Source organism: Streptomyces sp. NPDC093094 (assembly GCF_044754345.1).
Lineage (GTDB): Bacteria > Actinomycetota > Actinomycetes > Streptomycetales > Streptomycetaceae > Streptomyces.
In genome coordinates, this window is record NZ_JBIVOX010000005.1 from 55,745 (window position 1) to 113,415 (window position 57,671).

General features: G+C 70.3%; 45 protein-coding genes, 2 tRNA genes and 1 pseudogene (2 of these 48 running past the window's edge). 30 read left to right on the forward strand and 18 right to left on the reverse strand.

What is annotated here, in order from left to right; genetic code table 11:
- Both femX and ACIQGV_RS11385 read left to right on the forward strand, forming a co-directional pair.
- Positions 1-733, forward strand: the 3' portion of a protein-coding gene (gene femX / locus ACIQGV_RS11380; RefSeq protein WP_402493303.1) for a peptidoglycan bridge formation glycyltransferase FemX. It extends 389 nt beyond the left edge of the window; the window shows 733 of its 1,122 coding nt (coding positions 390-1,122); the start codon falls outside the window, past its left edge; it ends in the stop codon at positions 731-733.
- Positions 734-852: 119 nt separating this feature from the next.
- Positions 853-1,884 (forward strand): alanine racemase, encoded by a 1,032-nt coding sequence (locus ACIQGV_RS11385; protein ID WP_402493305.1) that lies wholly within the window; start codon positions 853-855, stop codon positions 1,882-1,884.
- Positions 1,885-1,996: 112 nt separating this feature from the next.
- Here the strand turns inward: ACIQGV_RS11385 and ACIQGV_RS11390 are convergent, their stop codons facing one another.
- Positions 1,997-3,517, reverse strand: a complete 1,521-nt coding sequence (locus ACIQGV_RS11390; protein WP_402494103.1) for a glycosyltransferase family 87 protein — start codon at positions 3,515-3,517, stop codon at positions 1,997-1,999.
- A gap of 103 nt (positions 3,518-3,620) precedes the next feature.
- Positions 3,621-6,344 carry a transglycosylase domain-containing protein gene (locus ACIQGV_RS11395; RefSeq protein ID WP_402493306.1) on the reverse strand — a complete coding sequence of 908 codons (2,724 nt, stop codon included), beginning with the start codon at positions 6,342-6,344 and terminating at the stop codon, positions 3,621-3,623.
- 385 nt (positions 6,345-6,729) lie between these two features.
- Here ACIQGV_RS11395 and ACIQGV_RS11400 point away from each other — a divergent pair, with 385 nt between their 5' ends.
- The 4 genes from ACIQGV_RS11400 (at position 6,730) to ACIQGV_RS11415 (ending at position 10,549) form a co-directional block, all read left to right on the forward strand.
- The gene (locus tag ACIQGV_RS11400; protein WP_402493307.1) at positions 6,730-7,413 is read left to right on the forward strand and encodes a helix-turn-helix transcriptional regulator; all 684 of its coding nucleotides are present in this window, start codon (positions 6,730-6,732) and stop codon (positions 7,411-7,413) included.
- Positions 7,414-7,460: 47 nt separating this feature from the next.
- Positions 7,461-8,543 carry an inositol-3-phosphate synthase gene (locus ACIQGV_RS11405; RefSeq protein ID WP_402493308.1) on the forward strand — a complete coding sequence of 361 codons (1,083 nt, stop codon included), beginning with the start codon at positions 7,461-7,463 and terminating at the stop codon, positions 8,541-8,543.
- 104 nt (positions 8,544-8,647) lie between these two features.
- Complete coding sequence (locus ACIQGV_RS11410; RefSeq protein WP_402493309.1) at positions 8,648-9,910, forward strand: MFS transporter; 1,263 nt, start codon at positions 8,648-8,650, stop codon at positions 9,908-9,910.
- A gap of 129 nt (positions 9,911-10,039) precedes the next feature.
- Positions 10,040-10,549, forward strand: coding sequence for a hypothetical protein (locus ACIQGV_RS11415; protein WP_402493311.1), 510 nt, complete (start codon positions 10,040-10,042; stop codon positions 10,547-10,549).
- Positions 10,550-10,661: 112 nt separating this feature from the next.
- Here ACIQGV_RS11415 and ACIQGV_RS11420 read toward each other — a convergent pair whose 3' ends face one another.
- Positions 10,662-12,104, reverse strand: a complete 1,443-nt coding sequence (locus ACIQGV_RS11420) for a CCA tRNA nucleotidyltransferase (RefSeq protein WP_402493312.1) — start codon at positions 12,102-12,104, stop codon at positions 10,662-10,664.
- A gap of 321 nt (positions 12,105-12,425) precedes the next feature.
- Here ACIQGV_RS11420 and ACIQGV_RS11425 point away from each other — a divergent pair, with 321 nt between their 5' ends.
- From ACIQGV_RS11425 to trxA, 7 genes are all read left to right on the forward strand, one after another.
- Positions 12,426-14,960 (forward strand): DUF6049 family protein, encoded by a 2,535-nt coding sequence (locus ACIQGV_RS11425; protein WP_402493314.1) that lies wholly within the window; start codon positions 12,426-12,428, stop codon positions 14,958-14,960.
- A gap of 44 nt (positions 14,961-15,004) precedes the next feature.
- The gene (gene murJ, locus ACIQGV_RS11430; RefSeq protein WP_402493315.1) at positions 15,005-17,308 is read left to right on the forward strand and encodes a murein biosynthesis integral membrane protein MurJ; all 2,304 of its coding nucleotides are present in this window, start codon (positions 15,005-15,007) and stop codon (positions 17,306-17,308) included.
- Positions 17,309-17,428: 120 nt separating this feature from the next.
- Positions 17,429-19,126, forward strand: a complete 1,698-nt coding sequence (locus ACIQGV_RS11435; protein ID WP_402493316.1) for a protein kinase family protein — start codon at positions 17,429-17,431, stop codon at positions 19,124-19,126.
- Between the two features lie 18 nt (positions 19,127-19,144).
- Positions 19,145-19,864 (forward strand): RNA polymerase sigma factor SigM, encoded by a 720-nt coding sequence (gene sigM, locus ACIQGV_RS11440; RefSeq protein ID WP_402493318.1) that lies wholly within the window; start codon positions 19,145-19,147, stop codon positions 19,862-19,864.
- Positions 19,861-20,910: a hypothetical protein gene (locus tag ACIQGV_RS11445; RefSeq protein ID WP_402493320.1), complete on the forward strand. Its 1,050-nt coding sequence runs from the start codon at positions 19,861-19,863 to the stop codon at positions 20,908-20,910. The genes sigM and ACIQGV_RS11445 overlap by 4 nt, the downstream gene beginning before the upstream one ends.
- A 157-nt stretch (positions 20,911-21,067) precedes the next feature.
- Positions 21,068-22,036, forward strand: coding sequence for a thioredoxin-disulfide reductase (gene trxB / locus ACIQGV_RS11450; protein WP_402493322.1), 969 nt, complete (start codon positions 21,068-21,070; stop codon positions 22,034-22,036).
- Between the two features lie 50 nt (positions 22,037-22,086).
- Positions 22,087-22,419, forward strand: coding sequence for a thioredoxin (gene trxA / locus ACIQGV_RS11455; protein WP_402493323.1), 333 nt, complete (start codon positions 22,087-22,089; stop codon positions 22,417-22,419).
- Positions 22,420-22,507: 88 nt separating this feature from the next.
- Here trxA and ACIQGV_RS11460 read toward each other — a convergent pair whose 3' ends face one another.
- From ACIQGV_RS11460 to rpmH, 9 genes are all read right to left on the reverse strand, one after another.
- On the reverse strand, positions 22,508-23,125 hold the full coding sequence (locus ACIQGV_RS11460; protein WP_402493325.1) for a GNAT family N-acetyltransferase: 618 nt from the start codon (positions 23,123-23,125) through the stop codon (positions 22,508-22,510).
- Positions 23,126-23,431: 306 nt separating this feature from the next.
- Positions 23,432-24,535, reverse strand: a complete 1,104-nt coding sequence (locus tag ACIQGV_RS11465) for a ParB/RepB/Spo0J family partition protein (protein ID WP_402493326.1) — start codon at positions 24,533-24,535, stop codon at positions 23,432-23,434.
- Positions 24,532-25,605 carry a ParA family protein gene (locus tag ACIQGV_RS11470; protein ID WP_402494104.1) on the reverse strand — a complete coding sequence of 358 codons (1,074 nt, stop codon included), beginning with the start codon at positions 25,603-25,605 and terminating at the stop codon, positions 24,532-24,534. Before ACIQGV_RS11470 ends, ACIQGV_RS11465 begins: the two co-directional genes overlap by 4 nt.
- A gap of 509 nt (positions 25,606-26,114) precedes the next feature.
- Positions 26,115-26,831, reverse strand: a complete 717-nt coding sequence (gene rsmG, locus ACIQGV_RS11475; protein WP_402493327.1) for a 16S rRNA (guanine(527)-N(7))-methyltransferase RsmG — start codon at positions 26,829-26,831, stop codon at positions 26,115-26,117.
- A 127-nt stretch (positions 26,832-26,958) separates the two neighbouring features.
- Positions 26,959-27,471: a protein jag gene (locus tag ACIQGV_RS11480; protein ID WP_402493329.1), complete on the reverse strand. Its 513-nt coding sequence runs from the start codon at positions 27,469-27,471 to the stop codon at positions 26,959-26,961.
- A 15-nt stretch (positions 27,472-27,486) separates the two neighbouring features.
- Complete coding sequence (yidC, locus tag ACIQGV_RS11485; protein WP_402493331.1) at positions 27,487-28,779, reverse strand: membrane protein insertase YidC; 1,293 nt, start codon at positions 28,777-28,779, stop codon at positions 27,487-27,489.
- 3 nt (positions 28,780-28,782) lie between these two features.
- Positions 28,783-29,145, reverse strand: coding sequence for a membrane protein insertion efficiency factor YidD (yidD, locus tag ACIQGV_RS11490; RefSeq protein WP_402493333.1), 363 nt, complete (start codon positions 29,143-29,145; stop codon positions 28,783-28,785).
- Positions 29,142-29,513 (reverse strand): ribonuclease P protein component, encoded by a 372-nt coding sequence (gene rnpA / locus ACIQGV_RS11495; RefSeq protein ID WP_402493334.1) that lies wholly within the window; start codon positions 29,511-29,513, stop codon positions 29,142-29,144. Before rnpA ends, yidD begins: the two co-directional genes overlap by 4 nt.
- Positions 29,514-29,534: 21 nt before the next feature.
- A complete protein-coding gene (gene rpmH, locus ACIQGV_RS11500; RefSeq protein ID WP_016644655.1) occupies positions 29,535-29,672 on the reverse strand; it encodes a 50S ribosomal protein L34 in 138 nt (45 codons plus the stop codon).
- Between the two features lie 398 nt (positions 29,673-30,070).
- Here rpmH and dnaA point away from each other — a divergent pair, with 398 nt between their 5' ends.
- The 12 genes from dnaA to ACIQGV_RS11560 all read left to right on the forward strand — a co-directional run bounded on the left by dnaA (position 30,071) and on the right by ACIQGV_RS11560 (position 48,150).
- Complete coding sequence (gene dnaA / locus ACIQGV_RS11505) at positions 30,071-32,089, forward strand: chromosomal replication initiator protein DnaA (protein WP_402493337.1); 2,019 nt, start codon at positions 30,071-30,073, stop codon at positions 32,087-32,089.
- Between the two features lie 860 nt (positions 32,090-32,949).
- Complete coding sequence (dnaN, locus tag ACIQGV_RS11510; protein ID WP_402493338.1) at positions 32,950-34,080, forward strand: DNA polymerase III subunit beta; 1,131 nt, start codon at positions 32,950-32,952, stop codon at positions 34,078-34,080.
- 196 nt (positions 34,081-34,276) lie between these two features.
- Positions 34,277-35,152 (forward strand): phosphogluconate dehydrogenase (NAD(+)-dependent, decarboxylating), encoded by an 876-nt coding sequence (gene gnd / locus ACIQGV_RS11515; protein WP_402493340.1) that lies wholly within the window; start codon positions 34,277-34,279, stop codon positions 35,150-35,152.
- Positions 35,153-35,196: 44 nt separating this feature from the next.
- The gene (recF, locus tag ACIQGV_RS11520) at positions 35,197-36,318 is read left to right on the forward strand and encodes a DNA replication/repair protein RecF (RefSeq protein ID WP_402493342.1); all 1,122 of its coding nucleotides are present in this window, start codon (positions 35,197-35,199) and stop codon (positions 36,316-36,318) included.
- Complete coding sequence (locus tag ACIQGV_RS11525; protein WP_402493344.1) at positions 36,315-36,860, forward strand: DUF721 domain-containing protein; 546 nt, start codon at positions 36,315-36,317, stop codon at positions 36,858-36,860. Before recF ends, ACIQGV_RS11525 begins: the two co-directional genes overlap by 4 nt.
- Before the next feature lie 440 nt (positions 36,861-37,300).
- Complete coding sequence (gene gyrB / locus ACIQGV_RS11530) at positions 37,301-39,373, forward strand: DNA topoisomerase (ATP-hydrolyzing) subunit B (protein WP_402493346.1); 2,073 nt, start codon at positions 37,301-37,303, stop codon at positions 39,371-39,373.
- A gap of 42 nt (positions 39,374-39,415) precedes the next feature.
- Entirely contained in the window at positions 39,416-42,007 is a 2,592-nt protein-coding gene (gyrA, locus tag ACIQGV_RS11535) for a DNA gyrase subunit A (RefSeq protein ID WP_402493348.1), read from the forward strand.
- Positions 42,008-42,025: 18 nt separating this feature from the next.
- On the forward strand, positions 42,026-42,754 hold the full coding sequence (locus tag ACIQGV_RS11540; protein WP_402493349.1) for a DUF3566 domain-containing protein: 729 nt from the start codon (positions 42,026-42,028) through the stop codon (positions 42,752-42,754).
- Positions 42,755-42,866: 112 nt separating this feature from the next.
- Positions 42,867-42,940: transfer RNA gene (locus ACIQGV_RS11545), tRNA-Ile, on the forward strand.
- A 379-nt stretch (positions 42,941-43,319) separates the two neighbouring features.
- Entirely contained in the window at positions 43,320-47,255 is a 3,936-nt protein-coding gene (locus tag ACIQGV_RS11550) for a hypothetical protein (RefSeq protein ID WP_402493350.1), read from the forward strand.
- A gap of 188 nt (positions 47,256-47,443) precedes the next feature.
- On the forward strand, positions 47,444-47,938 hold the full coding sequence (locus ACIQGV_RS11555; protein WP_402493352.1) for a hypothetical protein: 495 nt from the start codon (positions 47,444-47,446) through the stop codon (positions 47,936-47,938).
- Positions 47,939-47,961: 23 nt separating this feature from the next.
- Positions 47,962-48,150, forward strand: a complete 189-nt coding sequence (locus tag ACIQGV_RS11560) for a ferredoxin (RefSeq protein WP_402493354.1) — start codon at positions 47,962-47,964, stop codon at positions 48,148-48,150.
- 29 nt (positions 48,151-48,179) lie between these two features.
- Here ACIQGV_RS11560 and ACIQGV_RS11565 read toward each other — a convergent pair.
- Together ACIQGV_RS11565 and ACIQGV_RS11570 are read right to left on the reverse strand one after the other, a co-directional pair.
- Positions 48,180-48,929, reverse strand: a pseudogene (locus tag ACIQGV_RS11565) (glycosyltransferase family 2 protein); the annotation flags it as partial.
- A gap of 628 nt (positions 48,930-49,557) precedes the next feature.
- Positions 49,558-49,971, reverse strand: coding sequence for a DUF6344 domain-containing protein (locus ACIQGV_RS11570; RefSeq protein ID WP_402493356.1), 414 nt, complete (start codon positions 49,969-49,971; stop codon positions 49,558-49,560).
- 360 nt (positions 49,972-50,331) lie between these two features.
- On the opposite strand from ACIQGV_RS11570, the gene ACIQGV_RS11575 reads away from it, so the two are divergent.
- On the forward strand, positions 50,332-50,460 hold the full coding sequence (locus tag ACIQGV_RS11575; RefSeq protein WP_003999697.1) for a DLW-39 family protein: 129 nt from the start codon (positions 50,332-50,334) through the stop codon (positions 50,458-50,460).
- 261 nt (positions 50,461-50,721) lie between these two features.
- Entirely contained in the window at positions 50,722-52,170 is a 1,449-nt protein-coding gene (locus ACIQGV_RS11580; protein ID WP_402493358.1) for a hypothetical protein, read from the forward strand.
- 120 nt (positions 52,171-52,290) lie between these two features.
- Here the strand turns inward: ACIQGV_RS11580 and ACIQGV_RS11585 are convergent, their stop codons facing one another.
- Both ACIQGV_RS11585 and ACIQGV_RS11590 read right to left on the reverse strand, forming a co-directional pair.
- A complete protein-coding gene (locus tag ACIQGV_RS11585; RefSeq protein WP_402493359.1) occupies positions 52,291-53,775 on the reverse strand; it encodes a protein kinase in 1,485 nt (494 codons plus the stop codon).
- A gap of 146 nt (positions 53,776-53,921) precedes the next feature.
- Positions 53,922-54,470 (reverse strand): DNA-binding protein, encoded by a 549-nt coding sequence (locus ACIQGV_RS11590; RefSeq protein ID WP_402493361.1) that lies wholly within the window; start codon positions 54,468-54,470, stop codon positions 53,922-53,924.
- Between the two features lie 181 nt (positions 54,471-54,651).
- Here ACIQGV_RS11590 and ACIQGV_RS11595 point away from each other — a divergent pair.
- Positions 54,652-54,724, forward strand: a tRNA-Ala gene (locus ACIQGV_RS11595).
- Between the two features lie 133 nt (positions 54,725-54,857).
- Here ACIQGV_RS11595 and ACIQGV_RS11600 read toward each other — a convergent pair.
- Complete coding sequence (locus ACIQGV_RS11600) at positions 54,858-55,553, reverse strand: DUF5324 family protein (RefSeq protein WP_402493363.1); 696 nt, start codon at positions 55,551-55,553, stop codon at positions 54,858-54,860.
- A 272-nt stretch (positions 55,554-55,825) separates the two neighbouring features.
- Between ACIQGV_RS11600 and ACIQGV_RS11605 the strand changes: the two genes are divergently transcribed.
- Both ACIQGV_RS11605 and ACIQGV_RS11610 read left to right on the forward strand, forming a co-directional pair.
- Positions 55,826-56,353, forward strand: a complete 528-nt coding sequence (locus ACIQGV_RS11605) for a peptidylprolyl isomerase (protein WP_402493365.1) — start codon at positions 55,826-55,828, stop codon at positions 56,351-56,353.
- Positions 56,354-56,459: 106 nt separating this feature from the next.
- On the forward strand, positions 56,460-57,332 hold the full coding sequence (locus ACIQGV_RS11610) for a rhomboid family intramembrane serine protease (RefSeq protein WP_402493367.1): 873 nt from the start codon (positions 56,460-56,462) through the stop codon (positions 57,330-57,332).
- 269 nt (positions 57,333-57,601) lie between these two features.
- Here the strand turns inward: ACIQGV_RS11610 and crgA are convergent, their stop codons facing one another.
- Positions 57,602-57,671, reverse strand: partial view of a cell division protein CrgA gene (crgA, locus tag ACIQGV_RS11615; protein WP_053711550.1) — the 3' portion only. It continues 185 nt past the right edge of the window; 70 of the gene's 255 nt are visible here — the last part of the coding sequence; its start codon lies beyond the right edge, outside the window; the stop codon is at positions 57,602-57,604.

The window sequence follows — 57,671 nt, forward strand, 5'->3', positions numbered from 1 at the left end:
CGTGAAGCGCCTGCGGGACATCGAGGCCGACTTCATCGAGCCGCGCGCCTTCGAGGTGGCCGACAAGCTGCGCCGCATGGGCTGGCAGCAGGGCGAGGACGGCGGCGCCGGCTTCGGCGACGTGCAGCCCCGCTACGTCTACCAGGTGCCGCTGGCCAACCGCTCCCTGGAAGAGGTCCACAAGAACTTCAACCAGCTGTGGCGCCGCAACATCAAGAAGGCCGAGAAGGCCGGTGTCGAGGTCGTCCAGGGCGGCTACCACGACCTCGAGGAATGGCAGCGGCTGTACGAGATCACCGCGGTGCGCGACCACTTCCGGCCCCGCCCGCTGTCGTACTTCCAGCGCATGTGGTCGGCCCTCAACACCGAGGACCCCAACCGGATGCGGCTGTACTTCGCCCGTCACAACGGTGTGAACCTGTCCGCGGCGACCATGCTGATCGTCGGCGGGCACGTCTGGTACTCCTACGGCGCCTCCGACAACATCGGCCGTGAGGTCCGGCCCTCGAACGCGATGCAGTGGCGGATGCTGCGCGACGCCTACGCGCTGGGCGCGAGCGTCTACGACCTGCGCGGCATCTCCGACTCCCTGGACGAGTCCGACCACCTCTTCGGTCTGATCCAGTTCAAGGTGGGCACGGGCGGTCAGGCCGCCGAGTACCTCGGCGAGTGGGACTTCCCGCTGAACAAGCTGCTGCACAAGGCTCTCGACATCTACATGTCGCGCCGCTGACCCAGGAGTTGCCCCTGACATCCGTCGCGCAGCCGACCGGACGTCACGGACTTCGGTACCGTCGTCAGTTCCCATACCTCTGATACACCCCAGCCACGAGAAAGGTTCCAGGTCCGGCCATGGCGCTCACGCTCTACGTCGACACCGCGCGCTGGCGTGCGCACCACAAGCACGTGCAGGATCAGTTCCCGGGGCTCGTGCCGGTCTGCAAGGGCAACGGCTACGGCTTCGGGCACGAGCGGCTGGCGGAGGAGGCCACGCGGCTCGGTTCCGACATCCTCGCCGTCGGCACGACGTACGAGGCCGCGCGCATCAAGGACTGGTTCGGCGGTGATCTGCTGGTGCTGACGCCGTACCGGCGCGGCGAGGAGCCGGTGCCGCTGCCGGACCGGGTCATCCGCTCGGTGTCGTCGGTCGACGGCGTGTACGGCCTGGTGGGCGCTCGGGTGGTCATCGAGGTGATGTCCTCCATGAAGCGGCACGGCATCAGCGAGCAGGACCTGCCGCAGCTGCACTCCGCCATAGAGAACGTCCGCCTGGAGGGCTTCGCGATCCATCTGCCGCTGGACCGCACGGACGGCTCGGACGCCGTCGAGGAGGTCATCGGCTGGATGGACCGGCTGCGGGCCGCCCGGCTGCCGCTGCACACGATGTTCGTGAGTCATCTCAAGGCCGACGAACTGGCCAGGCTCCAGCAGCAGTTCCCGCAGACCCGTTTCCGCGCCCGGATCGGCACACGGCTGTGGCTGGGGGACCACGAGGCGACCGAGTACCGCGGCGCGGTCCTGGACGTCACCCGGGTGACCAAGGGCGACCGGTTCGGCTACCGCCAGCAGAAGGCGGCCTCGGACGGCTTCCTGGTCGTCGTGGCGGGCGGCACGTCGCACGGGGTGGGCCTGGAGGCCCCGAAGGCGCTGCACGGCGTCATGCCGCGCGCCAAGGGCGTCGCACGGGCCGGCCTGGCCACGGTCAACCGGAACCTGTCCCCGTTCGTCTGGGGCGGCAAGCAGCGCTGGTTCGCCGAGCCGCCGCACATGCAGGTCTCGATCCTGTTCGTGCCGTCCGACGCCCCCGAGCCGAAGGTGGGCGACGAACTGGTGGCCCACCTTCGGCACACCACCACGCAGTTCGACCGGATCCTGGACCGCTGAGCCCCGCGGGGCGCTCCCGCAAGCAGGTGAAAGGCCGTACACGGAGTCTTCGTGTACGGCCTTTCGTGTCACCGTGCCCAGTTCGCGCGGGACCGCGCCCCATCTTGTTCGCTCAGAGCGAACTGCCCTTCGGGGCGCTCGCGCCCGGGGTGGTGCCCCATTCCACCTGCGGGCCCTCGAAGCGTGCAGCGTGCCTCCGGGGACGGGCCGCGGGGCCGAGGGCGAAGACGTCCGGTGCCTCGTCGAGGACGCCGCCCGAGGGGTCGTCGTCGCCGTCCCGGCGCACCACGTCCCGCTCCGGCATGAGGATGTCGCGGACGACCACGGCGCACAGATACAGCGTCCCCGCCAGATGCACGCCGATCGCCCAGTGGTAGCCGTCGGTCGGCAGACCCCGGTGGGCCTCACCGCTGGTGGTGTAGGCGAGGTAGAACCAGATGCCGAGGAAGTAGGCGACCTCGCAGGTCTGCCAGACGAGGAAGTCGCGCCACCTGGGCCGGGCGAGTACGGCCAGCGGCACCAGCCAGAGCACGTACTGCGGCGAGTAGACCTTGTTGGTGAGGATGAACGCCGCGACGATCAGGAACGCCAGCTGGGCGAAGCGGGGACGCCGCGGAGCGGTCAGCGCGAGCGCGGCGACGCCCGCGCAGGACAGCAGCATCAGCAGCGTGGCGAGCGTGTTGACGGTCTCGGTGCTCAGCGGGTCCTTGGAGTTCTGGGCCATGATCAGCCAGAAGGAACCGAAGTCGACGCCGCGCTCCTGGCTGAAGGTGTAGAACTTCGACCACCCGTCGAAGGCGAAGACCATCACCGGCAGGTTCACCACCACCCAGGCACCGGAGGCGGCGGCGAGCGCCGTGCCGAAGTCCCGCCATTTCCCGGCCCGCCAGCACAGCACGAGCAACGGCCCGAGCAGCAGGAACGGGTACAGCTTGGCGGCCGTGGCGAGCCCCAGCAGGATGCCGAAGGCGAAGGGCCGCCCCCGGGACCACATCAGCATCGCCGAGGCCGTCAGAGCGACCGCCAGCAGGTCCCAGTTGATGGTGGCGGTGAGGGCGAAGGCGGGCGCCAGGGCGACCAGCAGACCGTCCCAGGGCCGGCGCGCGTGGGTGCGGGTGACGCAGACGGCGATGACCGCCGCGCACGCCATCAGCATCCCGGCGTTGACCATCCAGTACCACTGCTCCTGGTCCTGGATGCTGCCGCTGCCGGGCGTCAGCCAGGCGGCCACCTCCATGAACACACCGGTGAGCACCGGGTATTCGAGGTACTCCATGTCACCGGGCAGCCGGTCGAAGTACGGCACCAGCCCGTCCGCGAAACCACGCCCGTTGTAGAGGTGCGGGATGTCGGAGTAGCAGGCGTGGGTGTACTGCGAGCTGGCGCCGAAGAACCAGGCCCCGTTGTAGCAGGGGGCTTTCTGGACCAGCCCGAGGGCGAACACGCCGATCGCCACGAGCGCGATGATCCGTACGGGCGTCCACCAGGACGTCCCGAACAGGGCGTGCCGCCCGATGGGTCCGCCGATCAGTTCGCTGCCGTTCGCCGCGACCGCGTCGGCCCGGGTCGGCGGCACCCGGTCAGGGCGGCGCGCGCTCGCTTGCGTTCCTTCTGCACTGGGCATGGGGCACATCCTGCCGTACATGCCTGGGAAAACACCGAGGGCCGCCGTACCCGGGTGGGTGCGGCGGCCCTCGGTGTTTCACGTGAAACACCCGTGCCGGGCGAAAACGGCGCTAGCCGGTCGTGCCTTCGAAGATGCCTCCGCCGGAGCCGTTCCCGTTGCCGTTTCCGTTGCCGCCGGTGCTGGTGTCGGTGGGCGAGGCCGTCGGCGACGGTGTCACGCCTCCGTCGGTGCTGCCGCCTCCGGTGTCCGTGCCACCGGTGTCGGTGCCCCCGCCCGTGGTCGTGTCGTCGTCACACTTCCACCAGTTGGTGCAGGTCTCGGTCGGCGTGGGCGTCGGAGTCGGCTTGGTCGGGGTGGGCGTCGGAGTCGGAGTCGGGCTCTCCTCCTCTTCCTCCGTCTCCGAAGGCGACGGGGTGGGCGTCGGGGACGGCTCGGCGTTGACGATCTCGCCGATGGGCTCGGGCTCCGGGAACTTCTTCGCGGGCTGTCCCTTCAGCGCCTGGGCCATGTAGTCGTGCCAGATCTCCGAGGGGAACGAGGCACCGTGGATCGAGTCCTGGTCACCGGTCCCGTACATCGGAAGGAACGTACGGTTCTTGATCTTCTCGTCGTCCGGGTACCGGAACATGGTGATCGCGGTGGACAGCTGCGGCGTGTAGCCCACGAACCAGGCCGACTTGTTGTCGTCGGTGGTACCGGTCTTGCCCGCCACCTCGCGGTCGGGCAGCGCCGCGTTGGTACCGGTGCCCTCCTCGACCACGGTCTTCAGCACGTCCGTGACGTTGTCGGCGACCTTCGAGGTGAATGCCTGCTCCGTCTCCGTCTCGTGCGTGAAGACGGTGCCGTCCTTGCTGGTGACCTTCTGCACCGAGAACGGCTCGCGCTGCTTGCCGCTGGCCGCGAAGGTGGCGTACGAGCCGGCCATGCGGATGGCGCTGGGGTCGGAGATGCCGATGGAGAAGGAGGGGAATCCGGTACCGGCCAGGCTGGACTCGCGCAGGCCCGCGTTGACCGCGGCCTCCTTCACCTTGTCCAGGCCGACGTCCATGCCGAGCTGCACGAAGGCGGAGTTCACCGACTGGCGCATCGCCTCACGCAGGTCGATCTGGTAGTCGGGCGCATCGCCCACCGACTCCCGGCCGTCGTTCTCCTGGAGCCACTCCTTGCCCTCCTCGTTCGTCCAGACCGACCCGTCATAGTTTTTGATCTTGAGGTCGTTCTGGCCGCTGTAGAGGCTCTTCGGGGACACCACGGTGCGCTCGTCCTGCGGCTGCGTCTCGGGGCCCTCGGGGTCCCGGACGCCCCACGTCATCGCCGCCGCGAGGACGAACGGCTTGAACGTCGAACCGACCTGGGCGCCGGTCTCGTCGGCGTTGTTGGTGAAGTGGGTGGTGGCGTCCGTGCCGCCGTAGATGGCCTTGATGGCACCGGTCGCCGGGTCCACGGAGGCGCCGCCGAACTGGACGTGCGTGTCCTTCGTCGGGCGCTTCTTGGGGTCGATGTTCTCCTTGCGGACCTTCTTGACCGCGGCTTCCAGGGCGTTGACCTTCTTCTTGTCGAAGGTCGTGTAGATCGAGTAGCCGCCCCGCTGCAGATCGTTCTGGCTGATCCCGGTCTCTTCGCTGTGGCTGACGATGTAGCCGTTGGCGAGGTCGACGAGATAACCGGTCTGGCCGCTCAGCGCGGTGTTGAAGCGCGGGTTCTGCGTCTTCGGCAGCTCGGTGTACTTGGCGCGCTCGGCGGGGTCCAGGTGGCCGTACTCGACCATCTTGTCGAGCGTGTCCTGCATCTGGCGCAGGGCGCGACGCTGGTTGTCCTCCGGCCGGGCGGCGGGGTCGATGTTGGTCGCGCCCGCCGGGTCGAAGTACGTGGCGCCCTTGAGCGTGGCCGCCAGGAAGGCGCACTCGCCGGCGTCGAGGTCGACGGCCTCCTTGTTGAAGTACGCCCGGGCCGCCGCCTGGATGCCGTAGGCGTTGCGGCCGTAGTAGGCGGAGTTGAGGTAGCCCTCCATGATCTCGTCCTTGGTGACCGAGGTGCCCACCTTGATGGAGACGAACAGCTCCTTGAACTTCCGGGAGACCGTCTGGGACTGGTCGTCCAGCATCGCGTTCTTCACGTACTGCTGGGTGATCGTGGAGCCGCCCTGGGTGTCGCCGCCCCGGGCCATGTTGAACATGGCGCGGGCGATGCCCTTGGGGTCGATGCCGCTGTCGGTGCGGAACGTCTTGTTCTCCTGGGAGATGACGGCGTTCTGCATCTCCTCGGGGATCTGCGACAGATTGATGATCTGCCGGTTCGTCTCGCCGCCCGTGGCCACCATCTCGCTGCCGTCGGACCAGTAGTAGACGTTGTTCTGCGCCGTGGCCGTCAGCTGCACGTTCGGGACGCTCACCAGGGCGTAGCCGACGCCCGCGATGGCGACCATGCTGCCGAGGAAGGCAAGGCTGAGGCCGGAGACGAGCTTCCAGGACGGCGTCCAGCGCCGCCAGCCGTCCTTGCCCGCGCGCGGGTAGTCGATGATGCGCCTGCGGCCGGGGTCGGCGGCCAGTGCGCGGCCGCGGCCGGGACCTCCCGGGACGCCTCGTCGGCCGCCGCCCGGCTCGGGCGCGCGGCGGCGTCCGGCGGTACCCCCGCCGCGCTGGGCAGCACGGCGGGCCTCGGCCCGGCTGCCGTACAGAGGCTCCCCGCCTCCCGTCCCGTACGCATCGGAGGGAGACCCGGTGGCGCCTCGCGGTGCCGCTCGGCGGCCGGAGGGCTCGCCGGACTGGCCGCGTCTGTCCGCGGCACGCCCGCCTCCCTGCGGCTGCTGCGGTTTGCGACGGTGCTCGCTCATCGAACGACTACTCCTCGGGCAGGCGCACCTATGCGCGCCTGGAAGCGGCGGCTGATTTCCGGTCCCCCCGAAGTACGGACGCGGTCGGTCCCGCATTCACCCGTACTGCACCGGGGACCATGACGTCCCCAGGCGTCACGCGGTTCCCGGCGGTATGCATGCCGCACAGACTACGCACCGCCAAAACCCACCTAGCTCCGAAGTTCATCCCAAATCAGGCAACTTGCCACCACCGAATCGGCGATGTGACGCCGCTCACGGTTTCCCCCCTTGTCGCACCCGCAACACCGTTCTATCGTGCTGATGTATCGAGTCGATACATCAGCACGACATAAAGACCGTCACGGGACCCGCCACAACGGGTCGCGGCAGAGAGGAGGCGACGATGAGCCGGCGTTCCGGGATCCTTGAGTTCGCCGTACTCGGCCTGCTCCGCGAATCCCCGATGCACGGCTATGAACTGCGCAAACGACTCAATACGTCACTGGGTGTCTTCCGTGCGTTCAGCTACGGGACGCTCTACCCCTGCCTGAAGACGCTGGTCGCCAACGGCTGGTTGATCGAGGAGCCGGGGAGCGCCCCCGAGGACGCCCTGGCCGCGTCCCTCGCGGGCCGGCGCGCCAAGATCGTCTACAGACTGACGGCGGACGGCAAGGAACACTTCGAGCAGCTGCTGTCGCAGACGGGGCCCGACGCGTACGAGGACGAGACGTTCGCCGCCCGCTTCGCGTTCTTCGGGCAGACCTCGCGCGACGTACGCATGCGCGTGCTCGAAGGCCGCCGCAGCCGCCTCGAGGAACGCCTGGAGAAGATGCGCGCCTCGTTGACGCGCACCCGGGAGCGCCTCGACGACTACACCCTTGAGCTCCAGCGCCACGGCATGGAGTCCGTGGAGCGCGAAGTGCGCTGGCTGAACGAGCTCATCGAGAGCGAGCGGGCGGGTCGGGACCTTCGTGGTTCCGGCACCGGGGAGACCGCTCAGCAGGACACCACTCATGGAGCGACGGGCGGCCTGCCCCGGTCCGGGAACACGCCCCGGCCGGATACGCCCGACGACACCGCCACGTGAAGGCCCCAAAAGGGCTTCACCTAGTACACACACAGGGAGCAACCGGAATGGGTTCGGTTCGCGTAGCCATCGTCGGCGTGGGCAACTGCGCCGCGTCGCTGGTGCAGGGCGTCGAGTACTACAAGGACGCCGACCCGGCGTCCAAGGTCCCGGGCCTGATGCACGTCCAGTTCGGCGACTACCACGTCCGTGACGTGGAGTTCGTCGCGGCCTTCGACGTCGACGCGAAGAAGGTCGGTCTCGACCTCGCGGACGCCATCGGCGCCTCCGAGAACAACACCATCAAGATCTGCGACGTGCCCAACTCCGGTGTCACCGTCCAGCGCGGCCACACCCTCGACGGTCTCGGCAAGTACTACCGCGAGACCATCGAGGAGTCCGCCGAGGCCCCGGTCGACGTCGTCCAGGTCCTCAAGGACAAGCAGGTCGACGTCCTGGTCTGCTACCTGCCCGTCGGCTCCGAGGCCGCGGCGAAGTTCTACGCGCAGTGCGCGATCGACGCCAAGGTCGCCTTCGTCAACGCTCTCCCGGTCTTCATCGCCGGCACCAAGGAGTGGGCGGACAAGTTCACCGAGGCGGGCGTCCCGATCGTCGGTGACGACATCAAGTCCCAGGTCGGCGCCACCATCACGCACCGCGTCATGGCGAAGCTGTTCGAGGACCGCGGTGTCATCCTCGACCGCACGATGCAGCTGAACGTCGGCGGCAACATGGACTTCAAGAACATGCTCGAGCGCGAGCGCCTGGAGTCCAAGAAGATCTCCAAGACGCAGGCCGTCACCTCCCAGATCCCCGACCGGGAGCTCGGCGAGAAGAACGTCCACATCGGTCCCTCCGACTACGTGGCCTGGCTGGACGACCGCAAGTGGGCCTACGTCCGCCTGGAGGGTCGCGCCTTCGGTGACGTCCCGCTGAACCTGGAGTACAAGCTCGAGGTCTGGGACTCCCCGAACTCCGCGGGTGTCATCATCGACGCCGTGCGCGCCGCGAAGATCGCCAAGGACCGCGGCATCGGCGGCCCGATCCTGTCCGCGTCGAGCTACTTCATGAAGAGCCCGCCGGTGCAGTACTTCGACGACGAGGCCCGTGAGAACGTCGAGAAGTTCATCAAGGGCGAGGTCGAGCGCTAGATCGACCCGGCCCGGGCACGTCACGACGCGCCCGGCACGGCCTGTGCGAGGGTCCCTGAGGCATTGCGCCCCGGGGACCCTCGCCGTATGTGAGGCTGTGCCCCATGGCCGTCGTACGCGATCTTCGGGTCCTGCTGCGCTTCGGGAACTTCCGGCGTCTGCTCGCCGTACGACTGCTCTCCCAGGGCGCCGACGGCGTCTATCAGGTCGGCCTCGCCACCTATGTCGTCTTCTCCCCGGAGAAGCAGACCTCCGCGACCGCGGTCGCCTCCGCGATGGCCGTCCTGCTGCTCCCCTACTCCCTCGTGGGCCCCTTCGCCGGTGTCCTGCTGGACCGGTGGCGCCGCCGCCAGGTCTTCGTCTTCGGCAATGTGCTGCGCGCACTGCTCGCGACCGTCACCGCCGTGCTGATGGTGAGCCAGGTGCCGGACTGGCTCTTCTACGTCTCCGCCCTGTGCGTCACCGCCGTCAACCGGTTCGTCCTGGCGGGCCTGTCGGCGGCGCTGCCGCGGGTGGTGGACAGCGAGCGGCTGGTCGTCGCGAACTCCCTGTCCCCGACGGCCGGCACCCTCGCCGCCACCGTGGGCGGTGGCCTCGCCTTCGTCGTACGGCTGGCGGCCGCCGACTCCGACGCGGCCGTGGTGTTCCTGGGCGCCGGGCTGTATCTGTGCGGGGCTCTCGCCGCGCTGCGCATCCCGCGCGAGCTGCTGGGCCCGGACCCCGCCCAGGTGCAGCCGCGGCTGGCGGCGGCCCTGTCCGGCACGGCCCGGGACCTGGCCGCGGGTGTACGGCATCTGGCGGCACCGCAGCGCCGGGGGGCCGCCCGGGCGCTCGGTGCGATGACCCTGATGCGGTTCTGCTACGGCGCCCTGACGGTGATGGTCCTGATGCTCTGCCGGTACGCCCTGACGTCCGACACCGACGACGGGCTCGCGCTGCTCGGGCTGGCGCTGGGCCTGTCGGGGGCGGGCTTCTTCGCCGCGGCTCTGCTGACGCCCTGGGCGGTGCGGCGCCTGGGGGCCGGGCGTTGGATCGCCGTGTGCGCCGGGGCCGCGGCCGTCCTGGAGCCCGCTCTCGGGCTGCCGTTCGCCACCGGTCCGCTGCTGGCCTCCGCCTTCGTCCTGGGGCTGATCACCCAGGGCGCCAAGATCTCCACCGACACGATCGTGCAGTCCTCGGTCGAGGACGGTTTCCGCGGCCGGGTCTTCTCCGTCTACGACGTCCTGTTCAACGTCGCCTTCGTGGGAGCGGCGGCGGTGGCCGCCCTGATGCTGCCGCCGGACGGCCGCTCGGTGCCGCTCGTCCTCACCGTGGCCGTGATCTACGGAGCCGTTGGGGCGGCTATGGCCCGGTTTGAACGCCGCTGAGTGTCACATCAGTGACACAGAGACGCTCCCGCCGCTGGCATTGTCCTAGGCGGCCGATAACTTACGTGGGTCTTATCCGCTCCACTGCATGTGTGCGTCGCACGACATCGCATCTAGGGGGACCCTCGCATGTCCACTCCGCCTTCCCAGGGCAACCCGTTCGCCCAGGGCCAGAACCCGTACGCCCAGGGCCAGCCGCAGGGCGCCCCGGGCCAGAACCCCTTCGCCCAGGGCCAGGGCGCCCCGGGCCAGGCTCCGTTCCCGCCCCAGGGCGGCGCCCCCTTCCCGCCGGCTCCGCCGCAGCCGCAGAGCCGCCGCCCGAAGTTCAAGACCATCAAGAACGTCGTCGTGGGCATCGCGGTCGTCGGCGCGATCATCGGTGGCTGGATAGCGAGCCGTGACGACGCCGACCAGGCGAAGGTGGGCGACTGCCTGAAGTCCGCCTCGTCCTCCTCGGACCGCATGGAGGTCGTGGACTGCACCTCCTCCGAGGCCGAGTCCAAGGTGCTGAAGAAGATCGACGGTCACTTCACCTCGTTCAGCGCCGAGACCGAGTGCCGCAAGGTCAAGGAAGCCACGAGCTTCTACGCCGAGACCGGCGACGGCGCCGAGTTCCTGCTCTGCCTCTCGGACGCCTGATCCGGCTCTCGGACACCGGTCCGAGCGTTTCACGGAAGCTGTGTTTCACGTGAAACAACGGAAGGGGGGTCGTGTTTCACGTGAAACACGACCCCCCTTCCGTTGTCCGGGCTCAGGCTTCCTGCTCCTTGGCCCACCATTCCTGGAGGGCCTCCACCGCCGCGTCATGACCCATCGGGCCATGTTCCAGGCGCAGCTCCATCAGGTGCTTGTAGGCGCGTCCGACGGCGGGCCCCGGCTTCACGCCGAGGATCTCCATGATCTGGTTGCCGTCGAGGTCGGGCCGGATCGCGTCCAGCTCCTCCTGCTCCTTGAGCTGCTCGATGCGCTCCTCCAGCCCGTCGTACGCACGGGACAGCGCGGCCGCCCTGCGCTTGTTGCGCGTGGTGCAGTCCGAGCGGGTCAGCTTGTGCAGCCGCGTCAGAAGCGGACCGCCGTCACGGACGTAGCGGCGGACCGCGGAGTCGGTCCACTCACCGGTGCCGTAGCCGTGGAAGCGGAGATGGAGCTCGACAAGACGCGAGACGTCCTTCACCAGTTCGTTGGAGTACTTCAGCGCGGTCATGCGCTTCTTCGTCATCTTCGCCCCGACCACCTCGTGGTGGTGGAACGAGACCCGGCCGTCCTTCTCGAAGCGCCGGGTCCGCGGCTTGCCGATGTCGTGCAGCAGCGCGGCCAGCCGGAGCGTCAGGTCGGGACCGTCCTCCTCCAGCGCCATGGCCTGCTCCAGGACGATCAGCGTGTGGTCGTAGACGTCCTTGTGCCGGTGGTGCTCGTCGCGCTCCAGCCGCAGCGCCGGCAGCTCGGGCAGCACATGCCCGGCGAGCCCGGTGTCGACCAGCAGAGTCAGCCCCTTGCGGGGGTGCGCGGACAGGACGAGCTTGTTCAGCTCGTCGCGCACCCGCTCGGCGGAGACGATCTCGATGCGCTCGGACATCTCCCGCATGGCCGTGACGACCTCGGGAGCCACTTCGAAGTCGAGCTGCGCCGCGAACCGCGCCGCACGCATCATCCGCAGCGGGTCGTCCGAGAACGACGCCTCGGGCGTGCCCGGGGTCCGCAGCACCCGCGCGGCGAGGTCGTCCAGACCGCCGTGCGGATCGATGAAGGTCTTCTCCGGGAGCGCGAGGGCCATGGCGTTCACGGTGAAGTCACGCCGGACGAGGTCCTCCTCGATGGAGTCGCCGTAGGACACCTCGGGCTTGCGGGAGGTCCGGTCGTACGCCTCGGACCGGTAGGTGGTCACCTCGATCTGGAAGCCGTCCTTCTGGGCGCCGACCGTGCCGAAGGCGATGCCGACGTCCCACACGGCGTCCGCCCAGGGGCGGATGATCTTCAGGACGTCCTCGGGACGCGCGTCCGTGGTGAAGTCCAGGTCGTTGCCGAGCCGGCCGAGGAGCGCATCCCGCACCGAGCCGCCGACCAGGGCGAGGGCGAACCCGGCCCCCTGGAAACGGCGGGCGAGGTCCACGGCGACTGGAGCGACCTCCAGCGGCTCGGTCGGCGCGAGGTCGCGCTCCGGGGCGATGAGGTGGTCTTCGTTGGCGTTCGGCACAACAGAAGAGAGTACGTGTCCCGGGCCCCGCCGAGCGCCTCCATTAAGAGGCGGCGGCCTCCGCCGAGAGGCACGGGACCGCCCGGTCATCCGCTCCGGGCGACCGTCCGGCTCCGAAGCGTCACATGCCCGCAAGCCATCTCTTGTGACGTATCTCAACACAATCCACACCTGTGCAGGCCAAGCGCCCATAAGGAGTCGACAGCCGGGCCGCACCGATCGTGTGGAGCAGTCCGCGGCACTTCCCCTCAGCGCGCATCGTTACCATGCGTGGACGCATATTGCGACGACCACTGACGACGACGAGGGACGGGCGAGCGCGTGGCCGAGGCGGCAGACTTCCAGGGGACCAGTCCCTCACCTGCCCGCCGCCTGCTGCGGCGCACCGCGGCCGTGCTCACGACCGCTCCTCTGCTGGCCGGACTGCTCCAGCTGACCGCCGTGCCGCCGGCGCAGGCCGCCGGCCAGACCTCGGCCAGGGCCGCCTCCGGTTCCGGCACGGTCTCCGTCTCGCTGGACTCGCTCAGCCCCGCCGTCCCCACCGAGGACGACACACTGACCGTCTCGGGCACCGTCACCAACAACGGCAGGCAGACGATCACGGACACCCATGTGGATCTGCGCCTCGGACCCGAGCTGGACACCCGCTCGGGGATCGACGACGCCGCCCGGGGCGGCGAGTACGTCGCCGGAGCGGACGGCTCGGAGATCGGCGACGACCACCGGCAGAAGCTGCCCGAGCTCACCCCGGGAGTCGCCGAGCACTTCAGTGTCTCCGTGCCCGTGGAGGATCTGGACCTGGGCGACGCCGGGGTCTATCAGCTCGGGGTCGCCCTGTCCGGGGAGACCGACGCACAGCAGTGGGACCAGGTGCTGGGCTTCCAGCGGACCTTCCTGCCCTGGCAGCCGGGCGAGGCGGACACCACCACGAGGACGACGTTCCTGTGGCCGCTGATCTCCGAGTCCTACATGACCGCGCAGACGGACTCGGACGAGAAGCAGACACCGGTCTTCCGCAACGACGACCTCACCAAGGAGCTCTCGCCCGGCGGCCGCCTGGAGCAGCTCGTGTCCCTCGGCAAGGACCTCGACATCACCTGGGTGATCGATCCGGACCTGCTGGCCTCCGTCGACGCCATGACGGAGAGCTACGAGGTCCAGGGGGAGGGCGACACCACCACGCCGGGCCGCGGCCAGTCGGTCGCCAACCGGTGGCTGGCCGAGCTGCAGGACGCCGTCGAGGGCAAGGAGATCGTCGCCCTGCCGTTCGGCGACACGGACCTCGCGTCCCTCGCGCACAACGGCACGAGTGTCACCGGCTCGCTGAGCCACCTCAAGGAGGCCACGGAAGCCGCCGGAGAGACGGTGGAGACGGTCCTCCATGTGAAGCCCTCCACCGACTTCGCCTGGCCGGTCAACGGCGCCGTGGATCCCTCGATCGTCAAGGTCGCCACCTCCGCGGGCGCCGACACGGTGATCGCCCGCAGCGACAGCCTCCAGGAGACCGACGCGCTGTCCTACACGCCGTCCGCGCCGCGTCCCATCGGCGGCGGCACCACCGCGCTCGTCGCCGACGCCCGGCTGTCGACGGCCTTCCAGGGCGACCTGACGTCCGCGTCGGCCGGGACGCTGGCCGTGCAGCGCTTCCTCGCGCAGAGCCTGACCGTGAACCTCCAGACGGACAAGCAGCGCAGCGTCGTGGTGGCCCCGCAGCGGATGCCGAGCGCCACCCAGGCCCACACGATGGCCCAGGCGCTCGCCACCCTCCAGGGCAGCCCCTGGCACGAGTCGCAGAGCCTCACGGAAGCGGCCGCGTCCAGGCCGGACCCGGAAGCCAACACCAAGGTGCCGTCGGCCTCGTCGTACCCGGCCTCGCTGCGCAGGAAGGAACTGCCGCGCACGGCCTTCGGACAGATCGCGACCACGCAGGAGAAGCTCGACAACTTCCAGGTGATCCTCAGCGACAAGTCCCGCGTGGTCACCCCGTTCGGCCGGGCCATGAACCGGGAGATGTCCGCGTCCTGGCGCGGACATGTCGTCGCCGCACGGAACTTCCGCGACGGGGTGGAGCGCTACCTCGACGACCTGGCCGACCAGGTCTCCCTGATCGACAAGTCGGAGACCAAGCTCTCCGGCCGCAGCGCCACCATCCCCGTCACGGTCCAGAACAACCTGGTGCAGGGCGTGGAGCACCTCGTCCTGCGGCTCACCTCCACCAGCCCGACCCGCCTGGAGATCGGCGGCGAGGCGTACGACGAGCAGCCGGTGAGCGTCTCCGGCGGGCACAGTCAGTCGGTGAAGTTCACCACGTCCGCCAATGCCAACGGCCGCGTCACGGTGATCGCCCAGCTGTTCACCGAGGACGGCGAGGCGTACGGCGACCCGGTCACGTTCGACGTGAAGGTCACCGAGTTCACCGCCACCGTCATGCTGGTCATCGGCGGAGGCGTGCTGCTGCTGGTCCTGGCGGGATTCCGGATGTACACCCAGCGCAAGCGGGCGGCCGCCCGCGGCGCCGAGGGCGATGTCCCCGAGGACGGCGAGCAGCCCGGCGAGGACGGCGAGCGGTCCGACGAGAGGGACGAGCCGGCCGAGTACGCTGACGCCCTCACCGCCGACGGGGCGCCCGAGGAGTCCACCGGCGGCCTGGCCGGGACCGACGGCCCGCAGAACACGCGCGAGAGCTCCGACGGACCGCAGAACCCCGAGGGGCCGAACAACCGTCTCAACGGGAAGACGGGCGAGTCGCTCATCCGGTCCGGGGCAGACGAGCCGGAGCAGCCGAGTGACCCGACACCGGACACCGCAGCGGAAAACACGGACCCGTCCGGCACGGGTGAGAGAGTGGACCGTTGAGGATGGCGTGGCCGGTGGGCCCGGGACGATGAGGTGGGGTAACCATGAACGCGCCGTACGACGGTGACCGCGGCCGGGCCGTGGGCGGCTCGGGCCACCCCGAGGGCCCGCCGCCCGAGCACGGTCAGGTACCGCCGCAGCACCCGGCGGACATGTACCTCCAGGACGCCTACGACCAGGACCCCTACCGCGCGCAGGACCTCGCCGCCCAGGATCCGGTCTCCGAGGCGCTGTACGACCGTGCCGCGCACCCGCCGCCGCCCCCCGGCACCTACCCCCAGCAGCCCCTGTACGCCCAGCCGCAGCAGTCGCCGTACGCACCGGACCCGCGGGTGTGGGCCCAGACACCGGCCCCCGAGCCGGACGGCCCCAACCAGTACCTGCCCTACGGCGACGACCCGCGCACCACCGAGTACGTGGGCGTGGACGACCTGGTGACGCAGGCCGGCCAGGAGCACCACGAGGCGGACGCCTTCGCGCACCTCTTCCGCGACCAGGAACAGAGCGGCAGCCGGCCGGCGGACCACCACCCGGCCGTGCCCGGCCCCGCGGCCGCGCCGTATCCGGGCCAGGGCGCGGCGGCGTCCTACGGCGTGCCCCAGGCACCGGCGCCGGAGCAGCAGGCGGCCGGCCCGCAGCAGTACCAGGCGCCCGTCCCGGCGCCCGCCGAACCTCCCGCGGCGACGTCCGCGCCCGCCGCTCCCGCGGCACGCAAGGGCGGCCGCGCCTCGAGTCTGATGAAGTCCAGCGCCCTGATGGCGGCGGGCACGATGGTCTCCCGGCTCACCGGGTTCATCCGCTCGGCGATGATCGTCTCGGCGCTCGGTCTCGGCCTGCTGGGCGAATCCTTCCAGCTGGCGTACCAGCTGCCGACGATGATCTACATCCTGACGGTCGGCGGCGGCCTCAACTCGGTGTTCGTGCCCCAGCTCGTGCGGGCCATGAAGGACGACGAGGACGGCGGCGAGGCATACGCCAACCGCCTGCTCACCCTGGTCATGGTGGCCCTCGCCGCGCTCACCGGGCTGGCGATGGTCGCGGCGCCGCTGCTGGTCCGGGCGCTGTCGAACCCCATCGCCGGCGATCCCGCGGCCAACGAGGTCGCGGTCACCTTCACCCGTTACTTCCTGCCCTCGATCTTCTTCATGGGCATCCACGTGGTGATGGGTCAGATCCTCAACGCCCGCGGCCGCTTCGGCGCGATGATGTGGACCCCGGTCCTGAACAACATCGTCATCATCATCACGCTCGGCATGTTCCTGTGGGTGTACGGCAGCTCGGCCGACTCCCGGATGCAGGTGCAGAACATCCCGGCGGACGGGGTGCGGCTCCTCGGCATCGGCATCCTCCTCGGCCTCGTCGTCCAGGCCCTGGCGATGATCCCGTACCTGCGGGAGACCGGGTTCAAGCTGCGGCTGCGCTTCGACTGGAAGGGCCACGGCCTCGGCAAGGCCGCGATGCTCGCCAAGTGGACGATCCTGTTCGTCCTGGCGAACCAGGCGGGCGCGCTGATCGTCACCCAGCTCGCCACCGCCGCGATCGTCGACACCGGCATCAAGGGCACCGGCTTCAGCGCCTATGCCAACGCCCAGCTCATCTGGGGTCTGCCGCAGGCCATCATCACCGTCTCGCTGATGGCGGCCCTGCTCCCGCGCATCTCCCGTTCGGCCGCCGAGGACGACGCGGGCGCCGTCCGGGACGACATCTCCCACGGCCTGCGCACCACGGCCGTCGCGATCGTCCCGCTCGCCTTCGGGTTCGTCGCCCTCGGCGTCCCGATGTGCACCCTGATCTTCGGTTCCTCGGGCAGCTCGGCCGCCACCAACATGGGCTACATGCTCATGGCCTTCGGCCTCGGCCTGATCCCCTACTCCGTCCAGTACGTCGTCCTGCGCGCCTTCTACGCGTACGAGGACACCCGCACCCCCTTCTACAACACGGTCATCGTGGCCGCCGTGAACGCGGGTGCCTCCGCCCTGTGCTACCTGCTGCTGCCGGCCCGCTGGGCCGTGGTCGGCATGGCCGCCGCCTACGGGCTGGCCTACGTCATCGGCGTGGGCGTCGCCTGGCGGCGGCTGAGCAAGCGGCTCGGCGGCGACCTGGACGGCTCTCGCGTGCTGCGCACCTACGCACGGCTGTGCATCGCCTCGGTTCCGGCGGCGCTGCTCAGCGGCGCGGTCTGCTACGGAATCACCAGGACGCTCGGCCACGGCGTCGCCGGCTCCTTCGCCTCACTGCTGGCGGGCGGGGCCGTACTGCTCGGCATCTTCTACGCAGCGGCCCGCCGGATGCGTATCGAGGAGCTGAACTCGATGGTCGGCATGGTCCGCGGGCGACTGGGTCGCTGAAGCGGGGGAGGTACTCGCACAACCATCGTCCGCTCTTGTGTGTCGTGCACAGCGACGGACTGTGGGCACAATTGGTTTCGGCGTCGGACGGCGCGCAATGGATGGGGAGGCAGGACGACGGTGGCGGAACGGAGCAGGGCTGCCGTCGACGTGGCAGACAACAGCGGTGACGAGCCGCTGACCGCCGAGGCGGACCAGGCGGACCAGTCCACGGCCGACGGGGCGGACCAGAACGGGGAGCGGGACACGAAGAACGACGAGGCACAGGGGAGCGGCGGGACGGAGAGTCCCGGAAAGGCCTCACCGCCCGAACTGCACAGCGGCCACAAACTGGCCAGGCGTTACCGCCTGGAAGAGTGCCTCACCCGTCTGGACGGCTTCAGCAGTTGGCGCGCGGTCGACGAGAAACTCCGCCGTGCCGTCGGCGTCCACATCCTGCCCGCGGACCATGCGCGTGCCCGCGCCGTCCTCGCCGCGGCCCGCTCCTCGGCGCTGCTCGGCGACCCACGCTTCGTCCAGGTCCTCGACGCCGTCGAGGAGAACGATCTCGTGTACGTGGTGCACGAGTGGCTGCCCGACGCCACCGAGCTCGCCGCGCTGCTCGCCGCCGGGCCCCTGGAGCCGCACGACGCCTACCAGTTGGTCAGCCAGATCGCCTCCGCCATGGCCGCCGCGCACCGCGAGGGCCTGGCTCATCTGCGGCTGAGCCCCAGCGCCGTGCTGCGGACCTCCACCGGGCAGTGGCGTGTCCGCGGCCTCGCGGTCAACGCCGCGCTGCGCGGCATCAGTTCCGACACCCCTCAGCGCACCGACACCGAGGCGATCGGCGCTCTGCTGTACGCCGCCCTCACCCAGCGCTGGCCGTACGAGAACGACGCCTACGGCCTCGCGGGGCTGCCCAAGGACATCGGGCTGATCGCCCCCGACCAGGTACGGGCGGGTGTGCACCGCGGGCTGTCCGAGCTGGCCATGCGCGCCCTGGCCAACGACGGCGCGACGGCCTCGCGGCACGAGGCCGCGTGCACCACGCCGGAGGAACTGGTCAAGGCGATCGGCGAGATGCCCCGCATCCGTCCGCCGGAGCCCGCGTTCACCGCGCCGCCCGAGTACCAGCGCACGACGTACCAGCAGGGCAACTACGGCCGTCCCGCGCCGCACCTCGGGGTCACCCAACCGGTGCCCACTCCGCCGCCCCCGCTGCAGAGCCGCACCGGCAAGGCCCTGAAGTGGGCCGTCTCCGCGCTGCTCATCGCGGCGCTCGGCCTGGGCAGCTGGCAGCTCGCGGACGCCCTCATGGACCAGCGCGGCGGCAAGTCCGAGGAGCCCGGCAAGACGCAGACGACCCACAACGGCGACAAGAACAAGCCCGAGCCGCCCCGGCCGATCGCGATCCAGGACGCCCGGGACTTCGACCCCTTCGGCCAGGACCGCTCCGAGAAGCCGGGGGACATAGACAAGGTCTACGACAGCGCTCCGGGCACCTACTGGCAGACGGACCACTACGCCGGCGCCAACTTCGGCAACCTCAAGTCCGGCGTCGGCGTCATCCTCGACCTGGGCAAGGTCCAGGAGGTCGGCAAGGTGGGCGTCACCTTCGAGGGCAGCACTCCCGTGCAGCTCCTCGCCGCGGACGGGGACGTCGAGCCGCAGACCTTCGACAGCTTCACCAAAGTCGCCGAGGGCTCCGGGGAGACGGTGGACCTCAAGCCGGCCAAGGCGCTCAAGGCCCGGTACGTACTGGTGTGGCTCACCGAGCTGCCGCTGCAGCCCAGCGGCGAGTTCCGCGGCAGGGTGGTCGACATCAAGGTGACCAGCTGAGAGAGCGGGGGCGGGGGCGTGTGCAGTGACCGGCAGGATCCACCGGACGAGGCTCTTCTGGCCCGGCATGTCGCCGGTGACCCGGATGCCTTCGGTGAGCTTGTCCGGCGTCACCGCGACCGGCTGTGGGCCGTGGCCCTGCGGACACTGGGGGACCGGGAGGAGGCCGCCGACGCGGTGCAGGACGCGCTCGTCTCGGCCTACCGGGCCGCGCACACCTTCCAGGGGAAGGCAGCCGTCACGACCTGGCTCCACCGGATCACGGTGAACGCCTGCCTGGACCGCGCCCGCAAGGCCGCCTCACGCAAGACCGCGCACGTCGACGACACCGAGCGCCTGGAGCAGCTGCTGGAGCCGCACGAGTCGGCCGCCGCGCCCGCCGAGCGCAACGACCTCCACCGGCAGCTCATCGAGGCGCTCGGCACCCTGCCGCCCGATCAGCGGGCCGCTCTCGTCCTGGTGGACATGCAGGGCTACCCCGTCGCCGAAGCCGCGCGCGTCCTCGATGTGCCGACCGGGACGGTGAAGAGCCGATGTGCGCGCGGCAGAGCCAGACTCCTGCCGCTCCTCACCCATCTGCGGCCGGAAAGCGCCGACGAGGGCACCCGGACGGAGGAAGGACGGAACCGGACGCAGGGGCCATCCGTCCCACCGGCAGCGAGACCGCGCTCTGCCGGTCCGCAGGATTCCGGGCCAAGCGACTCAGCTGCAGTGAAGGGCGGAGGTGGGCGAGCGTGACTTCCACGACGGACACGGCCGGGCACCCGGACGTCGCCGAGATCTCCGACCTCGTCGAGGGACTCCTCCCTCCGTCCCGGAGCACGGACCTACGAGCCCATCTCGACACATGCGAGCTGTGCGCCGACGTCTACGTCTCCCTGGAGGAGATCCGAGGGCTCCTGGGCACGCTGCCCGGCCCGCCACGGATGCCCGCCGAGGTGGCCGGACGGATCGACGCGGCCCTGGCCGCGGAGGCCCTCCTGGCCTCCCGGGAGACGCCCGAGACGTCCACCGATGCTTCCGAGGCGGTCTCGCTGGAGGCGGTTGCGTCCGGGGCGTCCGACGAAACCCCGGCCGACGAAACCACGTCCGGGGCGTCCGTCTCCCCCACAGACGCTTCCGAACACGATGAACCCCTTGCTTCCACACCACCGGAGCATGCTGCAGGGCACGACGGCGTGCGTGTTTCACGTGAAACATCGCCCGCGTCGTCGCGCCCCGCAGGCCGCCCCCGGGCCACCACCGGACCCGGCCGCAAGGAGAGGCGCTCCGGCAGGCGCAGGATCGCCGTGCTCGGCGCTGCCTTCACGGCGGCCGCCCTCGGGCTGGGTTCCGTTCTGCTGTCCTCATGGGGCGGTGACTCACCCACCGGCTCGTCCGGGCGCGATGAGCAGGCGTCCGCGTCGGACACCTTCGCCGCAGGCACTCTCCAGCACCAGGTCGCCGATCTCCTCGCCGAGAAGGAGAGCACGAGCACCCCGCCTCGCACCGGTCAGAGCTTCGGTGTGGAGGGCGGCCCGGAGACCGACCGGACCGTTCCTGAGCCCAAGGTCTTCCAGCAGCCCACCATCCCCGACTGCGTCCGGCAGGGCATCGGTCGCAAAGACGCGGCGCTGGCCGCGGAGCAAGGCGTCTACCAAGGGCGCGAGGCTCTGCTCGTGGTGCTGCCGGACGCCTCCGACACCAGCAGGGTGACCGTCTATGTCGTGGACACCGCCTGTGTGGCTCAGGATTCCAACGCCAAGGCGGAAGTTCTGCTGAAGGACTCCTACACCCGTCCCTGAAGCCTCACCTCGTCTCTTGCGACACCCGTGTGTCGTCCCTTCGTGTGCCCGGACACAGTGGGAATGCACGCCCCTTAGGATCCGTTGGGTGGGGTGAGAGTTCCGAGAGGTGCTCCCACCGGTCGAACGACGCAGTCCAGAGACGAGGAAACAAGCCGTGAGCGACGTCCGTAACGTGATCATCATCGGCTCCGGGCCCGCCGGCTACACGGCGGCGCTCTACACCGCGCGCGCGTCGCTGAAGCCCCTGGTGTTCGAGGGCGCCGTCACCGCAGGCGGTGCGCTGATGAACACCACCGAGGTGGAGAACTTCCCGGGCTTCCAGGACGGCATCATGGGCCCCGAGCTCATGGACAACATGCGCACCCAGGCCGAGCGCTTCGGTGCCGAGCTCATCCCGGACGACATCGTCTCCGTCGACCTGACCGGTGAGATCAAGACCGTCACGGACACCGCCGGCACGGTCCACCGGGCCAAGGCCGTCATCGTCACCACCGGCTCCCAGCACCGCAAGCTCGGCCTGCCGAACGAGGACGCCCTCTCCGGCCGTGGTGTCTCCTGGTGTGCCACCTGCGACGGCTTCTTCTTCAAGGACCACGACATCGCCGTGATCGGTGGTGGCGACACCGCGATGGAGGAGGCCACCTTCCTCTCGCGCTTCGCCAAGTCCGTGACGATCGTCCACCGCCGGGACACGCTGCGTGCCTCCAAGGCCATGCAGGAGCGCGCCTTCGCCGACCCGAAGATCAAGTTCGTCTGGGACAGCGAGGTCGCCGAGGTCCAGGGCGACCAGAAGCTCTCCGGTCTCAAGCTGCGCAACCTCAAGACCGGTGAGCTCTCCGACCTGGCGGTGACCGGCCTGTTCATCGCGATCGGCCACGACCCGCGCACCGAGCTGTTCAAGGGCCAGCTGGACCTGGACGAGGAGGGGTACCTGAAGGTGAACGCCCCCTCGACCCGGACGAACCTGACCGGTGTCTTCGCCGCCGGTGACGTCGTGGACCACACCTACCGTCAGGCGATCACCGCGGCCGGCACCGGCTGCTCCGCCGCTCTCGACGCCGAGCGTTTCCTCGCGGCTCTCGCGGACGGCGAGCAGGCCGAGCCCGAGAAGACCGCTGTCTGATCCCCCTCCTCCACCCCGCCTCACGCACAACCAGTCAAAAGGAGCCCCCCGTGGCCGGCACCCTGAAGAACGTCACCGACGACACCTTCGAGCAGGACGTCCTCAAGAGCGACAAGCCCGTCCTGGTGGACTTCTGGGCCGCCTGGTGCGGTCCCTGCCGCCAGATCGCCCCGTCCCTGGAGGCGATCGCCGCCGAGCACGGTGACAAGATCGAGATCGTCAAGCTGAACATCGACGAGAACCCGGGTACGGCCGCCAAGTACGGCGTCATGTCCATCCCGACCCTGAACGTCTACCAGGGCGGCGAGGTCGCCAAGACCATCGTCGGCGCCAAGCCCAAGGCTGCGATCCTGCGTGACCTCGAGGACTTCATCGCCGAGTGATCTCGCGGTGAGACAAACCGATGTTTCACGTGAAACATGAAGGGGGCCGACCCGTCCGGGTCGGCCCCCTTCATGGTGCGTCAGGCCCTCACAGAGGCCGCAGCACCGGTTCCTTCTGCACCGCCCCCAGCAGCCGGTCCAGCGCCATCTCCACGTCTTCCTTCCAGGAGAGCGTCGTCCGCAGCTCCAGCCGCAGCCGCGGATGGGAGGGATGCTGCCGCACGGTCTTGAAGCCGACCGCGAGGAGATGCTCGGCGGGCAGCAGACAGGCGGGCTCCTTCCAGCGGACGTCACCGAACGCCTCGATCGCCTTGAAGCCACGCCGCAGAAGATCCTTGGCCACCGTCTGCACCATCACCCGGCCCAGCCCCTGCCCCTGATGGCCGGGAAGAATGAAGGCCGTCATCAGCTGCACGGCATCCGGCGACACAGGGCTCGTGGGGAACACCGCGGAGCGGGGGACATACGCCGGAGGCGCATAGAGCACGAAGCCCACCGGAACATCGTCGACGTAGACGACCCTGCCGCAGGAGCCCCAGTCCAGAAGCACCGAGGAGATCCACGCCTCCTTCTCCTCAGCGGCCGTACCGGCCTTTACCGCAGCCTCACCGCTGACCGGGTCGAGCTCCCAGAAGACACACGAGCGGCAGCGCCGGGGAAGGTCCTGAAGGTTGTCCAACGTGAGCGGTACGAGCCGACGGCCCATGAAGGCTGTTCCTCGCTTCCTTCGCCCGCGGCACCACGGGCGGCAGTCAGAGCGCTGCGTTCCTTGAGCAGGCTGCCGACGAATCCGCCGATCGCGCCCAGGCCCAGTCCCGCGCTCAGCAGTCCGGTCCGGCTCATCGTGCGCACAGCCCCGCCTCTCCTCTGAGGTAATGCCAGGTGGATGCGCCATTCCTGATCGCATCGTATCCATCTGGAGATTCCGCCGATACCGACAGAAAGCAAAGAGCGAGCCGTGTTCCGGTACACCGGACACGGCTCGCTCTCACGGCGTTCGACACGTCGCGGCTCAGTCCTCCGCGTCCTCGGATTCGCCGTCCGACAGGCTCTTCTGCAGTACGGGCCCTTCCCCGGGAGCCAGCGTGCCGAGGATCCGCTCAAGATCATCCACTGAAGCGAACTCGACCGTGATCTTGCCCTTCTTCTGGCCCAGGTCGACCTTCACCCGGGTCTCGAAGCGGTCCGACAGCCGGGTCGCGAGATCCGTGAGCGCCGGGGAGAGACGCGCGCCGGCCCGGGGCTTCTTGGCCCTCGGCGCCTTCTGCTCCCGTGACCCCATCAGGTTCACGATCTCCTCGACCGAGCGCACCGAGAGCCCTTCGGCGACGATCCGGTGCGCCAGACGGTCCTGCTCCTCCGCGTCGTCGACAGCCAGCAGCGCCCGGGCATGGCCCGCCGACAGCACACCGGCCGCGACACGGCGCTTGACCATGGGAGAGAGCTGAAGGAGCCGCAGCGTGTTGGAGATCTGCGGACGAGAGCGCCCGATGCGCTCCGCCAGCTGCTCATGGGTGCAGTTGAAGTCCTGCAGGAGCTGGTCGTACGCGGCCGCCTCCTCCAGCGGATTCAGCTGCGCCCGGTGAAGGTTCTCCAGGAGCGCGTCCAGGAGCATCTTGTCGTCGTCCGTGTGCCGCACGATCGCCGGGATCGCTTCAAGCCCCAGCTCGGTGCAGGCCCGCCAGCGACGCTCACCCATGATGAGTTCGTAGCGGCCGGCGGCGACCTGCCGCACGACGACCGGCTGCAGCAGACCGACCTCCCGGATGGAGGTGATCAGCTCATGCAGCGCGTCCTCGTCGAAGACCTCACGCGGCTGGTGCGGGTTCGGCGTGATGGCATCCAGCGGGATCTCGGCGAAGTGGGCACCGATGGGCGGCGTCGGCAGCTCCGAGGTGGCGGACACCGCCGACTCTTCTGTTTCACGTGAAACAGCCGGAGCATCGATCAGCTTGCTCGCTGCCACGCCACGCTCCGAGGTGAGAACGGACCCACTGACCGGAGCAGGCACCCCGGTGCCTCCCAGCGCTGTGGCGGCGGGTGCCTTCTCCGTCGGGGCAGCAGGGATCAGCGCAGCGAGGCCCCGGCCGAGACCAATCTTCCGTCGATCGCTCACTGGATCCCCTCCACCATGTTCGGGTTGTTCTGGGCGCCGATATGGGCGCGGGTCGGGTCGTAGCTGATCCCCACGCCTCTCAGCGCGATCTCTCGCGCGGCCTCAAGGTAGGACAGCGCACCACTCGATCCAGGATCGTAGGTCAGCACGGTCTGCCCATAGCTCGGCGCCTCGGAAATACGGACCGAGCGGGGAATGCTGGTTCGCAGCACCTCTTCGCCGAAATGGTTGCGCACCTCGTCCGCGACCTGGGACGCCAGGCGTGTCCGGCCGTCGTACATGGTGAGCAGGATCGTGGAGACATGCAGGGTGGGGTTGAGGTGCCCCCGCACCAGGTCCACGTTGCGCAGCAGCTGCCCCAGACCCTCCAGCGCGTAGTACTCGCACTGGATGGGGATGAGTACCTCCTGGCCCGCGACGAGCGCGTTGACCGTCAGCAGCCCCAGGGAGGGCGGACAGTCGATGAGGATGTAGTCGAGCGGCTGCTCATATGCCTGGATGGCCCGCAGCAGCCGGCTCTCCCGCGCCACCAGGGACACCAGCTCGATCTCCGCACCGGCGAGATCGATCGTGGCAGGGGCACAGAAGAGACCCTCGACGTCGAGAACAGGCTGCACGACCTCGGCGAGCGGCTTGCTCTCGATCAGCACATCGTAGATGGAGGGAACGTCGGCGTGGTGGTCGATTCCCAGAGCGGTCGAGGCGTTGCCCTGAGGGTCGAGGTCGATCACGAGGACCCTGGCACCGTGAAGGGCCAGCGAGGCGGCGAGATTGACGGTGGTGGTCGTCTTGCCGACCCCGCCCTTCTGGTTGGCCACGCAGATGATCCGGGTCTGCTCGGGCCGCGGAAGACCCTCACCGGCACGTCCCAGAGCCTCGACCGCCAGCTGGGCAGCTCGACCGATGGGGGTGTCGTCCATCGGGGGCGGTGTTTCACGTGAAACATCCGTCCCCGGAGACTCGGTTCGGGGACCGGGGACCGGATCGGTCATCGGTCCCGCGATGTTGGCGTCGGACCGCAAGGATTCACCTTCCTCGACTTCAGGCTCGCAATGAACAGAGCCTGCCATGCCTTCGGGGTCGTGAACCAGTGAGGCCGGGGCTTCTGTGGAGAAATCCACCTCTGTGGACAACTCCGATCCCTCGTCGAGCGACGCCACGGGCGTTTCGGAAGCCACGGGTGTCCCGAGTGAAGCGGCAGGCCGGTCGAGGGAGCCGAGAGGCTTGCGCTCGCGAGGTTCGGCCGCGGCGCGGCCCCGGCTGATGATGCCTTGCAGCAGTGAGCGACGTTTCACGTGAAACACGATGCAGCGCACCCGCAGCCGAACTGTCGCGACACTCCGTCACATGGAGGACGGGCAGCTTGGGTGGAGTACGGCTTTCCCAGAAGTCATCCTCCGAGGACCGCCCCCGTAAGGCGCCGTCCGGAAGCCGCCTGCGGGGGAAGGCGTCGCTCGCAGGCCACCTCCGAGGAAGACGCCACTCGTAGGCCGTCTGCGGGGAAGACGCCACCCGAAAGCCGTACCCGAGAGCCACGGCCCGCAGGCACCCCCGGGTCCGTGCCCGGGGCCGTGCCCGCTCAGCGGCGTCGGCGGGTCCGCCCCGTGCGCGCCGCCTTCGCCCGCTTCGCGGCGAAGCGCACGCCGCCCGGGCTTTCGCCGACCTCCACCCGGACAACGGTGGACAGGGGATCCACGACCCCCTCGCCCACCTGAAGGACGGACGTGCCCACCGCACCGAGCTTGCTCAGCGCGGTCGCCGCGCTCTTCAGCTCCTCCTCCGCGGTGTCGCCCTTGAGCGCGAGCATCTCGCCGTAGGGCCGCAGCAGCGGGATGCCCCAGGTGGCCAGCCGGTCCAGCGGTGCCACGGCGCGGGCCGTGACCACATGGACGGGTGTGAGCTTGCCCATGACCTCCTCGGCGCGGCCGCGGACGACCGTGACATGGTCCAGGCCCAGCAGTTCCACGACCTCGGTCAGGAAGGTCGTACGCCGCAGCAGCGGCTCCAGGAGGGTGATCTTCAGGTCCTCACGGACGAGCGCGAGCGGGATGCCGGGCAGGCCGGCGCCCGAACCGACGTCGCAGACCGTGACGCCCTCGGGGACGACCTCGGAGAGCACCGCACAGTTCAGCAGATGCCTCTCCCACAGGCGGGGCACTTCACGCGGGCCGATCAGGCCGCGCTGCACGCCCGCCTCGGCGAGCAGCTCGGCGTAGCGGACCGCATCCGCGTAGCGATCGCCGAACACCTCACGTGCCTGCTCGGGCGCAGGGGGGAGCTCCGCTGCCTCCGTCACGGGGGACCGTCCTTCCGTACCGCGCCGGCGCGATCAGGCGCCGGCACCAGAACCACCAGAACTATCAGGCTGACAAAACTCGGCCCCGTCTGCGCTACAGACGGGGCCGGTGGAACGCATGAACCGATCAGGCGGGCAACACGACGACGAAGCGCTGCGGCTCCTCGCCCTCGGACTCGCTGCGCAGACCCGCCGCCTTGACCGCGTCGTGCACGACCTTGCGCTCGAACGGCGTCATCGGCTTCAGCTTCACGGGTGAACCCGTGCTCTTGGCCTCGGCAGCCGCCTTGGCGCCCAGCTCGGCGAGCTCGGTGCGCTTCTTGGCCCGGTAGCCCCCGATGTCCAGCATCAGACGGCTGCGGTCCCCGGTCTCACGGTGCACCGCCAGGCGCGTGAGCTCCTGGAGCGCCTCCAGCACCTCGCCGTCCCGGCCGACCAGCTTCTGCAGGTCACGGCTCCCCGCGTCGCTGATGATCGAGACAGAGGCGCGGTCGCCCTCGACGTCCATGTCGATGTCGCCGTCGAGGTCGGCGATGTCCAGCAGACCCTCGAGGTAGTCCGCCGCGATGTCGCCCTCCTGCTCCAGGCGGGTCAGGGTGTCTGCACCCTCGGCAGCGGCGGAGGTGGTGCCTTCCGTCACGGGATGGACTCCTTCTTACTTCTTGGACGGGGACTTGGGACGCTGCGGACCCTTGCGCTGCCCGGACTGTGCCTTGCTGCGGGTACCGGAGGCGGGCTTCGGGGCGGCCTTCTTCTCGGCGGCCGCGGCGGTGCCCTGGGGCGCGTCGGACTTCTCCAGCGACGTGGGCGCGTCCGTCTTCTCCAGCGAGGTGGGCTCGTCGGCCTTCGGGCCGCCGGACTGGCGCTGGGACTTCGACTGCCGCTTGGGCTGCTGACGCTTGGCGGGTGCGGTGGTGGTCGTCGGCGTGCCGTCCTCGGTCACGGTGGCGACGCCGCCCTCGCTCTTGATCACGGTGCCGTCGGTCTGCGCGGCGAGGCCCGCCTTGGACAGACCGTTGATGAACTTGCGCTCGAAGTCGTTGCGGTCCCGTCCCTTGGCGACGATGGCCTTCACGATGGCGCGCTCACGGCGGTTGCGGGTCTTGCCGTGGTTCGTGACGTGCTTGTACAGCCGTTCCAGGTAGGCGCCCTGAGCCTTGGAACCCGGGGTCGGGTTGTTGTGGATGACGTACATCTGCTGGCCCATGGTCCACACGTTGGTGGTCAGCCAGTAGACGAGGACACCGACCGGGAAGTTGATGCCGAAGACCGCGAAGATGACGGGGAAGACGTACATCAGCATCTTCTGCTGCTGCATGAACGGCGTCTTCACCGTGGTGTCGACGTTCTTCGTCATCAGCTGGCGCTGCGTGTAGAACTGCGACAGGGACATCAGGACGATCATGACCGCCGTGACGATGCGCACGTTGGCCGGCGAGGCGTCCAGCGCGGCGAGGTCCGAGGCGCTGTCGGTGAACTTCGCGGCCAGCGGGGCCCCGAAGATGTGCGCCTGCTGCGCGCTCTCCAGCAGGCTCTGGTTGATGACGCCGACGGTCTCGCCGTTCGCGATGCCGTTGAGCACGTGGTACAGGGCGAAGAAGAACGGCGACTGGGCCAGGATGGGAAGGCACGAGGAGAGCGGGTTGGTACCCGTCTCCTTGTACAGCTTCATCATCTCTTCGGACTGGCGCTGCCGGTCGTTCTTGTAGCGCTCCTGGATCTTCTTCATCTCCGGCTGGAGCGTCTGCATCGCCCGCGTCGCCTTGATCTGCTTCACGAAGAGCGGGATCAGGCAGATACGGATCAGGATCACCAGGGACACGATGGACAGGCCCCAGGCCCAGCCCGTATCAGGACCGAAGATCGCACCGTACAGACTGTGGAACTGCACGATGACCCATGAGACGGGTGTGGTGATGAAGCTGAAGAGGCTGGCAATCGTGTCCACTAATCATGCTCCTTGGGCATGGGACGGGGTCTCTGCGGCCGGGCCCGAAGGACCGGCTGAATTGTGTCCCTCGGTGGCCGGTTCGGCGGAGGAGGGCCCGCCCTTGCGTGCGCGCCAGGCGTTGCGCAGCATCTCGTGCCATCGCGGACGCTTGCGCGGCGGGACATGGTCCACGCCGCCCAGCGACCACGGATTGCACCGGAGGATGCGCCAGGCAGTCAGGGCGGTGCCCTTGACCGCACCGTGCCGGTCGATGGCGGTGTAGCCGTAATGAGAGCACGAGGGGTAGTACTTGCACACCGGCCCGAGCAGCGGACTGATCGTCCACTGGTAGAGCTTGATCAGTGCCAGCAGCGGGTACTTCATCGCGCGCCCCCTCCCAGGAGCCGCTCGAGTGCGGCGTCCAGGTCTCGGGCCAGCTGTTCGTGATCGGCGTCACCCGCACCGGGCAGCGCCCGTACCACTACCAGGCTACCGGGGGGCAGCAGAGCCACCCGGTCGCGCATGAGGTGACGAAGTCTGCGCTTGACCTTGTTGCGCACGACTGCGCCGCCCACTGCCTTGCTCACGACGAAACCCGCACGCGTCGGAGGAGCGCTCTCCCCAGGCGCGTGCGGGTCCGTGGCACCGCTTCGTAGATGGACGACGAGAAGAGGGCGTCCAGCCCTGCGTCCTCGCCGTACCGCGGTCGCGAAGTCCTCGCGCCGCCTCAGCCGGTTCTCGGTGGGCAGCACGACGTCATGACCTGACCGGAATCAGGCGGACAGACGGGCGCGGCCCTTGCTGCGGCGGGACGCCAGAACGGCGCGGCCGGCACGGGTACGCATCCGCAGCCGGAAGCCGTGGGTCTTGGCGCGACGACGGTTGTTCGGCTGGAAAGTGCGCTTGCTCACTCGGGGGCTCCAGAAAGATTCGGTAGTGGCGGGGTGCCGTCCTGGCTGTCACCGTGCGCCCACGAGTAGCTCGCGTTACGCCCGAGTGCACCGCTTTCCGATCACCTAGACGCGATCTGTGCCCATCGGAGGCAGGCGGCAGCAGCCATCGACAACTCGACCTGGTTACGGTACGCGGGGCTACGCCATCCGGTCAAACCAGCGGTCGTCGGGAGACACTGTCCACAGGCTGGGGACAACAACTTGAACCGTACCCGCCGCGCTGACTACCGTGGCTGAACTCCGATTCGTTCCCTTGTCCCCCGCCCAGCGGGTTTGTTCCCGCCGAGTTTCCCGAGCTGTATCCCGATCCGTCCCGCACACCACACGTACGTGGGACCTGTGAGAGAGCGTGCCCTGTGGCTGACGTACCTGCCGATCTTGCCGCAGTGTGGCCACGCGTACTCGAGCAGCTTCTCGGGGAGAGCCGCGGGCCGGGTGTCGAGGCCAAGGACGAGCACTGGATCCGGCGCTGCCAGCCGCTCGCGCTGGTCGCCGACACCGCGCTCCTGGCCGTGCCGAACGAGTTCGCGAAGAACGTGCTCGAAGGCCGCCTCGCGCCGATCGTGAGCGAGACGCTGAGCCGCGAGTGCGGCCGTCCGATCCGTATCGCGATCACCGTCGACGACTCCGCGGGCGAGCCCCCTCTCCCGCCGGCCTCTCCCGCCGGCCCGGCCCCGGCACAGCCACAGCCGCGCTACGACGAGCCCGAACCGGGCCCCTACGAGGGTTACGGCCGCCATCGCGCCGAGCCGCTGCCGGGCACCGGCGAGCAGCTTCCCTCGGCCCGCCCCGCCTACCCGGCCGAGTACCAGCGCCCCGAGCCGGGCGCCTGGCCGCGCCCCGCGCAGGACGAGTACAGCGGCTGGCAGCAGCCGCGTCTCGGCTTCCCCGAGCGTGACCCCTACGCGGACCGCGACGGCTACAAGGACCGGGACCGCGACACCTACGCGGACCGGGACCGGGACCCGTACGCCTCGCCCTCCTCGCAGGACGGCTACGGCTCGTCGGCCCAGGACTCCTACGGCAAGAGCGGCCACGAGTACGGCAAGGGCGGTCACGAGCCCTACGGTTCGGCCGCCCAGGACGCCTACGGGCAGCCCGCGGGCGACCCCTACGGATCCCCGGACTACCGGCCGCCGGCGCCGGAGCGGCCCTCGTACGAGCAGCGCGGGGAGTACGACGGCGGGCGCGGCAGCTACGACCAGCGCGACGGCCGCCGGGAGCTGCCCGAGCCGCCGTCCGGCCCCGGGCCGGCCCAGCGCGGCACGGGTCCGTCGTCCCAGGGCTCCGGCCCGCTGCTCGGCGGCGGGCAGTCCGCGTCGGCGGGCGGTCCCGGCGAGCCGACCGCGCGGCTGAACCCGAAGTACCTCTTCGACACGTTCGTCATCGGCGCGTCGAACCGCTTCGCGCACGCGGCCGCGGTGGCCGTCGCCGAGGCCCCCGCGAAGGCGTACAACCCCCTTTTCATCTACGGGGAGTCGGGGCTCGGCAAGACGCACCTGCTGCACGCGATCGGGCACTACGCGCGCAGCCTCTACCCGGGCACGCGGGTGCGGTACGTGAGCTCGGAGGAGTTCACCAACGAGTTCATCAACTCCATCCGCGACGGCAAGGGCGACAGCTTCCGCAAGCGCTACCGCGAGATGGACATCCTGCTCGTCGACGACATCCAGTTCCTCGCGGACAAGGAGTCGACGCAGGAGGAGTTCTTCCACACCTTCAACACGCTCCACAACGCCAACAAGCAGATCGTGCTCTCCAGCGACCGGCCGCCCCGGCAGCTGGTGACACTGGAGGACCGGCTGCGCAACCGCTTCGAGTGGGGTCTGACCACCGACGTCCAGCCGCCCGAGCTGGAGACCAGGATCGCGATCCTGCGCAAGAAGGCGGTCCAGGAGCAGCTCAACGCCCCGCCGGAGGTGCTGGAGTTCATCGCCTCCCGGATCTCGCGGAACATCCGTGAGCTGGAGGGCGCGTTGATCCGGGTGACGGCGTTCGCGTCGCTGAACCGGCAGCCGGTGGACCTGGGCCTGACGGAGATCGTCCTGAAGGACCTGATCCCCGGCGGCGAGGACTCGGCCCCGGAGATCACCTCCACGGCCATCATGAGCGCCACGGCGGACTACTTCGGCCTGACCGTCGAGGACCTGTGCGGCACCTCGCGCGGGCGCGCGCTGGTCACCGCGCGGCAGATCGCCATGTACCTGTGCCGCGAGCTGACGGACCTCTCCCTGCCGAAGATCGGTGCGCTGTTCGGCGGCCGCGACCACACCACGGTCATGCACGCCGACCGGAAGATCCGCAATCTGATGGCCGAGCGCCGCTCCATCTACAACCAGGTCACGGAGCTCACCAACCGCATCAAGGCCGGCTGACAGCGGCCGTCAGGAGCCTCGAGGGCGCCCCGGGAGCGATTCCCGGGGCGCCCTTCTCGTTTCCCGCTCGTCATCCTCTGTTCGAATCGCGGCGAGGTTACGGCCGCCCTCCACAGATTCGGCTACTTTCTCCCGTCCACATCCTGGGGACTGGGAAGTTGTCCCGAACTTCATCCACAGGCCAGGCTGCTGAAGGGGCATCAGGCCAGGTCAAGTGGCTGTGGATTCGTGGAGAAAAGTTCTCCACAGGCTGTGGAGGAAGCAAGGATCCACAGCCTGTGCGCAAAGTTTTCCACCGGCAACCCACAGGTCGGAGCCGGTTGTCCCCAATGATTCCCGGCTTCTCCACACCGCTGTCCACTGTTCGGCAACCTGGCGCGACCGATCACCGGGTCGAGTGAAAGCCGTCACATGAAGTTGCTTGTTTGGGCTGTGGGAAAGCCGGGGAAAGCTGGGGACGAGGCTGGGGAGAACTCGGCCCTCCCTGTGCATGGGGTGTGCAGAACTTTCTGTTCTCCACAGAAAGCCGTGGTTGTCCACCGCCTCCACCCACAGGACATGGGGACAAAATTCCTGCCTTGACCTGCGGAAACGCAGTTATCCACGGTATCCACAGCCCCTACTACTACTCCCGACTAGAGAGAGTCCGGGAATCGATTTGAAGCGGGGCCTGTGCACAACTTGCTCTCCGGTGCTTGTCCGCGCCTCGTCACGACTTGACCCCGAGGGGCACCGACTGTCAGTGCCGTGCGTCAGACTGGTCCCCGGTGCCGTTCCCGTCCCAGGGGGCAGCGGCGCCGAGACAGACGACGAAGCGAAGCAGGGCGAGAAGCGCCGGCAACAGCAGGAGGCGGCTTACGGTGAAGATCCGGGTGGAACGCGACGTACTCGCGGAGGCAGTTGCCTGGGCGGCGCGCAGCCTCCCGGCCCGCCCGCCGGCGCCTGTCCTCGCCGGCCTCCTGCTGAAGGCCGAGGAAGGGCAGCTGAGCCTGTCGAGCTTCGACTACGAGGTCTCGGCGCGCGTCAGCGTCGAGGCCGAGGTCGAGGAGGAGGGCACGGTCCTCGTCTCCGGCCGCCTGCTGGCGGACATCTCGCGGGCGCTGCCGAACCGGCCGGTGGAGATTTCCACAGACGGTGTACGGGCGACCGTGGTCTGCGGCTCCTCGCGGTTCACCCTCCACACCCTGCCTGTGGAGGAGTACCCGGCACTGCCCCAGATGCCGAACGCGACGGGCACCGTCCCCGGCGAGGTCTTCGCCTCGGCCGTCTCCCAGGTCGCGATCGCGGCCGGGCGTGACGACACGCTGCCCGTCCTGACCGGTGTGCGCATCGAGATCGAGGGCGACACCGTCACGCTGGCCTCCACCGACCGCTACCGCTTCGCGGTCCGCGAGTTCCTGTGGAAGCCGGAGAACCCGGACGCCTCCGCGGTCGCGCTGGTGCCCGCCAAGACGCTCCTGGACACCGCCAAGGCCCTCACGAGCGGCGACAGCGTGACGCTGGCGCTGTCCGGCTCGGGCTCGGGCGAGGGCCTGATCGGCTTCGAGGGCGCCGGCCGCCGCACCACGACCCGGCTGCTGGAGGGCGACCTCCCGAAGTACCGCACGCTGTTCCCGACCGAGTTCAACTCCGTCGCCGTGATCGAGACCGCCCCCTTCGTGGAGGCCGTCAAGCGTGTGGCCCTGGTCGCCGAGCGCAACACCCCGGTGCGCCTGAGCTTCGAGCAGGGCGTGCTGATCCTGGAGGCCGGCTCCAGCGACGACGCACAGGCTGTGGAGAGGGTCGACGCCCAGCTGGAGGGCGACGACATCTCGATCGCCTTCAACCCGACCTTCCTGCTGGACGGCCTCAGCGCGATCGACTCGCCGGTGGCGCGGCTGTCCTTCACGACGTCCACCAAGCCGGCGCTGCTCAGCGGCAAGCCCGCCCTGGACGCCGAGGCGGACGAGGCGTACAAGTACCTGATCATGCCGGTGCGGCTGAGCGGCTGAGCGGCTGAGTCGCCGGGAGTTGTCCACAGGCCGTGGAGAAAGTGTCCCCGGCCTGTGGGGAAACCCGCAGGTGAGGCCGCGGGTGTGGGTGTACCTGTGAGCGGGTGTGCCCACAGATGTGCGTGACCGTCCGGGTTTAGGCTCGGACATGGGTACGAAGGTGCCCCTCACGCCACAGCAACCTAAGGAACAACTGATGGAGCTCGGTCTCGTCGGCCTCGGCAAGATGGGCGGCAACATGCGCGAGCGGATCCGCCGCGCCGGCCACACCGTCGTCGGATTCGACCGCAACCCGGACCTCGCCGATGTCCACAGCCTGGAAGAGCTTGTGGGCAAGCTCAAGGGCCCGCGCGTGGTCTGGGTGATGGTCCCGGCCGGCGGTCCCACCCAGTCGACGATCGACGAGCTCGCCGAGCTGCTGGAGCCCGGCGACGTGGTCGTCGACGGCGGCAACTCCCGCTGGACGGACGACGAGAAGCACGCCGGGGAGCTGGCCGCCAAGGGCATCGGCTTCGTCGACTGCGGTGTCTCCGGCGGTGTGTGGGGCCTGGAGAACGGCTACGCGCTGATGTACGGCGGTGACGCGGAGGACGTCGCCAAGGTGCAGCCGGTCTTCGACGCCCTCAAGCCGGAGGGCGACCTCGGCGCGGTGCACGCCGGCAAGGTCGGCGCGGGCCACTTCGCCAAGATGGTCCACAACGGCATCGAGTACGCCATGATGCAGGCTTACGCCGAGGGCTGGGAGCTGCTGGAGAAGGTCGACTCCGTGGAGAACGTCCGCGAGGTCTTCCGCTCCTGGCAGGAGGGCACCGTCATCCGCTCCTGGCTGCTCGACCTCGCGGTGAACGCGCTGGACGAGGACGAGCACCTGGACGGCCTGCGCGGCTACGCCCAGGACTCCGGCGAGGGACGCTGGACGGTGGAGGCCGCCATCGACAACGCCGTGCCGCTGCCCGCGATCACGGCGTCGCTGTTCGCGCGGTTCGCCTCCCGTCAGGAGGACTCCCCGCAGATGAAGATGATCGCGGCCCTGCGCAACCAGTTCGGCGGCCACGCGGTCGAGAAGAAGTAGCAACCAGCACCGTCCGAAACGCCCGGGGAGGTCGGCGAACGACCATGCACGTCACGCATCTGTCGCTGGCCGACTTCCGCTCCTACGCCCGGGTCGAGGTCCCGCTGGACCCGGGCGTCACGGCCTTCGTCGGCCCCAACGGCCAGGGCAAGACCAATCTCGTCGAGGCCGTCGGCTATCTCGCCACCCTCGGCAGCCACCGTGTCGCCTCCGACGCGCCCCTGGTGCGCATGGGCGCCGACCGGGCGGTGATCCGGGCGCAGATCCGCCAGGACGAGCGGCAGCAGCTGGTGGAGCTGGAGCTGAACCCGGGCAAGGCCAACCGCGCCCGCATCAATAGGTCGTCGCAGGTCAGACCGCGTGACGTACTGGGAATCGTGCGGACGGTGCTGTTCGCGCCGGAGGATCTCGCGCTGGTGAAGGGCGACCCCGGCGAGCGGCGCCGCTTCCTGGACGAGCTGATCACCGCGCGCTCCCCTCGGATGGCGGGCGTGCGCTCCGACTACGAGCGGGTCCTCAAGCAGCGCAACACCCTGCTGAAGACGGCCGCGCTGGCCCGCAGGCACGGCGGGCGCTCCATGGACCTGTCCACGCTCGACGTGTGGGACCAGCACCTCGCGCGCGCGGGCGCCGAGCTGCTCGCCCGGCGTCTCGACCTGATCACCGCGCTCCAGCCGCTGGCCGACAAGGCGTACGAGCAGCTCGCCCCCGGCGGCGGCCCCCTCGCGCTGGAGTACAAGTCGTCGGCGCCCGGCGAGGCGCACACGCGCGAGGAGCTCTGTGCCCAGCTCATGGCCGCGCTCGGGGACGCCCGCAAGCAGGAGGTCGAGCGGGGCGTCACCCTGGTGGGACCGCACCGCGACGATCTGGTCCTCAGACTCGGCCGGCTGCCCGCCAAGGGCTACGCCTCGCACGGGGAGTCGTGGTCGTACGCGCTGGCGCTGCGCCTGGCCTCCTACGACCTGCTGCGGGCCGAGGGCAACGAGCCGGTGCTGGTCCTCGACGACGTCTTCGCCGAGCTGGACGCCCGGCGCCGGGAGCGGCTCGCCGAGCTGGTGGCACCGGGCGAGCAGGTGCTGGTGACGGCCGCGGTCGACGACGACGTGCCGCATGTGCTGAGCGGTGTCCGTTACGCGGTGTCGGGCGGGGTGGTGGAGCGGGTATGAGCGAGTCCCGCGGGCACGACGGCCCCGACCGCCCGAAGAGTCCCGAGCCCTCCGGTGTCGATCTCGCGCGTGTGGCGCTGCGCGCGGCGAAGGAGGCGGCACGCGCGCGTGGGGACGCGGCCCAGCAGAAGAAACAGGCGCGGCGCGGCGGTCTGCGCTCCGGCGCGCGCGCCGACGGGCGTGACCCGATGGCGCTCGGTGCGGCGATCAACCGGCTGCTCAGCGACCGTGGCTGGGAGACACCGGCCGCGGTGGGCGGGGTGATGGGCCGCTGGCCGCAGATCGTCGGCGAGGACGTGGCCAAGCACTGTGTGCCGGAGCGGTACGACGAGGACGAGCGGGTGCTGGTCGTGCGCTGCGACTCGACGGCCTGGGCGACGAACCTGCGGCTGCTCGCGCCGACCCTGGTCGCCCGGCTGAACCAGGATCTCGGTCATGGCGCGGTGCGTCTGCTGAAGGTCCTCGGCCCCGGCGGGGCGCCCCGCCGGTACGGCCCGCTGCGTGCCCCGGGGAGCACCGGGCCCGGCGACACCTACGGCTGACGGAGGGCGCGTGGACCGGGCCGTGGGCGCCCCGAGGGGGCTGACCCGCCCGGTGCGCCGGACGTGACCGACCTCACAGTGCGGCCTCTGGGCGGATCCTTTCTGCACAGGGTCCGCAGCTTTGTCGTGCAACCGCACGTGGGTGCGAATCCTGATGTGACCCCGGAGTAGCGAGGGGTTGACGGCTCGAAGCGCTGGACGGCTCCGTGAGCCTCTTGGAGCCCCCATCCGCATATCGGGAGTCGGGCGAGCCGGGTTCAGGGCGGCACATGCGGACTCAGGTACCGGCAAACCCCCATCAGTGTCAGTGCTACCGGTAGACTGGAAGACAATCCCGCCCCACGACGTGGGGACGCCCGGGAGAAGCTGAGCAACGCTGATCAAGGCTTACCGACGCAACATGCCGCAGCCGCTCCGGCGAACGCCGACGAGCTCGGCTCGTGCTGTGCCAGAAAGGGCGCTTCGTGGCCGATTCCGGCAACCCCAACGAGAACATCCCGTCCACCGAGGCCCCGGCCGCAGCCGCTGAGGCCTCAGCGGCGTCGTCCTACGACGCCAGCGCCATCACCGTCCTCGAGGGTCTGGACGCGGTCCGCAAGCGGCCGGGCATGTACATCGGCTCGACCGGTGAGCGAGGACTGCACCACCTGGTGTACGAGGTCGTCGACAACTCCGTCGACGAGGCGCTGGCCGGCCACGCGGACACCATCGACGTCACGATCCTCGCCGACGGCGGCGTCCGGGTCGTCGACAACGGCCGTGGCATTCCGGTCGGCATCGTCCCCTCCGAGGGCAAGCCGGCCGTCGAGGTCGTGCTGACGGTGCTGCACGCGGGCGGCAAGTTCGGCGGTGGCGGCTACGCCGTCTCCGGCGGTCTGCACGGTGTCGGCGTCTCCGTGGTGAACGCCCTGTCGTCGAAGGTCGCCGTCGAGATCAGGACCGACGGTCACCGCTGGACGCAGGACTACAAGCTGGGCGTCCCGACGGCTCCGCTCGACCAGCACGAGGCGACGAACGAGACCGGCACCTCGGTCACCTTCTGGGCCGACCCGGACATCTTCGAGACCACCGAGTACTCCTTCGAGACGCTCTCGCGGCGTTTCCAGGAGATGGCGTTCCTCAACAAGGGCCTGACCATCCGGCTCACCGACGAGCGTGAGTCGGCGAAGGCCACGGCCGGCGCGGACGAGGCGGGCGCGGACGAGAAGGACGAGGCCAAGACCGTCACGTACCGCTACGACGGCGGCATCGTCGACTTCGTGAAGTACCTCAACTCCCGCAAGGGAGACATGGTGCACCCCACGGTGATCGACCTGGAGGGCGAGGACAAGGAGAAGAGCCTGTCCCTCGAGGTCGCCATGCAGTGGAACAGCGGCTACAGCGAGGGTGTGTACTCGTTCGCCAACATCATCCACACGCATGAGGGCGGTACCCACGAGGAGGGCTTCCGCGCGGCGCTCACCAGCCTGATCAACAAGTACGCGCGCGACAAGAAGCTGCTGCGGGAGAAGGACGACAACCTCACGGGCGACGACATCCGCGAGGGTCTGACGGCGATCATCTCGGTCAAGCTGAGCGAGCCGCAGTTCGAGGGCCAGACCAAGACCAAGCTGGGCAACACCGAGGCGAAGACCTTCGTGCAGAAGGCCGTCTACGAGCACCTCAGCGACTGGCTGGACCGCAACCCGGTCGAGGCGGCGGACATCGTCCGCAAGGGCATCCAGGCGGCCACCGCGCGCGTGGCGGCCCGCAAGGCGCGCGACCTCACCCGCCGCAAGGGCCTGCTGGAGACCGCGTCCCTGCCGGGCAAGCTCTCCGACTGCCAGTCGAACGACCCCACCAAGTGCGAGATCTTCATCGTCGAGGGCGACTCCGCCGGCGGTTCGGCCAAGTCGGGCCGCAACCCCGAGGTCCAGGCGATCCTCCCGATCCGCGGCAAGATCCTCAACGTCGAGAAGGCCAGGATCGACAAGATCCTGCAGAACCAGGAGATCCAGGCGCTGATCTCCGCCTTCGGCACGGGCGTGCACGAGGACTTCGACATCGAGAAGCTCCGCTATCACAAGATCATCCTGATGGCGGACGCCGACGTCGACGGCCAGCACATCAACACCCTGCTGCTGACCTTCCTGTTCCGCTTCATGCGGCCGCTGGTCGAGGCCGGCCACGTCTACCTGTCGCGTCCCCCGCTGTACAAGATCAAGTGGGGCCGTGAGGACGTGGAGTACGCCTACTCCGACCGCGAGCGCGACGCCCTGACCGAGATGGGCCGCCAGCGCGGCAAGCGCATCCGCGAGGACTCCATCCAGCGCTTCAAGGGCCTCGGCGAGATGAACGCCGAGGAGCTGCGCGTGACGACCATGGACCAGGAGCACCGCGTCCTGGGCCAGGTCACCCTCGACGACGCCGCCCAGGCCGACGACCTGTTCTCCGTCCTGATGGGCGAGGACGTCGAGGCACGCCGCCAGTTCATCCAGCGCAACGCCAAGGACGTCCGCTTCCTCGACATCTGAGTCGGTCTCAGCTGACCGCACCAGGAAGGATCCCCACCAGCAATGACCGACGAGAACACTCCCGTCACGCCGGGCGAAGAGGCACTCTCGCTGCGCGTCGAGCCCGTCGGGCTCGAGACCGAGATGCAGCGCTCGTATCTCGACTACGCGATGTCCGTCATCGTCTCCCGCGCGCTGCCGGACGTCCGTGACGGCCTCAAGCCCGTCCACCGGCGTGTGCTGTACGCGATGTACGACGGCGGCTACCGCCCCGAGCGCGGCTTCTACAAGTGCGCCCGCGTGGTCGGCGACGTCATGGGCAACTACCACCCGCACGGCGACAGTTCCATCTACGACGCCCTGGTCCGCCTCGCGCAGCCCTGGGCGATGCGGATGCCGCTCGTCGACTCCAACGGCAACTTCGGCTCTCCGGGCAACGACCCGGCGGCCGCCATGCGCTACACCGAGTGCAAGATGGCGCCGCTGTCGATGGAGATGGTCCGCGACATCGACGAGGAGACCGTCGACTTCACGGACAACTACGACGGCCGCTCCCAGGAGCCGACCGTCCTGCCCGCCCGCTTCCCGAACCTGCTGATCAACGGCTCCGCCGGTATCGCGGTCGGCATGGCGACCAACATCCCGCCGCACAACCTGCGCGAGGTCGCGGCCGGCGCCCAGTGGTACCTGGAGAACCCCGAGGCGTCCCACGAGGACCTGCTGGACGCCCTCGTCGAGCGGATCAAGGGTCCCGACTTCCCGACCGGCGCGCTCGTCGTGGGCCGCAAGGGCATCGAGGAGGCGTACCGCACCGGCCGCGGCTCGATCACCATGCGCGCGGTCGTCGAGGTCGAGGAGATCCAGAACCGCCAGTGCCTGGTGGTCACGGAGCTGCCGTACCAGACCAACCCCGACAACCTGGCCCAGAAGATCGCCGACCTGGTCAAGGACGGCAAGATCGGCGGCATCGCCGACGTCCGCGACGAGACCTCCAGCCGTACCGGCCAGCGCCTGGTCATCGTGCTGAAGCGGGACGCGGTCGCCAAGGTCGTGCTGAACAACCTGTACAAGCACACCGACCTCCAGTCGAACTTCGGCGCCAACATGCTGGCGCTGGTCGACGGGGTGCCGCGCACGCTGTCCCTGGACGCGTTCATCCGCCACTGGGTGCAGCACCAGATCGAGGTCGTCGTCCGCCGTACGCGTTTCCGGCTGCGCAAGGCCGAGGAGCGCGCGCACATCCTGCGCGGTCTGCTGAAGGCCCTGGACGCCATCGACGAGGTCATCGCGCTGATCCGGCGCAGTGACACCGTGGACATCGCCCGGCACGGCCTGATGGACCTGCTGGAGATCGACGAGATCCAGGCCAACGCGATCCTGGAGATGCAGCTCCGCCGTCTCGCGGCCCTGGAGCGGCAGAAGATCGTCCAGGAGCACGACGAGCTCCAGGCGAAGATCAACGAGTACAACCAGATCCTGGCCTCCCCGGCCCGCCAGCGCGGCATCGTCAGCGAGGAGCTCGCCGCGATCGTCGAGAAGTACGGCGACGACCGCAAGACCCAGCTGGTCCCCTACGACGGTGACATGTCCATCGAGGACCTCATCGCCGAGGAGGACATCGTCGTCACGGTCTCCCGCGGCGGCTACGTCAAGCGGACCAAGACGGACGACTACCGCGCCCAGAAGCGCGGCGGCAAGGGCGTGCGCGGCACGAAGCTGAAGGAAGACGACATCGTCGACCACTTCTTCGTCTCCACCACCCACCACTGGCTGCTGTTCTTCACCAACAAGGGCCGCGTCTACCGGGCCAAGGCGTACGAGCTGCCCGACGCCGGCCGGGACGCGCGCGGCCAGCACGTCGCCAACCTGCTGGCCTTCCAGCCGGACGAGGCGATCGCCGAGATCCTCGCGATCCGCGACTACGAGGCCGCGCCCTACCTGGTGCTCGCCACCAAGGCCGGCCTGGTGAAGAAGACCTCGCTGAAGGACTACGACTCCCCGCGCTCCGGCGGCGTCATCGCCATCAACCTCCGTGAGCGTGAGGACGGCAGCGACGACGAACTGATCGGCGCCGAACTGGTCTCGGCCGAGGACGATCTGCTGCTGATCAGCAAGAAGGCGCAGTCGATCAGGTTCACCGCGACGGACGACGCGCTGCGCCCCATGGGCCGTGCGACCTCCGGTGTGAAGGGCATGAGTTTCCGCGAGGACGACGAGCTGCTCTCGATGAATGTTGTTCGACCCGGTACGTTCGTGTTCACTGCCACAGACGGCGGGTACGCGAAGCGGACCCCTGTCGACGAGTACCGCGTCCAGGGACGCGGCGGCCTCGGTATCAAGGCCGCCAAGATCGTGGAGGACCGCGGTTCGCTCGTCGGTGCGCTGGTGGTCGAGGAGACCGATGAGATCCTCGCCATCACGCTCGGCGGCGGTGTGATTCGTACGCGAGTCAACGAGGTCAGGGAGACGGGCCGTGACACCATGGGCGTCCAACTGATCAATCTTGGCAAGCGCGATGCCGTGGTAGGTATCGCACGCAACGCCGAGGCGGGGCGCGAGGCGGAGGAGGTCGACGGCGAGGATGCCGTCGACGAGACCGCCGAAGGCGCCGCGGCCACCGGCACGGACGAGGGTGAGGCGCCCTCGGCCGAGTAGCACGAGGAGTGAGTCATCGTGAGTGGAGCCACGGGCGCCGGATCGTCCGGTACGTCGGCCGGTACTTCTGCCGGAACGGGCGGCGGCCGTGGCTCCGCCGCGAGCGGCGCACACCCCGCGCCCACTTCCTCGTACGACATTCATGGATCCCAGGGGGGAACTGTGACGGACACCCGAGGCCCGCAGACCCAGCACTACGCGGCTGGTGCGGGCCCGGCCGCTCAGGGCACCGACCCGCAGTCGGTGTCCCCGCTTCCGGGCGAACGGCAGCCGCAGCAGCCGGCGGGGCCGTACCACCCGCCGCAGGCGTACCAGACCGAGGGCGAGGCCCCCGGCGCGGTGCGCAGGCCGCGCACCGGAGCGCGCACCACGCCGCGGGTGCGCAAGGCCCGGCTGCGGGTGGCCAAGGCCGACCCGTGGTCGGTGATGAAGGTCAGTTTCCTGCTCTCCATCGCGCTCGGCATCTGCACCATCGTCGCCTCGGCGGTGCTGTGGATGGTCATGGACGCCATGGGCGTCTTCTCCACGGTCGGCGGCACCATCTCCGAGGCGACCGGGTCGAACGAGTCCAACGGCTTCGACCTCCAGTCGTTCCTGTCGCTGCCGAACGTCCTGATGTTCACGACGATCATCGCGGTCATCGACGTCGTCCTGGCGACGGCGCTGGCGACGCTCGGCGCGTTCATCTACAACCTGTCCGCGGGCTTCGTGGGCGGTGTGGAGCTGACGCTCGCCGAGGACGAGTGAGCGGGCGGGCGGGACGCCCCCGCTGACCGGCGCAGGGAACCGATTTTGGGACTGCGCCGGTCGTGCGCTAATCTTCAGGAGTCAGCGCGCGGGACACACCGCAAAGCGCGGCGGGGCTATAGCTCAGTTGGTTAGAGCGCATCCCTGATAAGGATGAGGCCACAGGTTCAAATCCTGTTAGCCCCACAGAAAAGATCGGGCGTCTCCCCTACGGGAGGCGCCCGATCTGCGTTGTGCTCCATGAGGTGTCGTACGCCGTGAGCCGTGGTGCGTCACGAGGGGGACGGGGCGGCGGGCCGTCCGGTGCGCGGGCCCCCGGCGTCCGGCGCCGGTCCCTCCCCTCGTGGGGACCGGTGCCGGACGGGCGGGTTCGGGTCGATCCTGTCGGCGTGGATCGAACGGACGTCCTCGGGCCGTCTGCCGGCGCGTTCGAGGCCGCTGCATGATCCTGCCCGCAGATGCCTGCCGGGAGGAGCGTCCGGTGTCCGGTTCGGGCCTTTGTCGCAGGTCAGCCATATAGAGTGAGTTTTCCGGTCCGGACGTCCAGGTGCGGAGGGAAGCTGGGGTGGACACCTTGAGCGGCGACTCAGGGGCGCGCACAGCCCTCGCCGAACGTCTGGCGCTGCTGTACAGGGAGGCCGGGAACCCGCCGCTGAAGCGTGTGTCCGAGGCCGTCACGCGCCTGCAGCGGGCCGACGAACGCGGCCGTCCGGTACGGGTGTCCGCCCAGCGCATCAGCGACTGGCGGCGTGCCACGAACGTCCCCGCCCAGTTCGCCGCGCTCGCGGCGGTGCTGCAGGTGCTGATACCCCAGGCACGCCGCTCCAGGCCCACCCCGGTCTCGCCGGGGCTGTACGACCTGGCGCACTGGCAGCGGCTGTGGGAGCGCGCGGTGTCCGGCCCGGCCGCGCCGGGGGAGGATCCGGAGCCGCAGCAGCCGGTCGCCGGGGTGTGCCCCTACCGGGGCCTGGCCTCCTACCGGCACCAGGACGCCCGCTGGTTCTTCGGCCGCGACCGCAGTACGGCGGCGCTGGTCGCCCAGTTGAGCGAGGCGGAGGACACCGGCGGCCTGGTGATGCTCGTGGGCGCCTCCGGCGCGGGCAAGTCCTCGCTGCTGAACGCCGGTCTGGTGCCCGCGCTGCGGGACGGCGGCGGACAGCCGCGCACGGTGCTCCAGCTCGTGCCGGGCACCGACCCGGCCGTCGAGCTGACCCGCCGGGTCCCCGGCCTGGCCGCCGTACCCGAACCCGGTGCCGAGGGGTTCACGGAGGCGGTCCAGGAGGCCGTCGGCGCGTGGGCCCGGCGGGAGGACTCGCCGGGCGGGCGGCCGGTCGTGATCGTGGACCAGTTCGAGGAGGCGTTCACCCTCTGCTCCGACGAGGCCGCCCGGCGTGCCTTCGTCGGGACGCTGCACGCCGCGGCCGCCCCCCGCGCGCCCGGCGTACCGGCGCCGGCACTGGTCGTCCTGGGTGTACGCGCCGATTTCTACGAGCAGTGCCTGAGCCATCCCGAGCTCGCCGACGCCCTCCAGCACCGGCACATGGTGCTCGGCCCGCTGACCACCGCCGAGCTGCGGGAGGCGGTCACCGGACCGGCCAGGGCCGTCGGCCTGGAACTCGAACCGGGGCTGGCCGAGCTGATCGTCCGTGAGGTGAGCGCGGACGGCCCGCGCGGCACCCATGACGCGGGGGTGCTGCCCCTGCTGTCGCACGCCCTGCTCGCCACCTGGCAGCGCCGCAAGGGCGGACGGCTCACCCTGGCCGGCTACCGCGCGGCCGGAGGCATCCAGGGCGCGGTGGCGGCGACCGCCGAACGGGCCTGGTCCGGCCTGGACCCGGCCGCCCGCGCGGCCGCCCGGCTGCTGCTGCTGCGGCTCGTCAGGCTGGGCGAGGACACCCAGGCCACCCGCCGGCGCGGCACCCGGCGCCAGCTGGCGCAGGAGTCGACCGACCCGGACAAGACCGAGGAGTCCCTGGAGGCGCTGGTCCGCGCCCGGCTGGTGACGCTGGACGCCGACACGGTCGAGATCACCCACGAGGCGCTGCTGCACGCCTGGCCCAGGCTGCGCGACTGGATCGACGAGGACCGCACCGGCAACCTGCTGCGCCAGCGCCTGGAGGAGGACGGCCGCGCCTGGGAGGAATCCCGCCGCGACAACGCCCTGCTCTACCGGGGCTCCCGGCTGGAACAGGCCCACGGCTGGGCCGGATCCTCCGGGGACACCCTGCTGACCCGCAGCGCCGTGGAGTTCCTGGCCGCCTCGGTCCGGCTGCGCCGGCGCACGGTGTGGCTCGGCCGGGCGGCCGTGGCGGCGCTGCTCGTCCTCGCGGTGGTGGCCGTCGGTTCGGCGGTGGTGGCCTGGCAGCAGCGCGACGACGCCGTGTTCGAGCACGTCCTGGCCGAGGCCGACCGGGTGCAGTACACGGACCCCTCGCTCTCCGCCCAGCTGGACCTGGTCGCCCACCGGCTGCGGCCCGGCGACGAGGGCACCGGAAACCGCCTGGTCTCCATCGTCAACGCCCCGCTGGCCACGCCGCTGGAGGGCCACCGGGGCGCCGTGTACCTGACCAGCTTCAGTCCGGACGGGCGGATCCTGGCCACGGCCAGCTACGACCGGACGGTGCGTCTGTGGAACGTGGCGGACCCGACCCGCCCCGAGCCCCTGGGCAAGCCGCTCACCGGGCACACCAGCTGGGTGAGCACGGCCGTCTTCAGCCCCGACGGCCGCACCCTGGCGAGCGCCTCCGACGACGGCACCGTCCGGCTGTGGGACGTCACCGAGCCGGCCCGCCCACGGCCGGTGGGCACGCCCGTCACCGGCGACGACGGCACCGTGTACCTGCTCGCCTTCAGCCCCGACGGACGCACGCTGGCCGCCGCCACCGAGAAGGGCGTCGTCCGTCTGTGGGACCTGGCGGACCGGGACCGGCCGCAGCCCCTCGCGGTGCTGACCGGGCACACCGACGCCGTGCGGACCGTCGCCTTCAGCCCGGACGGGCGCACCCTGGCCTCCGGCGGCGACGACGACACCGTACGGCTGTGGAGCACCGCCGACCGGCGCCGGCCGACGGCGCTGGGCAGGCCGCTGGCGGGGCCCCGGGGCACCGTGCACTCGCTGGCGTTCAGCCCGGACGGGCGCACCCTGGCCTCCGGCAGCGCGGACGACACGATCCAGCTGTGGGACGTACGCCGGGCCCGGGCGCTCGGCACGCCGCTGACCGGGCACACCGGGCCCGTGTGGTCGGTGGCGTTCAGCCCCGACGGGACGATGCTCGCGGCGGGCAGCGCGGACAGCACGGCGAGCCTGTGGAACGTCCGCAACCCGGCCTTTCCCTCGCAGGTGGGCGAGCCGCTGGCGGGCAGCAGCGGCGAGATGTACGCCGTGGGGTTCAGCCCCGACGGCCGGACCCTGGCGACGGGCAGCGGGGACAGCAGGGTGCGGCTGTGGTCCATCCCGACCTCGGACATGGTCGGCCGGGCCGGGGCGTTCCGTCCCGACGGGCGGGTGCTCGCCACCGCCTCGCGCGACGAGCGGGTGCGGCTGTGGGACATCCGGCGGCCCGGCCGGCCCGTCCTGCTGGGCCGGCCGTTCCTGCCGGCCGAGGGCGACGCCCAGGCGCCCGCCTTCTCGCCCGACGGCCGTACCCTCGCGGTGGTCACGGGCAGCCGCGCGGTCCAGCTGTGGGACGTCTCCGACCCCGCCCGCCCGGTCGCGCACGGCCGGCCCCTGCCGCTGCGCACCCGTTTCGCCGGGCCGAGCACCCTGGCCTTCAGCCCCGACGGCCGTACCCTCGCCACCGCCTACGACGACCGCTCCGTACGGCTGTGGAACGTCTCCGACCCGGCGCGTCCCCGCCCCTACGGGCCTCCCCTGAGCGGTCACACCGGCTATGTGAACGCGCTGGTCTTCAGCTCGGACGGGCACACCCTGGCCAGTGGCGGCGCCGACGGCACGATCAGGCAGTGGCGGGTCGCCGACCCGCGCCGTGCCACGCGGCTCGGGGCGCCCCTGACCGGGCACTCGGGGCCGGTCAACGCGCTCGCGTACAGTCCCGACGGGCGGACCCTGGCCGCGGGCAGTGACGACAACACCGTGCGCCTGTGGGACATGGCCGACCCGCTGAAGGCCGCGCCGCTGTCCGCGCTGCGGGGGCACACCGAGGCGATCGTGTCCCTCACGTTCAGCCCGGACGGACACACGCTGGCCAGCGGCGGCAACGACGACACGGTCCGGCTGTGGGACGTCACGGACCCGTCCGAGGCCGGTGCGATCGGGCAGTCGATGAGCCCCAACGCCAGGACCGGCACCTTCCTGGCCTTCGGCCCCGGCAGCCATATGCTCGGCGTCTCCAGCGGCACGGACACGGTCCGGCTGTGGGATCTGGACGTCGACACGGCGGTCCGCCGTATCTGCGCGGTCACACGCGGGGTGCTCACGCCCGAGAAGTGGCGGGAGTACCTGCCGAGGCTGTCGTACTCGGCCCCGTGCGGAGAGGATTGAGACAGGGTCGAGCAACCCTCTGCCGGAGGATTGACAGCCTTGTTAGTGTTGTTGTCAGTCCGGTCGCTGGTGCATCCCCCGTCGCCAGCGACCGGGCCTTTTTTCGTGTACATGGCTGTCCATCTGACGGTTCGTCAGTTACCGTCCGGCGCAGTGCCCTGCCCTGCCTTCCGCCGAAGGGGTGTGCCATGCAGACACGTCCTCCCTGCCCGCAGCCGCCGGGTCCGCCCCGGTGGGTCGCGATGTTCCACCGGCCGTCCGACGGCTCCTGGAGGGCCGGCGCCGAGTCGCCGTACCGGACACCCGTGCTGTACGCCGCCGGTCAGATGGCCCGGACGCTGCGGGCCCGCGGCGAGGCGGCGGACATGGAGCTGTGGGGCCCGCAGGACGGGCACTGGCGGCACTTCCCGGCCGCGCAGGCTCCCGCCGCACGGGAGGAGACCTCCCCGGAGCCGGCGCCCGCACCCACGCCCGGCAGGCTGTCCGAGCGCATGGGCGACCGGCGGCAGCAGGTCCTCATGGCGGGACTGAGCCGCGCCGGCCTGTACGACCTCACGGCGCAGGACCAGCTGGCCGTCGAGGCGCTCGTCGACCGGCTCGACGAGAGCACCCTGCGCCGGGTCGCACAGTGGCTGTCCTCGGCCGGTTCGGCGGACGGGCCGCTGGGCAGTCACACCTCGTGACGACCCCAGGGGCAGGAGTGCTGATGAAGGTGACCGTCGACCCGGAACTCTGCTACGGCTCGGGCGACTGCGTGTACCGGCTGCCGACCGTCTTCACGGTCGTGGACGGGTTCGGGGCCGTGCTGCCGGGCCGGGAGGGCACCGGCGCGGATCCGCTGGTGCGGGACGCGGCGGACAAGTGCCCGTCGCAGGCCATACGCATCGAGGGCTGAGCCTCGCCCGGGCGCCGCGGCTCGGCGGCGTGCCACCGCAGGTCCGTCAGCGCCAGCGCCCTGGCCTCCGCCACGGCCGTACGGGCCTCCCGTTCGGCCGGGTCGACATGGGCCGCCTGGCCGGTCACCTGTCCGTCCCACTTGCGGTAGAGCAGCCCCACCTCGGCGGAGAACCACCCCCGGCTCACCGCGTCGAGCGCCAGCAGCAGCCCGGTGTCCTCGGAGGCGGGCAGCGCCATCCAGCCGCCGAGGGCGAGCAGCAGCTCCCGCCGTACGAAGAGAGTGGCCGGGTGGACCGGGGCGCGGAAGCCGCCGGCCCTCCAGGAGGCGAGCACCGTGCCCCGCTCGATCGGGCCGGCCTGCGGATCGCCCGGAAAGCCCACGGCCGAACCGTCCGGCAGGACGTCCAGGGCGCGCGAGGTCGCCCAGCCGAGCGTGGGGTCCGCCTCCAGCGCGGCCAGGTCGCGGGCGAGCGCTCCCGGAGCGAGCCGGTCGTCGGCGTCGAGGACCTTCACATAGACGCCGTCGGCGCGCGCCAGCGCCAGGGTGCGCGCCACACCGGGGCCCGCCGGGCGTCCGGGCCGCCCCTGACGAAACGTCACTCTCCTGTCCTCGGGCACGTGGTGGGCCACCTCGTCCGTCCGGCCGTCCTCCTGGACGAGCCAGTGCCATTCCCAGCCGTCCGGCAACTCCTGTGCGCACAGGGACTCGTAGGCGTCCCGGAGGTAGGGAGCGGAGGGGGCGTGGACTGCGGTGACGACGGTGACGCGCCGGGTCACGGCGGCATGCACCACCTTTCCGGTTCGGCGGCAACAGGCAGGAGGAGAGGCTTGGTTGCCGGAGTTCGTACGGGCTCGGGTCGACGGCCTCAGCCTACGGACGCTCGTCGTACGGGACACGCGGAGGGGCGCCTCCCGGCCGGAAGGCGCCCCTGGTGGTCCTGGTGGCTCCGGTGGTCCCGGCGTCCCGGCGGTCCTGGTGGCTCCGGTGCCGGTCCTGAGGGGGCGGGTGTGCCGGGCGAGCCGTTGTGGGGGCGGGCACGCACGAGGGCCCGGCCGCAGAAGGGTGCGGCCGGGCCCTGCCCATGTGCTGTTCGCAGATCCGATGGCCGTGACGGCATGGGCGCGTCACGGAAGGCGCCGTGAGGGCGTGCTGAAGAGGGTGCGTGCTGCTGCGGGACGTTCCGGTCGGGGACCGTGGCCGTTCTCGGCCGTCGCCTCATGAGGCGTACGCGTCGTGACGAGCCGGGCTGACACGGCGGGGCCTGGGGACGGTCGTGCGGTTCGGTGCTGCTGCGGGGTATCGCCGCTGCGCGTCTCGGTGCTGTCGCGCGGATCGTCGCTGTCCTGCGGATCGTCGTTGCCGTGCGGTTCAGCGCTGCCGTGCGGTTCGGGGCTGTCGTCCGGTTCATCGCTGGAGGGGGACGGTGCCGGCGGCGGACCGCTGGTCCCTCAGGTTCTCCGGGCTCTGCCCGTCCGGGCTCTCGGGGTGGTCGCCGGGGGAGCAGGAGGCGGTGCTCGCGTCGGCCGCCTCCTCGGTGTCCGGCTGCGGAAGGTGGCGGCAGCCCGGGGTCTTGCCGTGTGCCTCGGCGCGGATGCGCTGCTTCATCGTGGGAGGCAATGACTTGGCGTGTGCCCAGGCCCAGAGAGGCACCGCCGCCGGGGTGAGCGGTGCGCTGCTGTTGCGGGCGGCCTCGGTCTGCGGTACCGACGCGGCGTCGGCCGTGGCGGCGGCGGTGGTGACGAGGCCGAGCGCCGAGCACAGCGCGAGGAAGGCGGTGACGAAGGCGGTCCAGAGCTGCATGACCTTGTTCCGGGCCATGATTCCTCACTTTCGGGTTGGGCGATTTGCGTACTTTCCTCATGATGTGTATGCGGATCTCGAAGTGGGGGACCGACGCCCATGGCGCGTCGATCTTCGGATGAACACCACCCGGATGGGTGCAGGGGGCCCGGAAAACCGCTGAAAAACGCCTGAGAGTGCGCGAGGCGGCAGAAGGTGGTACGAAATATCACCGTCCGTGGGGGTGCGGTCACCCTCGGATCGCGGCGGCCGGCCGCCGTCTACTGCGCTGCACGGGAACGGAGTTGGGGGGCCCGAGCAGGTCACCGATCGATATCGGTCGGTGTGTATAGTCGGGCGCCAGAGGTCCCCTACGTCAAGGAAAGACGAGGTAGCGCGGTGAAGAAGCTTCTCCTGGTCGCACTGGCCGCCATCGGCGGGCTCCTCGTGTACCGCCAGATCCAGGCGGATCGCGCCGAGCAGGATCTGTGGACGGAGGCGACTGACTCCGTGCCCACGGGTTCGTGAGTACCTGATCCCCGACAGACCCCGGCCGCCTGCGCGGCCGGGGTTTTGTGTGTCCGGGGCGCGCGGCAGGATGGGGCCTCGTCCGACGAGGAGGGGTGGCGCGTGATGGGGCGGCGGTGCACGGCGTGGTGGCCGACGAGGGCGAATCGCGTTCGCCTCCTGGAACACGCGTCCCCGCCGTCCCCGCGACTCCCGTCCGCTCCGCCGTCCCGGCCGCCTTCGGCGGGTACGCCCGCCCGGGCCCGGCGTCGCCTGGCCGTCGTGGTGCTGTGCGGCGTCGCGGCGATCGGCGCGGTGACCTCGCCCGCCGCTCCGGCGGCCCGGGCCGCCGGAGCACCGCAGGGCTACGCGTTCGACGAGGGTGCCCGGCGCGTCCCCGCGGCGAGGGACACCACCGAGGCCGAGCGCCTGGACCTGGGCGCCACCTACCGCAGCACCCTGCCGCCCGGTGCCCAGGTCTACTACCGCCTGGAACTCGACGACGCCGTCAACGCCTACGTCTCCGCCACAGCCGTCCCGGCCCCGGGAGCCGAGGTCTCCGCCCTCGACGGCGTCAGGGTGTCGGTCCAGGATGTCGACGGAGGCATCTGCTCCCTGGACACCGAGACCTTCGGCAGCGTCCGCAGCGCCCGTCCGGTCACCGCGTGGGGCATGCGGGAACTGACCTCCCGCAGGTCACGCTGCCAGGAGGCGGGGACGTACTACGTCGTGGTGGAGGCGAGGGCGGAAGGAGCCCCGGCGTCCTCGGACGGTCCGGACGCGGACGGCTCAGGCGCCCCGGACGGCTCAGGCACCTCGGACGGCTCCGGCACCTCGGACGGCTCGGCGGGCCCGGACGGTTCGGCGGGCTCCGAGGGGCCGGAGGGATCGGCCGGTTCCGCCGGCGTGATCGGCTCCGGAGAGCTGCGGCCGGACGACTGGCAGCTGGAGCTGACCACCGTCTCGGAGCCGGGACTGTCCCGGACCGGCGCCACGGAGGCACCCGAGAGCTGGAACTCCGCTCCGCCCGCCGAGCTCACCGGCGACCCCGTCCCCCGCGCCGGCGGCGCCGGCTTCGCCCGCGCGACACGGCTCGGCCACGGAGTCTGGGAGGACCGCATCCGTCCGGGACAGACGCTGTTCTACGAGGTGCCGCTGGACTGGGGCATGCAGCTGCACGTCGCCGCCGAGCTGGGCAGCTCCCCCGGGCGGTCCGGCGCGACCGCGGGGGCCCTCGACCTGGCCCTGCTCAATCCGGCGCGCGGCCCCGTCGAGGACACGCACGCCGGCTACTACGGCCGGCAGCAGTCGGCCGACCTGCATCCGCTGCCCCCGGTCGGCCACGAGAACCGGTTCGCGGTCGCCGACCGGGTGAGCGGCATGCGGTTCGCCGGGTCGTACTACCTCGTCGTCCATCTCGCGAGCCAGGTGGCGGACCGCTTCGGCGACGGCCCGGTCGGGCTGACCCTGCGCCTGCGGGTGACGGGATCGGCCGGGTCCGGGCCCGGGTACGCGGGGGAGCCCCGGCCGAAGGGCGTGTTCGAGGTGCCGGCCGGGCTGCCGTCGCTGCCGGGCGGGGGGCCGGGCGCCGGCTCCGCCGACGGGGCCTCCACCGGGGACGACGCCGCGATGACCGCGCTGGCGGTGGGCGGCCTCGGCGGCGGGACCGCCCTGCTGGCCGGGCTCGGGGTGTGGACGGTGCGTGCGCGACGACGGCCGGCGGAGCGGTAGCCGGACGGGCGACGGCGTACGGGAGCAGAGTCGGACGACGGCGTACGGGAGCAGAGGCGGACGACGCCCGGGAGAGGTCGGGAAAGGCCGGGGAGAGGGAGGGCCGCCGGCCCGTCGGCGTCAGATGCGGGTGAGGGCCCAGAAACCCACGGCGTAGAGGGCCAGGGCGAGCAGCAGCACCGGCACGGTCACCTTGGCGGGCGGGCCCGGGCGCCGACGGCGGCGACGACGGTGCCCGGGCCCGTCGGCGCGGGGCTGAGGGACGGGCTGCGCGATTCCCGGCGCGGGGAGGGGAACCTGCGGCTCCCGGGCGGTGTACGAAGCAGTAGAGGCATCGGTACGCGGCGGGAGGGAGAACGGGGCGTGGGCGGGTTCGTGGGGGACCGGCGCGAGGCGGGGGCCAGGAGCGTGCGGCGGCGCCTGGAGATGTCGGCTGTCGCTGTGCGCCGGAGCGTGTGGTGGTGCGTGTGGCTGTGGTTGCGGCTGTGGCGGGGATTGCTGCCGGGAAGCCGTCGGCGGGGGCGGCAGATGGAAGCTGCCGGTGTCCGACATGGAGGGCTGAGGGGCCGACGGAGTGGAGCCCGTGCCCTGCCGGGGGTCGGCCGGCCGGGGAGCGCCGTCCGGCCGAGGACCGCCGCCCGGCCGGGCGGCCGGCGGCACATCGGCAGACGGCACATCGGCCGTCGGCAGCTCGCCGGAAGACTCCTCCACGCCGGGAGCCCGCTTCAGCGGCCCGCCGGGCCCGAATCCCGTTGGGAGCGGGCCGAGTTGGTCGAAGATCTCGATCAGCTCGTCGTCGGGCCCCGGCTCCGCCAGCAGCTCCGCGGCGGACGCCAGCGCCTTCCTCGCCCCCGTGGCCGTGCGGAAGCGGGCCTGTGGATCGGGCTGGAGCAGGGTCGCCACGATCTGCCACAGGGGTTCGGGGACACCTTTGGGCGCACCCGGTGTGCCGTGCGCGGTGAAGTGGTCGACCAGGGCCTTGGCGTCCGGCTTGGCGCCCTCCAGCAGATACAGCGCCACCAGCCCGACGGCGAACAGGTCGGCGGGGAAGTCCGGTTCCGAGCCGAGCAGTTGCTCGGGCGCGAGATAGCCGGGTGTGCCCACCACGAGATTGGTCTCCGTCAGCCGCGGCTCGCCCAGCCGCATGGCGATGCCGAAGTCGGACAGCCGCAGCCTGGGGCGTCCGGTTCCGGTGGCCTCCAGCAGGACATTGGCGGGCTTGATGTCACGGTGCACCACGCCCTCCGCGTGCACCGCGGCGAGACCGGAGAGGAGCTGGTCGAGAAGGACCGCGACGAAGGGGGGAGGCAGGGGGCCGTAGTCGCCGACGAGATGGACCAGTGAACCGCCTGCGACCAGATCCATGGTGAACAGCACCTGATCGTCGTCGGCGGCCCAGCTGGCGGGGGCGAGGACATGCGGGTGGTCGATCCGCAGCGCCTGTTCGCGCACGAAGCGCAGCAGCGAGTGGGCGTCGCGCTGCTGGAGCACCTTGGCGGCGACATAGCGGCGCCTGCGGTGGTCCCAGGCACGCCAGACGGCGCCGACGCCGCCGCGCCCGATCGGGTCGACCAGTTCGTACCGGCCGGCGAAGACCTCACCCATCGCTGTGCGCTGCTCCTCCCCCTGCGGCCACCAGCCCACCCGGCCTGGCCTCTTGCTCCCCTTACTCCCCCGGCATCCCGTCGGTACTCCCCGGTCTGCTGCCGGCCCGGCCCGCCGAACCCCTTTCGGCGGGCCGGGCCGGGCGGTCAGCTCTGGTGGGACTGGTAGTGGGCGACGGCGTCGGAGGTCCGGCCGGCGCCGTAGACGCGGAGGAACTCGGCGAGTTCCGGGTGCGTGGGCGCGAGGGAGTCGGCTGCCTCGATGATGTCGCCGGCGGCGGCCACCGAACGCAGCAGGGACTGGATCTCGCGGACGACCCGCTTGACCGTCGGAGCACCCGAAGTGCTCGCCGTCTGCGTCACGTTGCTCAGCACGGAGCCCCCCTGCGACTTCTTGATCTCGTCCATGCGCTCGGTGGCCTCGGCGGCGCTCACGCTGCCGTCGGCGACCTGCGCGGCCAGCTCCTGGAGCAGCTGCACCCGCTGCACCACGGCGGGGTTGCCGATCTTCGCCCGCTGACCGCTCATCAGCTGGGACAGCATCGGCGCCGACAGTCCCAGTACCCCCGCGAGACGAGCCTGGTTGAGACCAAGATCGTCGATGAGCTTACGGAAGAGCGTCCCCAGCGGCTCCCCGTACCAGTTCCGCTGCAGTTCCCGCGCTCTCGCGGTGGCTTCCTGCTGTGCGGCGTCCATTGCGTCTCCCCATCCCTACCCCATGAACCGCGGTTCGCTGTAGCGAACCACGTCGAGCATCTTACGGAGAGTGGTCGGTCACAGGGAGCCCCCATCTTTTTGCGAGATCCCCGGGGTGACCCGGTACTCTGGTCTGCGGCGCCTGCCGGGACGAGGTATTTTCCGGCGGGACGCTTGTCGCGGGGCCTTAGCTCAGTTGGTAGAGCGCCGTCTTTGCATGGCGGATGTCAGGGGTTCGACTCCCCTAGGCTCCACAGAGAAAACCCCGCCTGGTCTGCGGAAACGCAGACCAGGCGGGGTTTTTCGCGTGGGCCGTGCGGCGGTTCGGTGCGCGGGGGCGCGGGGCCTTCGCCGCCGGGTGAGCGGGCAGGGGCGAGGGGTCCGGGCTCAGCGCTGGTCGTCGGGGCGGGCGGCCTGTTCCTCGGCCTCCTTCGCCTGGACCTCGGGGTCGAGGGGGCCGCTGCCGTCCACCGAGGTCAGCGGAGCGGCCTCGGGAACCTCCGTGGCGGCGGGGGGTTCGACCAGCCAGTCGGGGTTGGCCTGCTTGTCCCACCACTTCCAGGCGGCGAAGGCGCCCCCGGCGATCAGGCCGAGCACAGCCACGCACTTCACGGCGCGGCCCGTCCTGCCCCGCCGCTCGTGCTTGCGGGCCAGCTTGCGGATCTCCTCCGCCGTGACCGGGCTGCGCAGGGCGGCCAGGGCCGCGGCACCGCGCGCGGCCGCCTCGTCCTTCACGGGACCGGCCGCCGCCACTGCCTGCTCGATCATCGGCCGTGAGTACTCGGCAGCCTGCCGTGCGGCGAGAACCGTCCGCGCGGCGGCCTCCTGGGCGGCCTGGTCTACCTTGGGCGGCACATGTGCGCGCGCCTCGGCCAGCCGGGGCGCGAGATGGGACTCGTACTGCACACGGGCCTGCTCGGCGGCCAGGGAGACCTTGGGTGCGAGCCGGACGCGTGCCTCGTGCGCGTACTGCGCGGCCCTCTCCTTGGCGGTGTCGGCGTAGGGCGCCACCACTTCCGCGGCGTGCAGCACGCTGTCCTTCGCCGAGCCGGTCGCGGCGCGCACGCTGTCGATGCGGGTCACGGGATCCTCCTCCTCGGTGGCGTTACGGTATTTCGACTTTCCACCCTTTTACGGATCATGCCTGCCGGAACGCTCCGCGGCATGTGAGGGCGGGCATTCGGGTTCCGTCGGATGTGATCAAGTGAGATAGCGGTTGAATCCGGGGCAACAGGAGCTTGTCGTCGACAATGCCACGGATTGCCCCGGAGTGCTGGGGAACGCCCGTCTCGGGCGACGCGAGGATCCCGCCGTGCGAGGATCGGAGGGCAAAGGAAGACAACGGAAGGCAGATCGTGGCCGAGCAGCTCTACGCCACCCTGAAGACCAACCACGGCGACATCCAGGTCCGTCTGTTCCCGAACCAGGCGCCGAAGACGGTCAGGAACTTCGTCGAGCTCGCCCAGGGCGAGCGGGAGTGGACCGACCCCACCACCGGTGCCAAGTCCCAGGAGAAGCTCTACGACGGCACGGTCTTCCACCGGGTCATCAGCGGCTTCATGATCCAGGGCGGCGACCCGCTGGGCAACGGCACGGGCGGCCCGGGCTACCAGTTCGAGGACGAGTTCCACCCGGACCTGCGGTTCGACAAGCCCTACCTGCTGGCCATGGCCAACGCCGGCCCGGGCACCAACGGCTCGCAGTTCTTCATCACCGTCTCCCCGACGGCGTGGCTGACCCGCAAGCACACCATCTTCGGCGAGGTCACCGACGCGGCGAGCCAGAAGGTCGTCGACTCCATCGCGACCGCGCAGACCAACCCGCGCACGGACCGTCCGCTCGAGGACGTCGTCATCGAGTCGGTCGTCGTCGAGAAGCGCTGACCGACTTTTCCCGCCGGGAACCAATCGCCCCGCTCGTCCGTAGGGATGGGCGGGGCTTTTGCTACGCCGACTGTCACGCCCACCCACTCCGACCGAGGGGAAGCCCATGGAGCAGGCGCCGGACGCCCAGCAGGTCCCGCGGTGCTATCGCCACCCGGACCGTGAGACCGGTGTGCACTGCACCCGCTGCGAGCGCCCCATCTGCCCCGACTGCATGATCAGTGCCTCCGTGGGCTTCCAGTGCCCCGAGTGCGTGCGCGGGGCCGGTGGCGGGTCCGCCGCCCGTGCCGCCGCTCCCCGCACCATCGCGGGCGCCACCGTCGTCGGTGACACCCGGCTGGTCACCAAGATCCTGATCGGGATCAACCTCGCGGTGTTCATCGCCGTTCAGGTGCGGCCCGCCCTCCTGAACGATCTGGTCCTGATCGGATCCTGGCCGCCCGCGCCCTGGACGGCCACGGAGGGCGTCGCGGAGGGCGAGTGGTACCGGCTGCTGACCTCGGCGTTCACCCATGAGGAGTTCTGGCACATCGGCTTCAACCTGCTCAACCTGTGGCTGCTCGGCGGTCATGTGGAGGCGGCGCTCGGCCGGGCCCGGTATCTCGCGCTCTATCTGATCTCCGGCATCGCGGGCAGCACCGTCGCCTATCTGCTGGAGGCGCCGGCCACGGCCACGCTGGGCGCGTCCGGTGCCGTGTTCGGCCTCTTCGGCGCGACGGCCGTGCTGATGCGCCGGCAGAACTACGACATGCGTCCGATCGTGGTCCTGCTGGTGATCAGCATGGTCTTCGCCTTCAGCCCGGGGTCCAACGTGTCCTGGCAGGCCCACCTCGGCGGTCTGGTCGCCGGCACCGTGATCGCGTACGCCATGGTGCACGCCCCGCGTGAGCGGCGGGCGCTGGTGCAGTACGGAACCTGTGCACTCGTTCTGGCGGTGATCGTCCTGAGCACCCTGTTGAGAACTGTCCAGCTCACCTGAGCGTTAGGTTGTCCACAGCCGGTCGCGAATCTTGTGCACAGTGTGCACGAACGACTGTGCCCCCTGTCGCTGACCCGTGTTTCCGCAGGTCAGGCAGGGGGCGAACAGATTTTCGATCGCATGTCGAGACCGACGATTCCGTCACATGGACGTCAACCTCGGGGAGGTTATCCACAGATCGTTTTTTCTTTTCCCCAGCATGTGGAAGGTGGCTGTGGATAACTCAGTGGATAGCCCTGGGCAGAGCTGTGTTCAGCGGGAGTGCGCCGTCACTTCCACTGCGTGGAGACGCCGAACCCGGCCGCGATGAAGCCGAAACCGACCACGATGTTCCAGTTG

What these genes read in the sequence shown, in the direction of transcription:
- ACIQGV_RS11560 (WP_402493354.1), top strand. Translation starts at nt 47,962, where the DNA reads ATGAAGGTGACCGTCGACCCGGAACTCTGCTACGGCTCGGGCGACTGC.
- gnd (WP_402493340.1), top strand. Translation starts at nt 34,277, where the DNA reads ATGGAGCTCGGTCTCGTCGGCCTCGGCAAGATGGGCGGCAACATGCGC.
- ACIQGV_RS11585 (WP_402493359.1), bottom strand. Translation starts at nt 53,775, where the DNA reads ATGGGTGAGGTCTTCGCCGGCCGGTACGAACTGGTCGACCCGATCGGG.
- recF (WP_402493342.1), top strand. Translation starts at nt 35,197, where the DNA reads ATGCACGTCACGCATCTGTCGCTGGCCGACTTCCGCTCCTACGCCCGG.
- yidD (WP_402493333.1), bottom strand. Translation starts at nt 29,145, where the DNA reads ATGAAGTACCCGCTGCTGGCACTGATCAAGCTCTACCAGTGGACGATC.
- ACIQGV_RS11410 (WP_402493309.1), top strand. Translation starts at nt 8,648, where the DNA reads ATGGCCGTCGTACGCGATCTTCGGGTCCTGCTGCGCTTCGGGAACTTC.
- ACIQGV_RS11405 (WP_402493308.1), top strand. Translation starts at nt 7,461, where the DNA reads ATGGGTTCGGTTCGCGTAGCCATCGTCGGCGTGGGCAACTGCGCCGCG.
- ACIQGV_RS11400 (WP_402493307.1), top strand. Translation starts at nt 6,730, where the DNA reads ATGAGCCGGCGTTCCGGGATCCTTGAGTTCGCCGTACTCGGCCTGCTC.
- ACIQGV_RS11590 (WP_402493361.1), bottom strand. Translation starts at nt 54,470, where the DNA reads ATGGACGCCGCACAGCAGGAAGCCACCGCGAGAGCGCGGGAACTGCAG.
- ACIQGV_RS11525 (WP_402493344.1), top strand. Translation starts at nt 36,315, where the DNA reads ATGAGCGAGTCCCGCGGGCACGACGGCCCCGACCGCCCGAAGAGTCCC.
- ACIQGV_RS11460 (WP_402493325.1), bottom strand. Translation starts at nt 23,125, where the DNA reads ATGGGCCGTCGGCTCGTACCGCTCACGTTGGACAACCTTCAGGACCTT.
- ACIQGV_RS11555 (WP_402493352.1), top strand. Translation starts at nt 47,444, where the DNA reads ATGCAGACACGTCCTCCCTGCCCGCAGCCGCCGGGTCCGCCCCGGTGG.
- ACIQGV_RS11610 (WP_402493367.1), top strand. Translation starts at nt 56,460, where the DNA reads ATGGAGCAGGCGCCGGACGCCCAGCAGGTCCCGCGGTGCTATCGCCAC.
- ACIQGV_RS11570 (WP_402493356.1), bottom strand. Translation starts at nt 49,971, where the DNA reads ATGGCCCGGAACAAGGTCATGCAGCTCTGGACCGCCTTCGTCACCGCC.
- gyrA (WP_402493348.1), top strand. Translation starts at nt 39,416, where the DNA reads ATGACCGACGAGAACACTCCCGTCACGCCGGGCGAAGAGGCACTCTCG.
- murJ (WP_402493315.1), top strand. Translation starts at nt 15,005, where the DNA reads ATGAACGCGCCGTACGACGGTGACCGCGGCCGGGCCGTGGGCGGCTCG.
- ACIQGV_RS11395 (WP_402493306.1), bottom strand. Translation starts at nt 6,344, where the DNA reads ATGAGCGAGCACCGTCGCAAACCGCAGCAGCCGCAGGGAGGCGGGCGT.
- ACIQGV_RS11470 (WP_402494104.1), bottom strand. Translation starts at nt 25,605, where the DNA reads ATGGCAGGCTCTGTTCATTGCGAGCCTGAAGTCGAGGAAGGTGAATCC.
- ACIQGV_RS11385 (WP_402493305.1), top strand. Translation starts at nt 853, where the DNA reads ATGGCGCTCACGCTCTACGTCGACACCGCGCGCTGGCGTGCGCACCAC.
- ACIQGV_RS11390 (WP_402494103.1), bottom strand. Translation starts at nt 3,517, where the DNA reads ATGTGCCCCATGCCCAGTGCAGAAGGAACGCAAGCGAGCGCGCGCCGC.
- ACIQGV_RS11415 (WP_402493311.1), top strand. Translation starts at nt 10,040, where the DNA reads ATGTCCACTCCGCCTTCCCAGGGCAACCCGTTCGCCCAGGGCCAGAAC.